The sequence below is a fragment of the Rufibacter roseus genome, from assembly GCF_001647285.1.
GTDB classification, from domain to species: domain Bacteria; phylum Bacteroidota; class Bacteroidia; order Cytophagales; family Hymenobacteraceae; genus Nibribacter; species Nibribacter roseus.
The window spans coordinates 57,672-115,342 of sequence record NZ_LRML01000014.1 but is presented as its reverse complement, the minus strand read 5'-3'; the positions used below and the strand labels follow the sequence as shown (position 1 = coordinate 115,342).

The window sequence follows — 57,671 nt, the reverse complement described above, 5'->3', positions numbered from 1 at the left end:
GCATGGTCTGTATGTGAATGTTGGCTGTGTAAGGAGCTTCATTCAATTGAACAGGGTCTATTATCGCTATTCCTTCTACTGTAGGAAACCATAGGCTGCCGTCTTGCATTTTGGTGCCTGCCGGAAAAACTCCTCCGTTGGTTTCAGCATTACGCATGCCATCAGCGTGGTTGTACAATTGTGCCTGAATGGTCTCTTTTCCAGAATTACCTGACTTCGCTTTCTCCAGATCAGAAGTGGCTATTCTCTGAATGCCATAGGCTCCACTAAGCCAAACGGAACCCAAACCGTCATCTAAGATCTGGTAGATATCATTGAAGGCTAAACCGTTCTTCTTGTTTATAAGAGTGAACTTTTGACCGTTAATGAAGACCAATCCTTTTTCAGTGCCTAACCAGATGGTGCCGCTTTTGTCTTGGTAAAAGCAATTAATGATATTGGCGGGTAAACCTTTGCTAGGAAGGTATGCTGTTATTTTTCCACTAGGGGTTATGCATAGTGCGCCAGCACCTCTGCTCCCAAACCACTTGTTATGGTGTTGGTCTTCAAAAGCGCTAACGAAATCAGTTTGAGAAAAAGAAGAAGGTATAGGCAGGCTTGAAATTTTTCCTTCAGGATGAAGCGTGTGAATTCCACCGGAGCGGGTGGCAATCCATACAGTTTGGCTGGCATCAGTCAGGATAGCCTGTACTAAATTACTGGCCAAACCGTCTGCCTGGGTGAAGTGCTGGTCTATTTTTCCTGTTTGTAAATTAAACCGGTTCAAACCATTTGGAGTGCCTATGTATACGGCATCTTTGGTTCCACCGATAGACAGAATCAAATCAGATGCTAAGCCTTGCTTATGATTAAGATGCAAAGACTTGCCTTTTGAGATTTTAGTAACACCCTGACCAGCGGTCCCCACCCATACATCACCGGAGGAGTGCTGATAAATAGGCAGCACAATTTCGCTGGCCAGCTTGAATCTGGGAGACAGCATGTGCACCTGAGCTGGTTTCAACTGTACCAGTCCAGAGGCGGCGGTACCCAACCAGAGCATGTCTCTGCCGGTAAACAAAATGCTTCGCACCCCATCAGGGGGTAAGCCATTCGCTATTAGAGGCTGAAACTTTCCGTCCTGTAGTTGGTGCACTCCAGAGGTAAGGGTTCCTGCCCACACTTGCCCATTAGGAGCAATGGCTAACGCGGTAATAAAGAGCTCTGGTAGCCCTTCTTTCATAGTGTAGTTTGTTTCTTTAGAACCTGCCAGGTGAAAGACACCGTGCTCTTTAGTGCCAATCCAAATGGTTCCGTCTGGGGCATGAGCCAGTGTTCTGATGTACTTGTCCTCGTACCCTTTAATGTTCTGCGGCTGTTGGGTCTTGTGGTTTAGTTGATACAATCCTGCGTTGGTGCCAACCAATAAACCGTTAGGGCCAGAAGAGATAGATTGAATAGAGCGTTTTTCTGCTAATTTCCAGAATTTAGGCTGCTTAACGGAGCCATTTTCAACATAAAGTAAGTGGCCTGAAACAGTGCCTACCCAAATTCTTCCGGCAGGATCTTCTGCCAATGTTGTGATACGGGTGTTTAAAATACTAGTGGAGACATCAAGAACAGTAGTCTTATGCTGGCTTATGTATACCAACTGATGGTCAGTGGCTGCCCATATACCTCCATTTTTTGATGGAGCAATGGCATAAAACATGCTAGAGGAGAGGTCAGGAAGGGTAGATTCATTGAAAACTGCAAACGTATGCCCGTCAAACCGAACTAATCCATCTTCCGTGGCAGCCCAGATAAAGCCTGCCTTGTCTTTCTTTACTTCAAAAACCGCATTCTGAGGTAGCCCGTTTTTATTGTCCCACACTTGGGTTACATAGCCAGCCTCATACCAAGGTGTGTTGGCAGAAGCGGCTGAGGCAACAGTAAAGCTAGCAAGTTGCAGTAGTATGAAAAAGTACAGATATTCAGCTGATTTGAACCCACGCATGCCTTCCGTAATATATTAGAAACGGTAACCTCTGCTCATTCTTGAGGAGAGACTACGCCTTCATACAACATAGCTTCAGCGGAAATACGGTGGGGGAGACGTATTTGTGCTGCTGTTAATTATTCAATTTTAAATAAAAAAATATTAGTTCCTGCTCTTTTGTTAATATTTACTTAAAGTTATGGATATAATGCAATATTTGCTTGTAATCTTAATGAGCAGCTGAAGAGAGGCTGAGACACTTTTTTTAATTGCCTGATAACCAAAGGAAAAAGCACCTTGAATAGCTGGTCACTTAAAAAAGTATTTAGCCTGTCTGCACTATTGGGTAGAAGAAAAGCACAGGTTGAACTGTGTGCCATTCAGTATACAGAAATGAATAATTTTTTACAGGTGCCCTGCTACTTGGCAAGCTGCAGCAGGTATTCACGCATTTCTTTGGTGTCATACGCCGCCATGCCTACCTGAGTGGCTACTATTTTACCTTCGGGTGAAATAATATAGGTGGTGGGGATTGAGGGGCTCTGGAATTCCTCTGGGAAATTGCTGTGGGGCAGGTATACCGGAAAGGTATAGCCTTTCTTTTCGATATACTTCTTGACTTTGCCCATGCCGCCTCTGTCAACTGATAGCATCACAAACGCAATTTTGTTTGAATATAACTTGTTGTAGAGGCTTTGGATGTTTGGCATTTCAGCCACGCACGGAGGGCACCAAGTAGCCCAAACGTTCAGAAAAATCACTTTGCCTTTCAGAGTCTCAAAATTGACAGTTTTTCCATCTAGCCCTGTAATCTTAAAACCAGTACCTACCATTTTAGGAGCAGGAAGGGGGGAGATAGCGCTGGAAAAGGAAACGGGTGTGTTGGTTTCAACCGCCATTGGAATGTCTGCTTTTTTAAAACCGGAGGCTAGTAGGAGGCGCTGCACTTGCCCAATAGCCTCTGTATGTAGCCCAGTGGCATATAATAGACCAAATACGGCTAAAATGATTACCCAGCCCGGTATGTTCTTGAGTGAGAACCTCTGTTTGCTCATGATTTCTCCTATTTAATTATGAATTGTGGATAGAGCCACTTCTCTGAAGCCTCTGTTTTAGGTTTGTTTTCCGAAAAACAGACCCAAAACAGAGAATGCTAGTCTAATGCGGAAGACGGGATCTAACTAAGCCGTACAGAAATGTACCAGCCACTGCCCCTACAATGGCTATCAAAATTGGCCAAAACCCATGACCTATGTTCACAAACAAGGGGCCGGGGCAGGCACCCACCAAGGCCCAGCCCAACCCAAAGATAATGCCACCAATCAGGTAACGCGGCACTGATTTTTCTTTGGGCTTGAACAGAATAGGATTACCCTGAAAATCGCGGAGGTTGTATTTTTTGATGAGCCATACCGCTGTCACGCCTAGTATTACGGCCGTGCCGATGATGCCGTACATATGAAAGCCCTGGAACCGGAACATCTCCTGAATGCGGTACCAGGAAATGGCTTCTGATTTGCTCATCACAATGCCGAAGAGAATGCCAGTTAAAATGTATTTCAGTCCTTTCATGGCTATGGGTGATTTGGGTAGTGAAGTAGCGCCCAGTAAGTAATTTAAAAGATAAGAGGTAGCAATAGGAATGTCATGATGAGCCCGCCAATGAAAAAGCCAATGACGGCAATGAGCGAGGGCAACTGCAGGTTTGACAATCCGCTGATGGCGTGGCCAGAGGTGCAACCGCCGGCGTATCTGGTGCCGAAGCCAATGAGCAGCCCACCTACCAGCAGTACCAAAACCGTCTTCAGGTCAGATAAAGCCTCAGATCCGAAAAGTTCCTGTGGCTGTAGATCCTGGGGGGCGGCAAATCCCAGCTCCTGAATATCTTGAACTGTGGCCTGCGATATTTGTATTGGCTCGCCGTCAGATAACCAGGTAGTGGAAATAAATCCGCCTAGAATGGCCCCCACCAGAAACAGTAGATTCCAGGTTTGTGCTTTCCAGTTGAAGTCAAAAAACGAATTAACCTTACCGGCCCCGCAGGCCGCGCAAATAACCCTGAGGTTGGAGGAAAAGCCAAACGACTTCCCAAAAAATAGCAGCAGCACCAGCACCAGAGCAATTACTGCCCCTGAAACAAACCAATGCCATGGCCCACTAAGTGTTTCTAGCATAACTCTATTATTTTAGATAATACAACAACTGTAGGGGCAGGGACTGCCTTGCCTCAAGCCGAATCCTGAAAGTATAACTGTTACTAGCTTCAAAACAGCTCCAAGGTTTCTTCAGCAGCAGCATGCGCTATAAAGTAGAGGGGCAAACAAAAGCAGTTCTGGGCACCGATGTCTCAGAAATTCCTTTGAAGCCTTGCTGTACGTTTACCACTTTATCAAATCCACGTGCTTTCAGAATGGAAGCCGCAATCATGGAGCGGTAGCCGCCTGCGCAGTGCAGGTACATGGTCTCTTTTTTCGGGAGCTCGGCCAGATGATCATTTAAGTAGTCGAGCGGGGCGTTACTGGCGGTGGTGATGTGCTCCGCCTGAAACTCACTGGGCTTGCGCACATCCACTACGGGCAGCTTCTGATTTTGCTTGTAGCGCTGCTCAAATTCTTGCGGCGAAATAGATTCAACGGTATCCATTTCTTTGCCCGCTTGCTGCCATGCCTTAAAACCGCCTTTCAAGTACCCGATGGTATGGTCGTAGCCCACGCGGGCCAGGCGAGTTACTACTTCTTCCTCGCGGCCCTCCTCAGTTACGAGCAGAATCTGCTGCTTTATGTCTGGTATTAAAGTGCCCACCCACGGCGCGAAACCACCATTAATACCAATGTTGATAGAGTTCGGGATGAAGCCTTGGGCAAATGTTTCAGGATGTCGCGTGTCCAACACCAAGGCGCCGGTTTCGTTGGCTGCTGTTTCAAACGCCTCGGGTTCTAAGGCCTGCAGACCTTTCTCCAGCACCTCAGAAATGCTGTCATAGCCCTGCTTATTGAGCATTACGTTCAGCGGGAAGTAACTGGGCGGCGGGGTGAGGCCATGGGTTACCTCTTCTATGAACTCCTCTTTGGTCATGGTGGCGCGCAGGGCGTAGTTTGTTTCTTTCTGATGACCAAGCGTGTCAAAGGTTTCTTTGCTCATGTTCTTGCCGCAGGCGCTTCCGGCCCCGTGGGCAGGGTACACCAGCACGTCATCGGCTAAAGGCATAATCTTAGTACGGAGCGAATCATATAAGTGGCCGGCCAACTGCTCCCGCGTCAGGTCTGACTTGGCAGCCAAATCAGGGCGGCCTACATCTCCAATAAAAAGAGTGTCGCCGGTGAAGAGGGCGTAATCTTTGCCGCTTTCGTTTTTAAGCAGGTAGGTAGTAGACTCCATGGTGTGCCCCGGGGTATGCAGCACCTTAATGGTCAGGTTGCCTACTTTCAGTTCTTCGCCGTCTTGGGCAATGTAAGACTCGTACGTGGGGTTGGCGTTGGGGCCGAATATAATTTGGGCGCCGCTTGCCTTGGCTAAATCAACGTGGCCACTCACAAAGTCGGCGTGGAAGTGAGTTTCCAGCACGTATTTAATTTTAGCACCGCGACTTTCAGCCTTGGTCAAATAGGGCTGTATTTCGCGCAGCGGGTCAATGATGACGGCTTCGCCGTTGCTTTCAATGTAATAAGCGCCCTGTGCCAGGCAACCGGTATATATTTGTTCTACTAACATAGCTGTTCAGTATATTTCAGTTCTATTAATGCAAAGGTACCATAGCTGCAAAGCCCAGGCATTGTTTATGGTCACACAAGTTTATGGAGCTTTTCTAAAAGAAAATCTCTTTGCCAATGATGTACACGCCCATGACCAGTACAAACCAGCCAAACCCAGTTCTCAGTTTATCGGCATGAATTTTAGCCGATAAAAAGGAGCCGATGAAAATTCCCGCAATAGAAAGTGACGAGAAGATAGCTAAAAAGGACCAGTCAATGTCATAGTTGAAGATATCGCCCACAAACCCTAGCAGTGATTTGGCTGCAATAATGAGCAGTGAGGTGCCTACGGCCATTTTCATGTCTAACTTTGAGAAAAGCACCAACGCCGGAATAATCAGAAAACCACCGCCCGCACCCACTAAACCAGTAAGAGTGCCTACAATGGCACCCTCGGCTAGAATACCGGCGTAGTTGAATTTCGGCTCAACCTGTCTTATTGATGCAGTACCTTGGTCTAAGATAACAGTGTCTGCGTTTTCGTCTGCGGTTACTTTGGGTTTGGGGTTTCTTCTAATCATACTGACGGAGGCAAACACCATTAGTACCGCAAACAACAGCATGAGCAAAATTCCCTTAGTTACTTCAAAGTCGCCTAGGGTAAAAATGCTGCCTGGAATGGCGGGCACTATGTAACGCCGCGTGGCGTACACCGCCACAATAGAGGGTAGTCCAAATACCAGGGAAGTCTTCAGGCTCACCAGCCCTTTTTTGTAAAACTTGTAGCTTCCTACCAGACTAGTCAAACCCACAATAAAAAGTGAGTAGGCCGTGGCGATTACTGGGCTCAGGCCCAGTAAATACACCAGCGCCGGCACCGTTAATATTGAGCCGCCGCCGCCAATCAGTCCTAACGAAAGGCCTATGATCAATGCCGCTATGTAGCCCAAGACTTCCATGTGTTGCAGTAGTTTCTAGTTGCTGTGTAGCTTCATATATAGCAACAGTAATACTTAAAACGCGTGCATTCAAATGCGTAGCGCTGCTTGCTTATGAACCACAGGTTGCCCAAAACTAGTGAATTTTACTTGGGGCGTTTTTGGCCTCTTTTACAGAAATTGGCTCCAAATCAGTAATACTTTGAAAGCATTTGTGAAGAAGAACAGGAATTAGTGGGTTGATTCTAATAAAGCTTCCACATTATTGAGAAAGCCTAAAGCCAACCTGTTTTGCATGATAAAGTTAAATATAGTTTTATAAGACCAGCCCGATAGAAAATTATGGGGCAGGGTTGGTTCTGTATAAGCAAGAAAACTTTTGAGGGTAGTAGGTGCGTTATAATTTTGAGAGGCTATTAACCTTAAATATAATTACCTGTGGATGCTCAATTTTGGCTTTTGTATTCTGTGCTAGCGGCAAGGTATGTTTTTATAGCCGGTGTTGCCTTTTTGGTGTTTTATATTCTGTTGCCCAAGAAGTTCGCAGGCCGTAAAATTCAGGCGCTTTCTCCAAAGCGGAAAGATTATATGCGTGAAGTAGGGTACTCGTTCTTCACCTTCGTGGTTTTTGCGGCATACGGTGTTGTGCTTTCTGCGGAATGGGTGCTGCCTTACACACAAATTTATACTGATGTGCATGCATACAGTTGGGGTTATTTTGCTTTTAGCATTGTGCTGGCACTGGTGATTCATGACGCTTATTTTTATTGGACACACCGGCTCATGCATCATCCCAAACTATTTAAAGCATTTCATCTTACGCATCATAAATCAGTGAATCCTTCGCCTTGGGCAGCATTTTCATTTTCTCCTTTAGAAGCAGTAGTAGAGGGCGGAATTATTTTTGTAGTGGCGTTTCTTATTCCAATTCACCCGCTGGCCATTGTGGCGTTTCTGTTTTTTATGACGGTATACAATGTATACGGGCACCTGGGGTATGAAATTTACCCTCATTGGCTCGTAAACAGTAGCCTGGGCCGCTGGCTGAACACTTCTACGAACCATAATATGCACCACAAGTTCTTCAAAGGTAACTATGGGTTGTATTTCCGGTATTGGGATGAATGGATGGGCACCACCCACGCCAAGTATAATGAGACGCTTGCAAAACTGGTGAGTCCGCCGCAGGAGCCAGTGCAGGCTGTAAAGCGTTAAATTCTTTTCTTATGCTCCGCTGGTAAACACTCTTTCTAAAAGAAAAAGAAGGTGTGTGGAATTGCAAAAATTATGGGCTGCACGCGCCATTTCTCTTTGCTTCTAAGTAGTGTCCATACATTTAAGGTTGTTATGCATAGCAGTAATTACAAGTAAATCAACATTCATGTAAAGAGAAGCAATGAAGTGATTTGGAATATGTGGGGGTGCGATTTCTGTTTTTGGCTTGTTTTTCCCATTTTAGCCCAGAAACGCAGCGCTTGGTTTGGCGTAAGACGGAATAGTGGCAGCCTATGCGTTATGAAATGGCTTAGCCTTTTAATTTTACCCAATCACTCAATCACACATTCAACCATTCACTCTTTCACATGAGCACTCCAGAGGCAAACATCCCGGCGCGGGAAAACTTTCAGCAGACCATTGACGGCAAGAGGACAGATTTATTTGTGCTGAAGAACAAAAACAACTTACAGGCAGCCATCACCAACTATGGCGGGCGCTTAGTAGGGCTATGGGTGCCTGATAAAAACGGGAAGCTGGTGGATGTGGTGATTGGGCATGATAACGTGCAAACTTTTGCAGAAGGAGAAGACTCATATTATGGCGCCACGGTAGGGCGTTACGCCAACAGAATAGCCAACGGTAAGTTTACCCTGGAAGGGCAAGGATACAGGCTGGCAACCAACAACGCACCCAATCATCTGCATGGCGGAGACAAAGGCTTTTCCAGAGTGGTATGGGAGGCTGATCAGCTGAGCGAGCAGACGCTGCGCCTGCGTTACGTGTCTCAAGGCATGGAGGAAGGTTATCCGGGGGGGTTGACGGTCATGGTGGTTTATACTCTGACAGACAATAATGAACTGACCATTGAGTATGCCGCCACTACAGACAAGACTACCGTAGTCAACCTCACCAACCACGCTTATTTTAACCTCAACGGCGAAGGCAGTGGCTCTATCCTGAACCATGTGCTCCAGATAAAGGCTGATCAATTTACACCCATAGACGCAACCTCTATACCTACTGGTGAGCTGGCACCTGTGGCGGGCACCCCATTTGACTTTACCCAGCCTACTGCCATTGGAGAGCGAATTGAACAGGAGCATGAGCAACTGCAGCATGGCCAGGGATATGACCACAATTTTGTTTTAGCAGAAGAGCCTCGGCAAGAATTGGCTTTTGCCGCCTCGGCCTTAGGCGACCAAAGCGGTATACTGATGGAGGTGTTCACGCAAGAGCCGGGGGTGCAGCTATACACGGGCAACTTTATGAGAGGGGAGCGCACGCTGAAAAGCGGAGCTAAAGATGCACGCCGTACGGCTTTCTGCCTAGAGACACAGCTGTTTCCAGATTCGCCTAATAAACCACATTTCCCTTCAGCGGTGTTAAGAACCGGCGAAACCTATAAAACGGCCACTGTTTACAAGTTCTCTGTTCAAAAGTAAGGCAGCGAAAGTGTGAGGTCTACTGCATTTCATTTTTTCAGGTGCAGCACAATTCTTAACTTGGCATCAGGTATGCATTAAGGTGAGGTAATTCACCCATTTCAAGGTACATGTGCAAGGCCTGTTTTTGCGCTGTTTTCCAGAAAAGAGCCTCAAAACGTGATTCTTGCTCTGATAAACCAGTTACACATCTAATTCTCCAGCTTTGAAAATCAGAAGTTACAAAGGGCAAACCCGAATGCTGGTAGCAGTAGACTGCATTATCTTTGGGTTTGACGGGAACAATTTTAAAATACTACTAGCTCAAAAAAGCTTTGCCCCTGAGAAAGACAAGTACAGCTTAATGGGGGGCTTTATTTGGGCGGAGGAAACCGTGGAGGAAGCAGCACAGCGCATTCTGAAGAGACTGACTGGGCTGGAGGGCGTTTACCTAGATCAAATTCATACCTTCAGTGCACCTGGCCGTGACCCAGTGGAGCGTACCATTTCCGTTGCTTTTGTAGCTTTGATTGACATTCATAAATACGAAAAGCAGATCATCCATGAGTACAACGCCGATTGGTTTCTGCTGCAAGACAAGCCCAAGCTAATCTTTGACCATGATGACATGGTAGACACCGCAAAAAAGTACCTGCGGTACAAGGCAGCCATGCACCCGCTTCTGTTTGAGCTGCTCCCTGAAAAATTTACCCTTCCGCAGCTGCAAGCGCTGTACGAAGGCCTCTATGAAACCAGCTTTGACAAGCGTAACTTCAGCCGGAAAGTGTTGTCGGCCGGAATTCTGATCAGGTTAGATGAGAAGGAAAAAGAGAGCTCTAAGAAGGGAGCCTACTATTTTACCTTAGATAAAAATAAATACCTTAACCCAAGCAAAGACTTCCTGAACCTGATCCCAAATCCGGAGAAGCATGTGTATTAGACGTAGCTATCGATTCTGGTGAGAAAACCATCTATGCTCTACAGCCACTTAAACACCTTTCTCACCCAGTTTATTTTGTTTCCGTAAGGAGCGTAACGCAAGGCGGAATCTGGCCAGAAAGGCTTTTTCAGCACACTTTTAAAATGAGAAAAAGCTTCAAAGCTGGCCTTGCCGTGGTAGTTGCCTTGCCCACTCTCGCCTACGCCGCCAAAGGGCAGGTGGGGGTTGGCTAAATGAGAGATAGTATCGTTGAGGCAAACCCCACCAGAAGAGGTTTGGGTGAGCACTACCTGTTGTGCGGTTTTATCTTTTGAGAAAAAGTAAAGAGCCAACGGCTTAGGTCGGGCCTTTATTTCGGCAATAGCCTCCGGCAAGCTTTTAAAAGACAGCACCGGCAAAATTGGCCCAAAAATCTCTTCCTGCATGATTGGGTCTTGCCAGCTAACATTTTGCACTATTGTGGGCGCCAGGTAGAGTTGATCAGCATTGGCTTGCCCGCCATGGTACACCTCTGCCTTTTGCAATAAACTTGTTAGCCGCTGGAAATGCTTTTGGTTAATGATGCGGGCATAGTCTGGGCTGGCGGCGGGGTCAGGGCCGTAAAACTCATGAATGGCTTCTAGCAATTGGGCCAACAGTGGCTGCACCACTTTCTCCTGCACCAGCAAATAGTCTGGCGCTACGCAGGTTTGGCCGGCATTCAGAAATTTTCCCCAGACAATCCGCTTGGCGGTAATTTTTAAATCAGCAGTTTGATCAATGATGCACGGGCTTTTGCCGCCCAATTCCAACGTTACCGGAATTAGTTGCTTAGCTGCCGCTTGGGCTACAATTCGGCCAACAGGTACACTTCCCGTGAAAAAGATTTTGTCAAAGGGCAGTGCCAGCAAGGCCTGACTTATATCAGCTCCTCCCTGGGCAACGGTTATGTACTCAGCCGGAAAATGCTGCTGCACTATTCTGGCAATGAGCTGGCTGGTGGCAGGCGTAAGTTCTGAAGGCTTCAGTATTGCGCAACAACCAGCCGCCATGGCTCCGAGCAAAGGTGATAAGGTGAGCTGAAACGGATAATTCCAGGCCCCGATAATCAGAGACACGCCGTAAGGTTCTGGGTAAATGGCATCTTTGGAAGGGAAATTCAGCAAACTGGCCTTAACTTTTTTCGGCTTCATCCACTTGCCCAGGTGCTTTTGCAGAAACTTAATCTCAGAAAGCAGAATGGCAATTTCAGTGACATAGGTTTCAAAAGGAGGCTTTCCGAAATCAGAAGCCAGTGCGGAGATAATATTTTGCTCTTCTGCCCGTATTACTTGCTCCAGCCTATGCAACATGCTTTTTCTGAACGCAAGGCCTTTGGTATGGCCTGACGTGAAATATGCTTTTTGGGCGTGGAGTAAAGAAGAAATATCTGGCGAAGTGTTCATTATAAAAAAGCGATAGTTGCTCTAAAGGTATACGCTGTTTGGCCCGTGCAGATGAGCTGTGTTAAATTTTTTGGGTCAGGGTGGTGCGTATCGTTTTTCGGCTATTTTTGCGAAAACAAGCCAAAAACGCAATAGGTAAATATTAAGCAAAAAGTTTTGTGTATCTCCTAACCACTTTAGGTCCTAGATGCGTAAAAACGGAAACTGCACCCTCGGGCGGCAATTTAACTAGAAGCTAAAACAGACAAAGATATGGCACCACGCACCAATTACGACGACGAATACGGCTACGACGACGACGATCTGAACAACAGCCATTTTGATGACGAATTCTCTTTTGACGATGACGACGATGAACTTGGCGGCGGCAAGGGCAGTGTTGGCTTAGACGATGACGAGGAAGTAAACCTGCCGTACGAGGGAGAGCTTTTTAACGAGATGCTTAGCAAGCTGCATGGTACTCTTATCATGTATGGCGAGGACGACCCTGCCATGATGGACCTGCAAGCCGAGCTGCTTCAGATTGACTCAGAAAAAGATGAAGTGGTAGATGACATGTTCTATTTAGAGGAGGCCAGCCAGATTGCTAAAATCCTGAAAAGACACGTAAGCGCCTCGCCTAAGATCAAAGAGATTCATGACAATTTCATGAAAGACATTACCCGTTTCAGTGATGAGTCTGCTGAAGGCCACGTGGGTGATTACTATTTGGAAGACGAGGAGTAGAAAACAGATTCGTGTTTTGGGCCTGTTTTCAGGAAAACAGTCCCAAAACAGGATAGGCGCCTGTGATTATATAAAAAGAGCGCGGTACCCCTCAGGTGCCGCGCTCTTTTTATATAGGTAGTTTCTGCTACTGTTTGACCACCCTGGTGGTGTTTTCGAAATCCGCTCCGCTTACTCTCATTATGTAAGAGCCGGCCGCCAACTGCTTTGGTCAACCTGCTGGTTTGCGCCTATCTCCAACTGCTTGGTAGAGGCCAGCTTTCCTTCCCCTACTTTGCCTATAGAAGCAGCCTGAGCTTCAAGAAAGTCCAGAATACCATCATTGTCAGCGTCAATGTCCATGAAATCTTTATAACTGCCTCCGTCTGTATCTGGCATAGCGAAGATAGACGTACCATCTGCTTTCAAAGAATTCAAAGGAATGCCTGAACTGTTCACCCTACCAGTTATAACGCCGGCGCATAGTTGTTAAATAGTATTTGTAAGGATTAAACTTTGTTGGGCGCGTCAAAACCTGCTGTAGGTAGGAGAGGGGGTAATTATTTTGTGATAGTTAAGAAGGAGCTCGGGCTTACATGTTGCATTGTCTGGCTAATAAGTAGAAGAAGCCTGCAGCTATTTACTGGTGCTGGGTATAGGTAAGTTAGGTGCCTTGGTATCAGAAGGATTGAAAGTATCTGTTAACTTACCAGTTCTTTTAAATTTACTGTATGAAGCCAATCTATACTATTTTGTTGCTCAGCCTGTCTAACTTGTTCATGACTTTTGCCTGGTATGGGCACCTGTATTTCAAGAAAATAACCTGGTTGCAGAAGCTGGGGCTGGTGAGCGTTATATTAATTAGCTGGGGTTTGGCGTTCTTTGAATATATATTCCAGGTGCCGGCCAACAAAATAGGCTTCCAAGGGAACGGTGGCCCTTTCTCGCTCTTCGAGCTGAAGACACTGCAAGAAGTAATATCGCTGACTGTGTTTACTTTGGTATCGGTATATGTCTTTAAATCAGAGCGCCTGGCGTGGAACCATGTGGTAGGATTTGTTTTGTTGGTGCTGGCAGTGTTCTTCGTGTTTAAGAAGTGGTAAGCATGGCGAGTATCAGCTAGATTGCCTACCTTCGTTTTTTAACCCAAAGAAATGCAGACGGAAGAACTAACATACCAAGAGAAAATCCGGGAGCACCAGCTTAAAATAAAGCAAGTGTTCCGTGAGATGGGCAAGGTGGTGGTAGGGCAACAGTATATGGTTAACCGCCTGCTCATTGGTTTATTCACCAACGGACATATTTTATTGGAAGGCGTACCTGGCTTGGCCAAAACCCTTACCATTAATACCCTGGCCAAGGTGCTTCACCTCAACTTTCAGCGTATACAGTTTACGCCAGATTTGCTGCCTTCTGATTTGGTGGGCACCATGATCTATAACCAAAATTCCAGTGCGTTTGAAGTAAAGAAAGGCCCTATTTTCGCTAACCTGATCTTAGCAGACGAAGTAAACCGCTCACCTGCCAAAGTGCAGAGCGCGTTGCTGGAGGCCATGCAGGAGAAGCAGGTGACAATTGGCGAAAAGACCTATCGTTTAGATTTGCCTTTTCTGGTGCTGGCAACCCAAAATCCAGTGGAGCAGGAAGGAACTTATCCGCTGCCTGAAGCTCAAGTAGACCGGTTCATGATGAAAGTTTACGTTGATTATCTTTCTAAAGCCGATGAGCTGGAGGTAATGCGGCGTATGTCAAACCTCTCATATAACAGTACTGTGAACACAGTGCTTACCAAACAAGATATCTTTGACATCAGAAACGAAATAAACCAGGTTCAGATTTCAGAAACGCTGGAGCGCTACATCATAGAATTAGTCTTCGCCACCCGTCATCCCGCTGACTATGACCTGGCTGATTTTGCCCAATACCTGCAGTTTGGTGTATCGCCAAGGGCGAGCATTGCCTTGAACCTGGCTGCTAAGGCCGTGGCGTTCTTTGATGAACGGGATTATGTGCTGCCAGAAGATATCAAAGAGATTGCCTCAGACGTGTTGAGCCACCGTGTTATTCTGAATTATGAGGCCGAGGCAGACAATGTGCAAACCAAAGACTTTGTAGAAGCCATTCTTCGCAAAGTGCCTATTAGCTAATAAAGTTAACTTCATGAAAAACAAAGGGCAGCCTAACCAGCTGCCCTTTGTTTTTGCCCTGTTTTCTAAAAAAGAGGCCATAATCAGCTAAAAGTCCATGATTAGGCTGATGAGGGAGTAAGTGTATCAGGTGATTCTAATAATTCACCGAGGATTTAGGACAGTTCGTAGACGGCTACTAGAATTTGTCGAGGAGAAAAGGGGATTTGTCCAGCGGGGGTAAGCAGTTATCTAATCTTAAAAAACAGGGTGCAATTGAGCTATACCTTTGTGATAACAAAAAAGGAAATAAACGCTTTACCCATGAAAAACTTTACTCTAGCCCTTGTTCTTACCCTTTCTATGGTTGGTGCAGCCTTCGCACATTCAGTACCAGCTACTAAAGAAAATAATCTTGTGGTAAACCGTCAGTTGATTAAGGTATTATCCTTGTCTGAAGGGCAATACATTAAACTGAAAGGTCTAGAGAAAATGAAAAAGCAAGAAGTGGAGGAAGCACATATAGTAGCCAAAGGTATTGAGCTGGAGCTACTGCTGGAGCAAATTAATACTAGGTTTGAAGAAGGATTTTTAAACTTATTGAAACCAGCTCAGCAAACGGTCTATCTTTCTTTGCAGAATGAGATATCGAAGTCTAATACCTTAGTGTTAAAATAACAGATTTTTTTCATATATAGTTAGGTTAAAAAGACACTCTTCTGGAGTGTCTTTTTTTTGACTATTGGATAAGCCCTACCGCATTTTAGTTCTGGTTTCCGGGAAACAGATCTAAAACGCGGTAGGGCTTTTTTTTATTTCTAAAGCCATTCTATCACCCTTATATTCCCTCTAATATACCATTTGTATTAAAATTAAACTTAATTATTTGATATTCAAAATATTACAAATTGATTAACCTAGAGATAACATTAGTCGCCTAAACTTAACAATTGGTTAAAGGATGGTTAATTATAGGGTAAAGTCATAGCTCTACTTTTGTCTCAAACAAAAAAACATTGAAGGCTGTGGGGTGTCTGCCTTTTGCCCGCTCTGATAAGGCGAAGCTAAAAAGATGCTCCTAAAGACACTGAATAAACCCTTATTTTTTTATTACTGAGACATGAAAAAAACGAACAAATTCTTATTCTCACTGTTAATGGCAGGTTCTGTTCTGTCGTTCACTTCTTGTGATGATGATGATCCGATTGACGAGCAGGTAGAGCAAGGTGAGGAAATTGTAATCACGAGTTCCGCCCAAGGTGTGGGTACAACTAAATGGACTGCTAACAACACTTATATATTAGATGGCTTGGTGTTCGTGAACGATGGCCAAACTTTGACTATTGAACCAGGAACTGTGATCAAAGGTATGCCGGGGGATGCAGAAGAAGCAAGTGCTTTAGTAGTAGCTCGCGGTGGTAAGATTATGGCAGAAGGCACTGCTGAAAAACCAATCATTTTTACTGCTGAGGAAGATGACCTTAGCAGGACAGATGATATGCCTTTAGATGCCAACGGACGTTGGGGTGGTGTAATTATTTTAGGTAAAGCCACTATCAATAGAACTGGCGGTGAAGCCTCTATTGAAGGTATCTCTCCTTTAGAAACTAGAGGTATCTATGGTGGTACCAATGATGCTGACAACTCAGGTGTCTTCAAATATGTGTCTATCCGTCACGCCGGCACTCTAATTGGGGCTAATAATGAAATCAACGGCCTGACCATGGGTGGTGTTGGTTCAGGAACTAAAATTGAGTACGTAGAAGTTTTCTCAAACCAAGACGACGGATTTGAGTGGTTTGGCGGAACTGTAAATACTAAATACTTGGTATCCGCCTTCTGTGGTGACGATATGTTTGACTATGACCAAGGCTGGAGAGGTAATAACCAATTTTGGTTCGGTATTTACAACAGCAACTCAGGTGGAACAGGTGGAGAATTTGACGGTGGATCAAATCCAGATGACGTAACTCCTTTCTCTATTCCAACCATCTACAACGCTACTATCATTGGTAGCGGAAACAAAGCTGGCCAGAACGCAGTTATGTTGGTAGACAACGCTGGCGGTAAAATCCGTAACAGCATCTTCGCTGAATTTACCGGTGGTATTGTGGTGGAAGACCTTACTGATCCAAATATCGGTGACAGCCGCGCCAGACTTGAGGCCGGTGATCTAGATTTCAAAAACAACATCTTTGCTAAAGTAAACAACAACACCTTTGCCGGTATAACTAGTGTAGCCGCTAATCAAGGTTACCTGTTAACACATCTTGAGGCTAGTGCCAACGGCAACCGTGTGTCTTCTGATAATGTGTTTGGAGGCGTAAGCAGAACTAACAACAAAGGTCTAAACCCGCTGCTTCCTACTGGTAGCATTGCCTTAACTGGTGCTGGTGCCTTACCTAGTAATACCAACAATTTCATTTGGACCCCAGCTAACTATGTAGGTGCATTTGATGGTACCAACAACTGGATGAAGGGCTGGACTTACCTTGACAAATTAGGTTACCTGAAATAACACTTAAGTGGGTGCAGCTGCCAAGACTAAACTTACCGGCGGCTGCACTCACTCTTTTTGTAAGATTTTCTCACCCAATCTCTTAATATTATGTTACGAAAAATACTAAGCCTGTTAGGCTTACTGTGCTTTATTATAAGTACAGCCTTTGCCCAAAGCGGTACTGTCAGAGGGCAGCTTAAAAGCAGTGAAACCGGTGAAGAGCTCATAGGGGCAACTGTTATGGTGAAAGGTACAACTTACGCCGCCGCCACCGACTTGGATGGTAAATTCAACCTGACCAACGTAAAGCCAGGTACCTATGAGGTAGTAGCCTCCTATCTTTCTTACGAGACAAAAACTTTAACCGGAGTAGTAGTAAGACCTGGTGAAGTAACCGTACTAAACGTACAATTGGGTGCCGCCGCTGAAAAATTACAGGAAGTAGTAGTAGAAGGCAGAGCCATCCGAAATTCAGAAAACAACCTGCGCAACATGCAGCGCAAATCGGCTACCGTAATGGATGGTGTATCTGCCGAACAGTTCTCTCGCAGTGGAGACAGTGATGCTGCCGCTGCTTTAACCCGGGTTACCGGACTTTCTATTGAAGGAAGCAAATATGTATATGTACGTGGTCTAGGGGACCGCTACGTGAAGACATCATTAAACGGCGCCGAGGTGCCTGGGCTAGACCCCAACCGTAATACTGTGCAGATGGACCTTTTCCCGGCCAACCTGCTTGATAACCTTACCGTCTCTAAGACTTTTACACCCGACATGCCAGGTAGCTTTTCCGGTGGGTTTGTCAATATCACTACCAAAGATTTCCCAGATAGATTTACCCTCCAATTCTCAACATCCATTGGTGTAAATGATCAAACTACTTTTAACGGTAAATTTTTAAGCTCAAACAGAGGCAAAACTGACTGGTTGGGTTTTGACGATGGTACCAGAGCCGTACCAGAAGAAATCAACTTTGAAATTCCTTTCGAGAGCTCAACTAATGCTGATAGAGCTGAGAAAATAGATAGAGCCACTAACGCCTTTAATCAGGAAATGGCACCTGTGAGAGCGACAGCACCAGTAAACCATTCCCACTCTTTCTCATTAGGTAACCAGACCGAATTATTCGGGCGTCAGTTCGGCTACGTAGTGGGTCTTTCTTATCAGCGATCTTTCTCTTACTATAATAATGGCACTTTTGGGCTGTGGGAACTGACCAGCAAAGACGCCGAAGGCCTTTTGGTGGAAAGCTTGTTAGAAGATGAGCGCGGAGTAGAAGATGTTTCTTTAGGTTTTTTGTCTAACTTCTCCTTCAAGTTCAACAATAACAACAAAATCTCTCTGAACCTTATCCGGAACCAGAGTGGACAGAACTCCAGCCGTTACCTTAACGGTATCTTTCCTGAAACTTCGGGGGTGTATGATAACCGCGCCATCTTTGAATCAAGAGCATTGCACTACACCCAACGCGCCTTATCCAGCGCCCAACTAAAAGGAGAGCACTTATTGCCAGGCTTCATGAACAGTACCATCAACTGGTTAGGTTCTTTCACACTCTCACAGCAAGATGAACCAGACTTGCGCTTCTTCGCTAATGACTACTTTGTGACTGGCACAGATACTGCATATCGTATTCAGCCAGCCGCTTATACCTTGCCCGCCCGTTTCTTCAGAGATTTAGATGAAACAAACTTAGATATAAAAGTAAACATTACTACTCCTTTCAAAATATGGAATGGCCTAGAGGCAAAGACTAAGTTTGGAGCAGCCGCCCTACGTAAAGACAGAGCTTTTCGAGAAAACATTTATCGTTACCGCTTCACAAATGAGTATGATTACAACGGCAGCATTTTAGATTTCTTCGCTCCAGAAAATTTAGGCGTAGTTTCTCAGCCTGGTGACCCTGAGAACGATGGTCTTTACCGCTATGGAGTATATCTGCAAGACGGGTCACAGCGCACCAACAACTATGACGGCGACGAGACTATCTACGCTGGTTATGGAATGATTGATTTGCCTGTGAACGAGAAACTGCGTGTAGTGACCGGTGCCCGTGTTGAGGTAACTGATATCTATGTTGAGAGTTTTAATAAAAGTTTGAATCCAGGTGAGTTGAAGCAGGTAGATGTGTTACCTTCTATTAACACTACATATAGCCTGACAGAAAAAACCAATCTGCGCCTAGGTTATTCCCGCACCCTGGCAAGACCTAACTTCAGAGAAATTGCTCCTTACACTTCTTTTGACTTTGTGGGCGAGCCTGCTTTTACCGGAAACGCTAACCTGAAAAGAACCCAAATTGACAATTTTGATGCTCGGTGGGAGTGGTATCCTAACGTTGGGGAATTCCTAAGTGTGAGTGCCTTTTACAAAAACTTTAAGAACCCAATTGAGCGCAGCATCAATACTTTGGCTCTGAACAATGAAATCTTTATCCAGAATGTGAACAACGCTAAGGTATACGGGTTAGAGTTTGAGGTTAACAAGCGGTTCTCTTTTATCTCTCCGGCTCTTGAAAACTTTGTAGGTAGCGCCAATCTTTCGCTTATAAAGTCAACTGTAAGCATCTCTGAACGTGAATTAGAACAGATACGGGCGGTGAGACCTGATGCAGAATCAACTAGACCTTTGTTCGGGCAGTCTCCGTTTGTGGCAAACGCCAGCTTAAGCTACCAAAGCGACCCTTTGGGTTTAGTCGCCACCGCCAGCTATAACGTGTTTGGCGACAGAATTTCGGCTATCTCAATTGGTGGTACGCCTAATATCTATGAGCGTTCTCGACCAATGGTAAACATGGTGGTGTCAAAGCGGATTGGGCAGCACTTTACAGCTAAGGTAGCTGCAGAGAACATTCTGAACCCAGAATACAAGAACAGCCACGAGTATAATGGCGCAGAATACATCTACAGTTCTTATAAACTCGGCAGAACCTTCTCCTTTGGGTTGACTTATTTAGTTAACTAAAATAAAATTATATCCCTATAAAGAAATCTTCAAAAAAAGTTGGCTATCAATATGGGTGAGATAATATGATAGACCAATCACTTTGCGCGCGAATTAGTCTCTCGCGTTGCAAGGGGCCCGCCAAATTGGCGGGCTTTTTTGTTTTCATTTATTTTGCCTCTTTAAAAAACAAGACTAAAGCGCCTGTCTTAATGGGTAATTAATTCCTTTTATTGAGATTTTAAGTATTTGTTATTTGCCTTACTTTCCTAAAAGAAACCGCTTCGTTTTTGGCCAGTTTTCCTCGAAACATGCTCAAAAACATTAGTCTGGTCGGGAATATTGACGCAAATCATCCATCCGCACTCTTTTGTGTTGTACCTTTGCCGAAAAGAAGAAAAAGTGCTGCTGAAAGAGGTTATATACCTGATGCAAAAGGATTTTGTGCTGGAATGGCGGCAGAAGTATGCTTTTAACGGCATGCTACTGTACGTTGGCAGCACAGTGTTTATTTGCTACCTCAGCTTCAGCTTACGCTTTGGAGCCTTGGAAGTGCCGGTCTGGAACGCGCTGTACTGGATAATTTTATTGTTTACGGCGGTAAATGCCATAGCCAAAGGTTTTGCCCAAGAGAGCCGCGGGCGGTTGCTCTACTACTATAGCGTAGTGAGTCCGCAGGGTGTAATTGTAGCCAAGATGCTATATAACGCCGCGCTCATGCTTATACTGGCACTGCTTTGTTTTGCGTTTTATGCCATAGTGATAGGCAATCCGGTGCAGGATGTAGGCATGTTTCTGCTTACCATTTGTCTGGGGGCAATAGGTTTTGCCTCTTCGCTGACTATGATTTCAGGCATTGCGGCCAAAGCGGCCAATACCGGAACCCTAATGGCAGTGTTGAGCTTCCCCGTAATGGTGCCTATGCTGCTCATGCTCATGAAGATGTCAAAGAACGCCATTGACGGTCTAGACGCTTCGGCCAGCTTTGATGAAGCTATGTCATTACTGGCCATTAACATGATTGTGATCACAGTGTCTTATATTCTGTTCCCGTATTTGTGGCGCAGTTAAAGGAATGGTTGATTGTTAGTTGTTGATTGTTGTTTTTTCAATTTTTTCCACATCTGTCATCCTGAAAGGAACTTGTGGGCGAGCTAGAAAAAAAAAGATAGAGAAATAAATATTGAAGCTTTAACAGGCTTCAGAATAAAGAACAAAAAAAGAAGATGAAACTCTCTTGGTGGAAATGGCTGACGATTGCCCTGTTGCTGTACACAGTAGCCAAGGGTATGCTGCAGGACGTGCCGCGGCTGGCCATTTTGAATGAGACCATCAGGAATCTGTATTTTCACGTGCCTATGTGGTTCGGGATGATTTTGATTCTTCTGGTGTCAGTGGTGTACTCTATTCTGTACCTACGCAACCCGCTGGTAAAGCATGATATTGTGGCGGTGCAGGCGGCCAACGTGGGTATTTTGTTTGGTGTGCTGGGTATTGTCACCGGCATGGAATGGGCCAAATTCACCTGGGGCGAATACTGGAGCAACGACCCAAAGCAGAACGGAGCGGCCATTGGTCTTTTAATTTACTTCGCCTATTTGATTCTGCGCGGTTCTTTCCAGGACCATCAGCAAAGAGCCCGTATCAGCGCCATTTACAATATTTTTGCGTTTGCGGCGCTTATTCCGCTATTGTTCATCTTGCCGCGCTTAACTGACTCTCTGCACCCCGGTAACGGCGGAAACCCAGGGTTCAACGCCTATGATTTAGATGCGCGCCTGCGGGCGGTGTTTTATCCGGCGGTACTTGGCTGGACACTGCTAGGGGTTTGGATGGTGAGCGTACGCGCGCGGCTGGAAGTTTTAAAGCAACAACTCTATGAAAATGTATAAATATATTTTAACGCTGCTCTTGTTTTGGGCAGTGGGAACCTCGGCTCCGGTAATAGCACAAACAACAGCTGAAACAACTTCTTCTTCTTCTACTCCCTTACAAAGCAACCCAGATGTGGAGATGGCCGACGTGATGCGTCAGGACGGGAAAATTTACATTGTGGTGGCTGTGCTGGTGAGTATTTTGTTGGGCGTGCTGGTGTACCTGATTAATTTAGATAGAAAAGTAAGCCGCCTGGAGAAGGAGTTTCGGCAGTAATCCTGTTTTTGGGCTGTTTTTATAAAAACAGCAAAAACAGGATGTAACAAGATGAATTTGAAGAAAAGAGCCCTGGTTCGGATTTAATTTAAAGTAAGCGTTGTTCAACGTGCAATAAACCCCCTTTAGTTTTTAGTACCATGAAAAGGATTCATATTATCGGGATTTTAGTCATAGCCGTGGCCATCTCCATTATGATGTCTACCGCTTCAGATGCCAGCGTGTATGTGCCTTTCTCTGAGGCCAAAGCCCGTGCCCAAGAAGGTGATGACACTAAAGTTCACGTTGTGGGCCGCTTGAAGAAAGATGCGCAAGGTCACATTGTAGGTATGAAATATGACCCGGTGCTAGACCCTAACTATTTCTCTTTTGTGCTGGTAGACACCAACCGTGTAGAGCAGACGGTAGTGTATTATAATCCCAAACCGCAAGATTTTGACCGTTCTGAGCAGGTAGTTATTACCGGCAGCATGCAGAAAGAGATTTTCGTGGCCGATAAAATCCTGCTTAAATGTCCTTCTAAATACACCGAGAACGAGGTGAAGGTAGAAAAAACGGCAAGCCTTTAAATTTAGTCGCGAGTCTTGAGTCACGAGTCCTGAGTCAAAACAGGTATCTTTCTCAAGGCTTTTGAGCTGAGCGTCTTGAACTAGCACCAAGCCTTGCCTCTTCGCTCATCTTTGTCATTGTTTACATAAAAAAGAGTTTCCGGTTTAGATTTTGAGTTTTCCTGACTCAAGACTCGAGACTCAGAACTCAAGACTCAAAAAATGGTTAATACTTTTATTGGTGATCTGGGCCACGTAAGCGTGATTGTTGCGTTTGTAGCGGCACTGGTTTCTTCCCTCTCTTACTTTTTTGCGGCTAACCGGCCAGTGTTGGATCCCGAGCACGATGCCTGGAAAAAATTGGCCCGAATAGCGTTTAGTGTGCACACGCTGGCGGTATTCAGCATTATTTTCGCGCTGTTCAACATAATTTACGAGCACCGCTACGAATACCACTACGCTTGGAGCCACTCATCTAATCACCTGCCGGTGCATTATATGATTTCCTGTTTCTGGGAAGGCCAGGAGGGTTCCTTCCTTCTCTGGATTTTCTGGCATACGCTGCTGGGCCTGGTGCTCATGAAGTACGGCAAAAAGTGGGAGAGTCCGGTAATGGCCGTCTTCTCGTTCGTGCAGCTGTTCCTGACGTCCATGATTTTGGGCATTGTGATCGGTGACCTGAAAGTAGGTTCCTCTCCGTTCATTCTCATGCGCGATTTCATGACCGAGGCACCTGTCTTTAAAATGGATCCTAATTTCATTCCGGAAGATGGTACAGGTCTGAACCCGCTTTTGCAGAACTACTGGATGGTGATTCACCCACCGGTGCTGTTCCTGGGCTTTGCCGCTACGTTGGTGCCGTTTGCTTTTGCCATTGCCGGCCTTTGGAAAAAAGAATTCTCCTCCTGGACCAAACCTGCGTTGCCTTGGGCTTTATTTGCCGCTGTGGTATTAGGTGTAGGAATTATGATGGGTGCCTACTGGGCCTATGAAACACTGAATTTTGGGGGCTATTGGAACTGGGATCCTGTAGAAAATGCAGTATACATTCCATGGCTGGTGTTAGTGGGGGCAATACATACATTGTTGGCCTTCCGCAAGAGCAAATCTGCTCTGCGCGCTACCTTCATCCTATTCATTGCTTCGTTCCTGTTGGTGCTGTACGCCACGTTCCTGACCCGAAGCGGTATTTTAGGAAACGCCTCCGTGCACTCCTTTACTGACTTAGGGTTATCTGGTCAGCTGTTCACGTACATGGCCGCTTTCTTTGTGCTGGCCATTGGTTTGTTGGCGTACCGCTGGAAATTTATTCCTACCACAGAAAAAGAAATTGCCACTTATTCAGGCGAGTTCTGGGTATTCATTGGGGCAGCAGTACTGTGTTTAGGCGCGTTTCAGGTGTTGTTCACTACGTCTATTCCGGTTTATAACTCATTCATGGGCTTTATTGGCGTAAAAACCAATATTGCCCTGCCCGCTGATCAGATTGCGCACTACACCAAATTCCAACTCTGGATGGGGGTAGGCATTGCCTTGCTTTCTGGTACCGGGCAGCTGTTGTGGTGGCGGAAGCAGGGCAAAGAAGAAAGCCTGACCTCTGTCTTCATTGTGCCGGTTATTCTGACCTTGCTCTTCACAAGCTTAATTCTGTTGCTGAGCAAAATAGGCTACATTGAGAAAATAAACACCCCGTCTTACATAGTGCTGTTACTGGCTTCTCTGTATGCGGTGTTCAGTAATCTGGCTATTTTGCTGGGTGTGTTGCGCAAGAAGGTGTCTATTGCCGGTGGCGCCGTGGCGCACATTGGAGTAGCCATGATGCTGTTGGGCGTTCTGTTCTCTTCGGGCTATTCAAAAATCATATCTCAGAACATGTCTGGTATGGTGTATGCCCGTGAGTTTGGAGACGAGATCAACCGCGACAACGTGCTACTTTGGCGTAACACTACTACTGACATGGGCCCTTATAAAGTAACTTACACAGGTCAATACCTGGAAGTGAAAGGTGTTCCAGAATATGTAAATAAAGAATTGCTTTTCCGTTTGGCAGATGAATATAAAGCCATTGCCCGTGGTCCAATCAAAGACGGGGAAAACGTTTTGTTTCAGCCCGGCGATACGGTAGAAGTATATCCAGAAAACACTTACTACCAGGTAGAGTATCGTAACCGTGAGACAGACGAGGCATTTGTGCTATACCCGCGGGCGCAGGTAAACCCAGACATGGGGCTTTTGGCCTCGCCAGACGTGAAAATGTTTGCCACCAAAGATTTGTACACGCACGTGTCTACCATTCCAGATCCGAACGAAGCGAAGGACTGGGGCGAGCTGAAAGAATATAAAGTGCAGATTGGCGACACTATCTTCATTAACGATTACGTGGCGGTGTTGCACGGCATTGAGCCAGCAAAAGACACTATGCTTCTGAACTTAGGTGCGGGTGACGTTGCAGTACAAGCTAACATGAAAGTGCTGGGCGAGAAAAGAACGTACCACGCTCACCCTATCTATGCAATTAGAGACCGAATGGTAGGCCAGGTGCCGGAAGAGATTGAAGACTTAGGCCTGCGGATTCTGCTCATGAACCTTGACCCTGAAAAAGGTGAAATCACTATTGGTATCAATGCTTCGCAGAAAGATTACATCATTCTGAAGGCCATGGAGAAACCGTTTATCAGTATCTTATGGATTGGTACCCTTGTCATGAGCCTCGGATTTGTAATGGCCATTGTTCGCCACTACAAAGACGGTAAAAGAAACAGCGCATCTGGTAAACCAAAAGGAACTGCCGGTAAAGTAAAACCTAAGAAGGGTGAGCTGGTAGCCTAAGCTTGCATACTTAGTTATTGAAAGCCTCAGAGTTTTTTCTCTGAGGCTTTTTTGTTGATGCTGTTTTAGGCCTGTTTTGCAGAAAATAGGCTCAAAACAGCTTCATGTGCGCTTTAGCACTTGCCTTTGTAAACCTGTGTAGGAAAGCAGTAACTTAGCGGGCATGGAAAATGAAGTGACGGTTGGTATAGTTGGTGCCGGAAATGTGGCTTGCCATCTGGTGAGAGGTTTGCAAAAGGCAGGAGTTAAGATTGCTCTTGTGTACAGCAGAACAATAGCCAATGCCCAAAAGTTGGCTGCCTGTTCCGCCAACACAATAGCTACAGGCTCTCTTGATTTTACCGCTGCTCCACCCGCTGATGTTTATTTAATGGCGGTGCCTGACCAGGTGCTGCCGCAGTTGGCCGAGCAGGCTATATTCCCTACCCAATCCATAGTGGCGCACACCTCTGGTACGCAACCTTTAGAGGTGCTGTCTCTGCCAAGGGCAGGCGGAAGTTTCGGTGTTTTCTACCCATTGCAAACCTTCAGCAAAGAAAAAGAGGTAGACTGGCAGAAAGTACCCTTGTGCCTGGAGGCCTCGTCTCCGGAAGCGGAGCAGAAGCTTTGGTTTCTGGCCCAGAAACTCAGTCAGCAAGTAGTGGCCATGCCGGGGGAGAAACGGCGCCAGTTGCATTTGGCGGCGGTGTTCGCCTGTAATTTTACAAATCATTTATTAGGCGTAGCCCAGGAGGTGCTCAAAGCCGCTGATCTGCCGCTGAATCTGCTGGAGCCTTTGGTGCAGGAAACAGTCTCTAAAGCATTTGAACATCCGCCCTTTGCAGTGCAGACTGGCCCGGCCCAACGCGGAGACGTTTCTACCATTCAGGCACACTTGCAGTTGCTGAACGCGCTGCCTCAGTACCAAGACCTCTACCAAACTTTGACAGACAGTATTCAAACTACCGCCGGCCTAGATCCTTTTTCAGGAGAATAAGGTAAAATCCAGTTACAGAAGGTATCTGCTATGGTAGTAGTAGGTGTTTTGATTAGGGGCTCTGTATGCCTACCTTTGCACCTTAAATTTATTACGCATGAAAGTAGTTAATATTATATATAAGTTCCAGGACGGAAAGCCAGACGAAACCCACACGGGGGCAGAAGGTGAATCGGTGCTGGACGTAGCGCTGAACAATGGCATACAGCTGCAGCATAACTGCGGCGGAGTGTGTGGCTGCAGTACCTGCCACGTATATGTTGAAAGCGGCATGGACGATCTTCCAGAGATTTCTGACAAAGAAGAAGATTATATTGACCGCGCAGTAGATCCAAGAATCAACTCGCGACTGGCTTGCCAATGTGTGGTACAGGGTAACCAAGATTTAGTAGTAACCATACCAAAGCAAGATTTCTTAGGACACTAAGGGCAGTTGACAGTTATCAGTAAACAGCTATCAGAATCAAAAGTGGGCATCTTGTACAGCTCGCTTCCGTTTCATATTACTTGTTTTACTGCTACTGATTTACTGTTAATTGTTTACTGATCATTGTTAACTGATAATTAAAATGAGCAATCTATACGAGCCCCCTATGAAGTGGAGCGACCATGAAGACATAGCCATGGCGCTTTATGAAAAATTTGGTGATGAGTTCACCGAGAACAAAATCTACCGCATTCGGTTTACTGATTTGCTGGAGTGGGTGCTGTCTCTGCCTAATTTTGAGGGCAAGCGCGAAGAAGCTTCCGAGGGGCATCTGGAGCAGATCCAGGCCAAGTGGGTGTATGAGTGGCGCGATAACCAATAATAATCTACACGAGCAGAAGTCCGTTTTAAGCCTGTTTTTCTAAAAATAGGCCTGAAACGGACTTCTGTTTAGAGCTCGTTTGGCTTTTATTTTTGGCAGCGAAAATAGTTAAGATAAGGTTCTGCGGAAGCGTTTTTGGAGACGCATAGCAGCGCTATGGGGCGAGAAAAAGGCGAACGCAGGTTCTTGGCCGGGTCATTTGCAGCCCAAAATATAAAATCCAATCAAGCTCTTAAATAGCTGAATAACCATGCAGGCACTTCCTGATTTCCGGCACATTACCACGTTCATTTTTGACGTGGACGGAGTATTAACCGATGGTACCTTGCTGTGCTTTTCTACCGGAGAGCAGGCGCGGGCCTTCAACATCAAAGACGGCTACGCCATTCGGCATGCCCTCAAGAAAGGCTACCGCGTAGCCATCATCTCGGGCCGAAACGAGCCAGGGGTGCGCAAGCGTCTGGAGTCTTTAGACGTAAAAGATATTTTCTTAGGTTCTGAAAATAAACTGGATACGTTTCAGAACTACATTTACTTCCACGGAATTGACCCCGAGACAGTTGTGTTCATGGGAGATGACATGCCTGACCTGGAGGTTATGCAGCATGTGGGAATATCGGCTTGCCCCGCTGATGCCGCCATTGACATTTGTGACATTAGTCAGTATGTTGCCTCTGCAGAGGGCGGCAAGGGTGCTGCCCGCGAATTAATTGAGATGGTGATGAAGCTGCAGAGACGCTGGTAGGCATTTCTGGAGCTAAATATTTTGTTTTTTTAATTTTTGTAAAGAAAGTTTGTTTTTTAGTTAATAATCATATATTTACAACATCATTCATTATCTCATTTTTTAAATTTTTATGAAAACAGGAACTGTTAAATTCTTCAATGAATCCAAAGGCTACGGTTTTATTACCGAAGAGACCACTAACGAGGATTTCTTTGTGCACATCACCGGCCTTAATGGAATCCAGATCCAGCAGCACGACAAAGTTGAATTCGACACCAAAGAGGGTAAAAAAGGTATCAACGCGGTTAACGTGAAGAAAATCTAACACCTCTACGCTTCATATTCATTTTGTACCCATTCTAAAAGCCCCTGTTCTAGGGGCTTTTTTCATTTGTGGCTTGTAAACCGTAACTTACGCATTGTTTGGTGCTGCCTTTGACTGTGTGAAGAGTTTCCTGTCCCTTATCCGGTTTCCTAACCTGCTCATCATGCTGCTGACGCAGGTGCTGGTGCGCGCTTATCTGGTTTTTCCAGAACGCAGCCTAGGGCAGTTATTTTCCTTCAGGTTTATTTTGCTTTTGTTGGCCACTCTTTGCGTTGCCGCCGCCGGCTATATCATTAATGACTATTATGACCTTAAGATAGACCGGATAAACAAACCTGACCGAATAGTGGTGGGCAAAGGGCTTACCCGTCGCAAAGCCATGGCCATTCACTTGTACCTGTCGGTGGTAGGGGTGGCGTTGGGTATTGTGCTGGGTTGGCGGGTTGGCTTGGTGATGTTTGGAACCGCCATGCTGCTGTGGGGTTATTCTGCTCAGTTCAAGAAGTTACCGTTTGTAGGTAATTTTACCATTGCCTTGCTGGCAGCCACCATGGTACTGGTGGTTCCTTTGGCCGCTGGTCAATCTTCTAAAGCCGTTTGGGCCTATGGCGTTTTTGCTTTTCTGACTACCCTTATCCGTGAGATAATAAAAGACATTGAAGATGAGCAGGGCGATGCCTCTTTCCGGTGCCGTACCCTGCCTATAGTTTTTGGTCTTTTAAAGACCAAATGGGTACTTTATGTGCTGCTGGTAATTTTCTTGAGCTTTACTGGGGTAGTAGTGCTAGAGCGGCTGTATGACACCTTATTTGCGGTGTATTTATTTGTGGCGGTGGTGTTGCCAACATTGGTACTGTGGTGGCAGCTGTACTATGCAGACCGCAAGAGAGATTTCGCACGGCTAAGCTGGCTATGTAAAGCAATAATGCTTACCGGAATCTGTTCTATGTTTGTACTGTAGTGGCCGTTTTAGGCCTGTTTTCAGGAAAACGAGCCTAAAACGGGCTTTATCTGTGTAATTTTGAATATGGAGTTTTCAAAAGTAATATCCAGACTGGTTTTATTGTGGAGCATGGCCGTTACAGTTGTTGCCCAGGCTCAAACAACTTCCATGGCCATTGGGTCTTGGCAAATTCATGTGCCTAACCAGCAGGCCGTGGCAATCACAGAAACTCCCACTTCTATTTACACAGCCACTGAAGGCGGCCTTTTCCGCTTTTTAAAACAAGAGAACACCCTCCAGACCCTTTCTAGAATTGACGGATTCTCTGACATGGGAATCAAGTCGCTAAAATATGACCCCTTTTCCCAAACATTGGTAGTGGTGTACAAGAATACCAATCTTGACCTGGTGCAAAACGGCAGGGTGATCAATTTGACCGAATTGCTGCGGAAGTCAATGCCAGGGGAAAAAAAGGCTTTTCACCTGTACACCCACAACAAACGCGCATACCTTTCTACTTCCTTTGGTTTGGTGGTGATAGATTTGGTGAAGCATGAGATAAAAGATACTTACAGCAACCTTGGCCCGCAGGGGCAACTGGTACAGGTTCATGCCTCTACCGTACTCAACGACAGCCTTTACATTGCTACTTCACAAGGTTTGATGGGAGCCAGTCTGTCAAATGCCAATTTGCTTGATTTCAGGAGCTGGCGTCGCTTTGGTCCGGCAGATGGCCTGCCACAAGTAAATTCTGCTGAAGCATATATGACCATTGCTGCTTTTAATGGCGATGTATATGCCGGTGTAAATAACAGCGGGTTGTACCGATATACCGGAATGCGGTGGGAGCAGGCTGCCCTCTCTACCCAGCAAAATGAGTTTAGGGCAATGGAAACCAACGGTAACAGATTAGTGATCACTGGCCCAGATGAGCTGTTTGAAGTGACTGCCGCCGGTCAGGTAAGAAGCGTAGTAGACGAATTGTTACAAGATCTAGCAATGGCCATCCCTGCAGAAGGCACCAGCCTCTGGGCTGCCAGTCAGGTAAATGGGTTAGTTAGAGTTACAGGTAATTCAGTAGAAGCATTTGCTCCAAATGGCCCGGGGTATGTAGATGCTTTCAGAGTGTATGTAGAGCCAAGCCGGTATACCATATTAGCGGGGGGGTACAATCAGTCTTATCGTGAGACCGGGTCCAGCAGGGGTTTTTATCAGTTCCAAAATGGTCAATGGGAAAGCTTTCACCGCCTAAGCGGAGGGCAGATGCCTAATAATATGCGTGATTTCGTTGATGCTGCCAGAAACCCGGTAACCGGTAAATTTTATCTGGCCAGTTATGGCGGCGGGTTGCTAGAGTTTAATGGACTGGAGGAAGTAAAGTTATACAATCATTTGAACAGCCCACTGGTTTCCTCTTTGCCAGATGAGCCAGTTGCTGGAGATTATGTACGGGTAACCAGCCTTGCAGCAGATGACGAAGGAAGTTTATGGGTGGTAAACCGAAACAGAGCTATCAATAAACCTGGTTTGTTTGAGTTGAAGCCAGACGGTACATGGGTGTCATATAACATACCTTATCTGCCAGGTACCAGTGGGGGAACCAACTTTGATCAAATTCTTATTGATGAATTAGGATATAAGTGGCTTTCCATCAGTAACAATGCCAACCCATCCGGAATAGTAGTGTATGACAGTGAAGGCAGAAAGTTTAAGTATATAGGGGCAGCAGAAGGCTTGCCAAATGCTCAGGTGTACAGCATGGCTCTGGATCAGAACGGTGAGGTTTGGGTAGGAACTGGTAGTGGAGTAGCTGTTTTCTCCAGCTCTGCTGATGTTTTCTCTTCTTCTTTTGCAGGCGCATATTTGCCTATTTATGAAAGAAGGCCCCTGCTGGATGGACAGATTGTGAGAAGCATAGCTGTTGATGCAGGCAACCGCAAATGGATAGGAACAGACACAGGCCTATGGCTGTTTAATGAAACTGGGGAGGAGTTAATTCATTCGTTCACTACCAAGAATAGCCCTTTACCATCAGATAAAATCAATGACATAGGAATAAACAATTCTAATGGAGATGTAGTCATAGCAACTGGTGCCGGTGTGGCCATTTACAGAAGCGCAGCAACACTTTCAGAGGTGGTTAACAAAGATTGCCTGCAGGTGTTTCCTAACCCAGTGCGTGCAGGCTATACGGGTTCTATTGGCATCAACGGATTGCCTAACAACGGCTGGGTAAAGATTACCGATACAGCCGGATTATTGGTTTTTGAAGGTAAAGCCAACGGAGGCACCTTCGCTTGGAATGGGCGTGACTACAATGGGAACAAAGCTAAGCCGGGCGTGTATGTGGTAATGGCTACCTCAGCTGACGGCTCCCAAACCTGTACGGCTAAAGTTGCCGTACAATAGTCCTGCACCTAATGGGTGCTATATCTGCTGTGCTTCACTAAATTTCAGGAAATAAACCTGACTGTATGCTGGTAAAAACCCGTGGCATCGTCCTGAACTTCATTAAGTTTAGAGAGTCTTCTATCATAGTACGCATTTACACCGAAGAGCTGGGGCTGCAGAGCTACGTGGTCAATAGCGTGCGCAAAAAAGGCAGCGCCTCAAGAATAGCCTTGTTTCAGCCTTTTACTTTGCTTGAAATGGTGGTGTATCCATCCGGGAAGGGTGGCCTTACCCGCATCTCTGAGTATAAGTGCAGCTATCCTTTTTCATCTATACCCTATGATATCCGGAAGAGCAGTATGCTCCTGTTTCTGTCAGAGGTAGTGGCAAGGTCAGTAAAGGAGGAGGAAGAAAACAGGCCCTTGTTCAACTTCCTCTATGATGCTATGCTGTATTTTGACCAGCAGGAAAGTGATTTTGAAAACTTTCACCTGGTGTTTCTGGTGCAGCTGGCTAGCTATCTTGGGTTTGGGATTACCGCAGCAGAGGAAGTGATTAGTCAGGTGGCTTTTGAGGCAGGAGGTGTAAAAGTAATGGGGTCAAGCTTGATGCAACTGCAACAACTGGAGCCGTTTCTGCAAGATTTGCTGGCCAATGGTGAGCAAGTGCGGTTGCCCAACGGTAAGGCGCGCAGAGAACTGCTGCATTTACTGGTGAAGTATTTTCAGTTGCACGTGGGGCAATTGGGCGACATTAAATCGCTGACAGTGCTGTCAGAGGTGCTGAATGAATAGCGCTGCTAACTGGTAAGAAGGTACGTGCAAAGCTATTCGTATTGCCAGAATGGCAAATTCTTACTAGTAAACCTCTGTAAAAGAAAAAGGCCTCTGTTTTGCAGAGGCCTTTTCTTTTACAGCAGTGGTGCTTTAGAAGCTGATCAAATGTACTTCAAACATAATAGGGGAGTTGGGTGGAATAGCCTGGCCGCTGCCGTACAGGCCATACGCTAAGCGCGAGGGAATCAGCAACATGGCTTTTTCGCCTTTGCGCATCAGTTGAACTCCTTCATCCCAGCCTGTTATTACCTGCTTCATGCCTAGCACAAACTTAAAAGTTTCTGCCCTGTCATAAGAAGAGTCAAATTTCCGGCTGTTCTGCACCAGTCTGCCTACATAATTTACCTCTACCTGATCGCCTTTCACAGGCCTAGCTCCAGTTCCCTCTTCTTGTATGACATAATACAAACCTGATGGGGTGCGGGTGTAGTCCGTAATGTTATGGGTTTCCAGGTACTGCAGAATTAATTCATCTTCCCATTTCGCCTGGGCGGCATGGTCAAAGTTGGCATAAGGGTCATACGGGTCTTTGTCCGCGCATGAACTAACCGTAAGTACGCAGCAAACTGCCAGTATCCATTGCCAAAAATTGCTTTTTCTTACTAACCGTTGCATGACAACTAAAATTTAAATGAAATAATTATTTAATGTCTACTAACTCCACGTCAAAGCGCAGAACAGAGTTAGCAGGAAGATCTGGGCCTTGTGCCATGGCACCGTAGCCTTGTGGCGAAGGAATCAACAAAATGCCTTTGCTGCCTTTGTTGAATTGCTTGATGCCTTCTTCCCAACCCTTGATTACTCTGTTTTGGCCAAGTGGGAATTCAATTGGCTGGCCACCGTTTCTCTCAGAAGAGTCAAACTCTTTTCCGCTCAACAGGGTGCCTTTGTATTTCACGCTCACCGTGTCACCGTCTTTGGCGTTAGCACCGGTACCAGGCTGAGTGATTACATAGTAAATGCCAGACTCGGTTTTCTTAGCATCAAGTTTGTTTTCTTTGATGTACTCCTGAATCTTCTTGTCATCTTCAGGGCCTTGCTTGGCAGAACGGGCTTCCATTTCCTTTTGGCGGCGCTCCATCAACTTCGGATAGTCAGCCATTGCTTCTTCCTCAGTCTGCAGGTTAGTTGATTTCACGAAGAAGGTCAGGAAGCTGCCTTTCTCAATGAACGGAGGCAATGGAGTATTGAAAGTTTTGGCAAATAGAGTGTCGGCGTTGATTTTAAAAACGGCGCTGTCTCCTTCGTTCAACATCAAGAAAGCTTCTTCAATGCTGCCTTTGTTAGGCGACTCCATTAATTTGATCTGAATTGGCATGGCGTTCTCACGGGTGCTGAACAACAAAGAGTCTTTGTTGTTGCGGTACTCCATTTCAAAGCTCATGATTTTACCAATCTTCTCTTTGTAAGCGGCAGAATCAACTTTGGTTGGGTCCTTCAGTTCGTATTTACCTTCTGCGTTTTGGGCGTATAGTTTATACTCCAACCCAGATGGAGCTTTTACAAATTCATCTTTGCCCAAATTTTTGCAAGCAGATGAAAACAAGACTGCTGCCAGAGCCGGCACCAGGTAAAGAGATTTCTTAAACATTGGTTTTAAATTAAAATAAAGTCTTAAAGGGTTATTGTGCTAATTGTTCTTTGTATAGCGGTAATAGGTTCACAAATTTTTCAACGGTTTCGTTCAGTGAAACATGAGAGATTCCGCCAGCTGCATTTTTGTGGCCTCCGCCGTTAAAATGCTGACGAGCAAACTCATTTACTGAAATATCACCTACTGACCGGAAAGAAATCTTCACGGCCTCAGTGCGGTCAATAAAGAGGGCGGCAAAGCGAACCCCCTCAATAGAAAGTGCAAAATTCACCAAGCCTTCGGTATCGCCGGTTTGGGAGTTGTATTCTTTCAGCTCCTCTGCCGTAACGGAGATAAATGCGGTGTTGTATTCCCGTACCACGGTTAGTTTGTCTTTGAGCACGTAGCCCAAAAACCGTAATCTGGTCTCAGAATAACTGTCATAGATGTTGCGGTGCACTTTGCAGATGTCTATGCCCGTTTGCAACAACTCGGCAATGATCAAATGCACATTGCGGGTGGTGCTGGCGTGGCGGAAAGATCCGGTATCAGTGACAATGCCCGCATATAGGCATTCTCCTATGGGAATATCTATGAGTTTTTCATCGCCTAAATCACGGATCACCTCAAACACCAATTCAGCAGTGGCTGCGGCGCTAGTGTCAGAGAACATGATATCGGCGAAAGTGTCTGGCTGTAGGTGGTGGTCAATGAGTACTTTGGTGGCAGTTGCCTTCTCAATGTAGGCGCCTAACTCATTGATGCGGCCAAGGTGGTTAAAGTCAAGGCAGAAGATCACGTCTGCTTCTTGAATGATTGCCTGAGCCTGCTTGTCTACCTTAGGGCTATACACCAATACCTCATCGTTCCCGCTCATCCAGTTCAGGAAGGACGGGTAATCTGAAGGGGTGATAACCTGCACTTGGTGCCCTTTTTTCTTAAGGTAGCCGGATAAGCCTAACGATGACCCTAACGCATCAGCATCTGGTTTGTGATGCGTGGTAATCATGACTTTTTTAGGAGTGGCCAGGAGCTCCTTTAGCGCTTCAATTTGCTGCATTGTATACTCTAAGTCCGCCTGAAAAACAGCGGGTACAAGATGCAAAATTCTAAAGAATTAAGGTACAAAACAAATTAATTCAGAGCCTTGGCCATACCGCTCCGGATTTTTGACGTAGACAATGGGTTTTGGCCCAAACTGTATTAATTTTGCGGGCACAAGTTCAAACTTATACCTATAAAAAGAAGAAAAATGGCTGGAAACGTAACGTTCACCATGATCAAACCAGATGCCGTGAAAGACAACCACATTGGCGGTATCACTAAAATGATGGAAGAAGCTGGCTTTAGAGTGGTAGCCATGAAAAAGACCCGTCTTTCAGAAGAGCGTGCCGGTAAATTCTACGAGGTGCACAAAGAGCGTCCGTTTTACGGCGATTTAGTTAACTACATGAGTTCAGGGCCTATTGTAGCCATGATTCTGGAGAAAGACAATGCCGTATTAGATTTCCGCAAGTTGATTGGCGCCACCAACCCAGCCCAGGCCGAGGAAGGAACCATCCGGAAAATCTATGCCAAGTCTGTTGAGGCCAACGCCGTGCACGGTTCAGACTCAGATGAGAACGCCCAGATTGAAGGAGACTTCTTCTTTAGCGCTGACGAGCGTTTCTAAGCTCTTTTTTAGAAAATAAGCCAAAAACGCCCCGCCGCAAGGTGGGGCGTTTTGTTTTTGTAAGAAAAAGAATGCCCAGCTGTAGACAGTTTTTCTTATCTTGATAATCAATTTCAAGTGTTACTTCTGTGGTTTGTGCATGCATAAAAGGATTCTGATACTCATCTTCTGGCTCCTCAGTTCCTTTCATACTACAACTGGAAGGCAACTGCCTAACCCTGCGTGGGAACAGGTTCGGCTGAAGGCTGACTTTTTGAAACAGCACCGGGTAAAAGTGCAGCGAAAATATGTAAGCCTGCCTGGCCTCATTAAAATGAGGCCTTACCATTTAGAGAAAGAAACTACAGTTGATACCCTTGGCAGAATTGTAAAACATAAGGCTTATAGGTATTCGAGTTCTTTATTTGACAATCTTTCAGCCGTAACACATGAAAGCTTCGAGTACGATGCGCGGGGTTATTTAATTTCTTACCTCCAAAGCTATTTGGTGGAACACCAAAACTATGATAATTATTCTTCCAAAGTAGCTGAGATTTGGTATGGGTATGACAGCCTTGGTTGGGTAAAATTTGCAAGCTATGTCTATCCAAGTAGACTGGTCAAGCATATGTCAGATACTTTAAGGGTACAAAATCCTCATGTAAATAAAATGCTCAGTTTGTTTGTGGTTCCTGGCGAAGGTATGGGTGTAGCTGAAACATCTACAAGCATAGGCTCGAATGATCCGTCTACAAATGAATACGTCCATCAGACAGTAGATAATTATGGTAGATTCATTATAGAGAGGGGCATCGTTTTGGACAATGGAAAGCAGGTGAGGCAAATAGTTCAGGCCTCTGCCTATCAGGGTAATGTGACCACCACTAATTTTCAGTATAACTCAGAGGGGCTAGTGTCAGAACAGGAGGTTGTAGACAAGGATGGAAGAAGGTTGAAGAAAATTTTATTTAAATACCACACCAATGGATTGGTGCACATGATTTCAACCTATGGTAAAAATAAGCAGCTTGTTAAAAAAGAAAAATACGAGTACGAATATTATTGAAACAGGTATTCCCCAATCACTATTGAAGTATGTAAAAGAAACGGTAAGTGCATAAATTGCTTCTAAGTAGTTGCTATTGCTTCTGGCAAATGAGGAAGTGGAGTTGAAATAATTAATAAGATGAACATAAAGAAACTGCTGGTGGGCCTGACCTGCTGCCTTCTTCCTGTTTTGGCTCAAGGTCAAAATAATTTGGACACGCAATACATGGCAGACATAGCCCGGCACCGCGCCAGCGAAGACAGCCTGTTCAAATACGGTGAAAAATCACCGCTGCCGGCAGAGGTAAGAGCCTCTTTTGCTGGTTTAGATTACTTTCCGGTAGATACTGCCTACCGGGTGAAGGCTAGGTTTGTGCACACCCCGCAGGAAACTATTTTCAAGATGGCCACTACCACCGGCCGTTTGCCTGAGTACCTGAAATATGGAGAGTTGCACTTTGCTCTGCAGGGTCAGCTACTCAAGCTGAACGTGTACCAGAACCAGGAGCTGATCAGGCAACCTAAGTACATGAACTGTCTGTTCATCCCCTTCACAGATGCTACCACAGGGCATGAAACCTATGCTACCGGCCGTTACCTTGACTTTACCATACCCATGGGCGCCGACACCGTTTGGATCGATTTCAACAAAGCCTACAACCCTTACTGTGCCTACAGCCCCGCCTATTCCTGCCCCATTCCTCCAAAAGAGAATAAACTGCCGGTGCGGGTTGAGGCAGGGGTGAAGACGTTTGAGAAGTTGGGAAATGAAAAAAGCAAAGTAGAACAGCCTGAAGAGGTGATGCCTGAATTTCCGGGCGGTGCGGCAGAAATGTTCAAGTTTATATCCAAGAAGTTCAGAGTGCCAAGAGAAGTTAAAAAGTTAGATTATTTTAAAGAAACAGTACAAACTACATTTATAATTACAGCCAAGGGGGAGTTAGAAGATGTAAGAGTTGTGAAGCCTGTCTCGCCAAGTATTGATGCTGAAGTGATAAGAGTAATAAAAAAGATGCCCCGTTGGAAGCCAGGATCGCAGAATGGAGTGCCCGTGCCTTTTAGATACAACTTACCAATTTTTGTGGTTTGGAATTAAATATACTTCGGGATATATAGCTCTAAAATTACCCAAAGGAATTTGCCAAATCGGAAATGTAGTGCCGGTATAGTTTAATGGCTTTCCCCCTGCGAAACACCGCAGATTCAACCATCCTAAAACCGTTCTTTGTAAAAGAATTTTAATGTGAAGGGAGGTAAATTCTGTGAGAGTCGTGTTCAATGAGCCGCTTGGTAAGATAAAAAGACGCTGCAGTTGCCTTTTTGACCTGTTTTTCTTGAAAGCAATGCTAAATATTAATTGCTGCAAACTCCTACTTATTGCGCTGTCCGTAATCTTCCGAAGGGTGATTGCGAACTAAAAATGAATCAGGAGGAACTCCGTTCCGGGAAAAGTCGCAGCAGGTCTACTTAACTGGTGAAAGCCTTAAGCGAATCAAAGTCAAAAAAAATCTGTTTCCAGCCTGTTTTTTGGAAAACAAGCAGAAAACGCACCGGTTATTCCTCATCCTCAGGGTGCTCGCCAAAAACGCGCAGCACCCAGCGGGGCAAGAAGATAGATCCCAGAATAAGGTACAGGTAATAGGTTACCACACGGTACAGCAGCACAATTACCGTTGTGAACCGGCCCAGGAACTGTCCGTAAAAATTAGCTGGCCTTCTCGTTTTAGGGCTCATGCAGCTAGTACTGCAGGTACTATTTTATCTTTCTACAACTTTTATCAGAGTGCCTTTCTGTACTTGTTCAGACAGCTGCATTCCGTTTAGTATAGCTAGTTCTTCTAACCTGTTGGTGGGGGTGTTGAACGACTGCAAAACCTGAGAAAGCGTACCGTTCTGGTTTACTGTTTTTATTCGAACCACCTCTGGCTTGCGGTTTATCTTTTCCTGATCTGTCAGTTGCCTGAAACTCTGCATGGTGTTTTGGAAGGACGGCGCATAGGTATTGAAAGTAGAGGCGGCGGTTACCCCGGTAATGTTATAGATGTTGCCGCCGTACTGTATCAAATACGTGAGCGTGCCAATGGGTTCTTGCTGCTGTTGCTGCTTTTGGGTCTGTTGTTGCTGCTGCGGAGCCATTTGCCCGATAATTGCTAAGGCTGGCAAGCCATTAACCGTTACCTGTTTTGATTCTACCGCCTGCAGTCCGTTTTGCTGCAGGAATTGCTGACCTGCCTCTTGCAAGCTTGTTCCTTGGGCAAGTCTCAGGAACATAAGTGCTTTACCGTCTGCGGGAGCCATTTGTACCTGTTGCGGCGAGTTCTGATACCTCCAACCGTTAGGTATAGGGAACTGGAACTTTAACTCTGGGTGGTAAAAGACTTGGTTTTCTACAAATCCCTGGCGTGGGTCTTCTCCGTAGATAATGCCGTCAATCATTCTGAGATAGCTGTTACGGCCTTCTTCTAATTGAGTGCCTGGTACTTTTTGTCTCCATTGCGCGGCCAGTTGCTGCACGGTTGAATAGCGGTCGGCGGGAGAGGGGTGGGTAGATAAAAAGCTAGGGATTTCTTCGGCTCCGGATTGCGAGCTCTGGCGTTGTAGGGTCTGGAAAAAATCAGCCATGTGGGCGGCATCATAGCCAATTTTAGTAGAGTACTCCACCCCCAGCTCATCTGACTGGCGTTCAGCGTCACGCCCGAACTTCAAAAACAAAAGGCTGGCTCCCTGCATGGCGGCCTCACCAAACTGCCCCCCCAGCTCTGGGAAAGCAATCATACCACCTAATAACACCCCTTGGGTTAAAATAGCTTTGCTTTGCTGCTGAATGGTGTGGCGGGCGGTAATGTGCCCAATTTCGTGACCAAGTACGCCGGCAAATTGTGCTTCGCTGTTGAAGTGAGCCATGATGCCGCGCGTGAAATACACATAACCGCCGGGTACGGCAAAGGCATTCAGCACAGGTGAGTCTACAATCTTAAATTCATATTTCAGGTTAGGGCGGTGCGAGACAGCAGCCATGGCCTGTCCTTTCTCCTGGATGAAGCGCTGCAGGGTAGGGTTCTGGTAAAGCCCGAATTGAGCAACAATTTGAGGGTCAGACTCCTGACCCATGGCAATTTCCTGCTCTTCAGACATCAAAGCCACTTCACGTTTGCCCGTTACCGGATTGGTGGCGCAGGAATTAAAAAATAGCAGGGTAGCTGTTACCATGCTGTATAAAGCATATTTTTTCATAGCGTGTAGATTAGGTTTGAAACAGGTAGTTCAGCAGCAACAGCCTCAGAAGAACCTATGTCTTTGCAACGGTAATACAGGTGAATGGTTGCAGAAGTGCCCTTTACGCCTTTTAAAGGCAGATCTTGTCCAAAGAAGGAGGAAGGTTCAGAAATGCGTTAATCAGGAGCAAGCTTCCTTTACGCTTCTGGTGCGGAGTGAATACCGCCAGGAAGCATTTGTTGCTCCCGCCAGCGCATGCGGTAGGCATTCATGGCGTAAATGCCTAGCTTATTTAGCAAACGGTAATTGACCACGGCCCCAATAGGCGCACCCACTACCGGAATAAGCTGAGCCATTTTTGCGAGGTCAATATAGTCACGGTATTCCTGCTGGAAATTGCGCCAGTCAAACTGGTGTATGTCTTCAGGCAAAAAATCTTTCTTCGTTTCCCAGTCCACCATTTGCAGGTATACTTCGCGCCGGTGCTGCTGCCCGCTAAAGGCCAGCTGGAAGATGTGCAGTAGGTACACCCGCTCCCTGTAATCTTCCACGGAGTGGCCGTAAAGGGAGGCAATATCAAACAGCATCTTGAGTTTAATACCCAGCAGCAGCGGAAAGTCAGCCAAGCCCAGTAGAAAGCCTCCGGCTCCGGTAATACCCCCTTCGGCCGCGGCTGTTTTCTTGTAAAATTCTATCCGCTCGCGCGCAATTGCCTCCGTCAGTTCTAAAGAGGAATGTTGAGCAGGTTTGGCCGTTATATACTTCGCCCCAAACAACACACCCCGTATCATTTGCTTAATGGTAGCCGTAATGGCGGCGTGTATTTTTTCAGGTATGTAACTGTTCAGCTTGGTTTGCACCTTCCGACTGAGTTTGTTCAGTAAGGATGGGTCGCGCAGCATTTCCTCCTGCCAGGTCCGCAGTTCTGGGAGAATGGTTTCTTGGTAGGTGGGTTGCGGCATGAATGTTATACTTTGTCGCTTATTTCGGTTGGCAACATGTACAGACGTGCCAAACAAGGGCTTCTTTAGCTTCTCTATTCTACTGCACTATTTAGATTTAGAATTAAAATTATCAATCTAAATCAGAAAAGGGAACCACGGTGATGGGTTCTGCAGGCTAATCGTTCCGGTCAATGGTAGAGGTGGATATGTTATTGTTCCTGTCAATGGCGATGCTATAGTCATGGCATTCGTCCATGTGTACTTCCTCTACATAGTCTACTTTATCAACAGTAACAGTAAATACTATATGGCCAGGATTATAGCTCCTATACTCAGAAGTCTGACCAACAGGTACATTGTTTAAATTTTCAGTGTTCCCGCCCGAAGTCTTTATCTGTACGCTTGCTTCTTTAGTACCATTGTTGATGATTCTGGCCTTGGGGTTTTCACCATCGCACTTGTCACAGCTGGTGATAGAAATTGTAGCTAATAATAGCAATAAAGGAAATAATAAGGTGCTTTTCATTCTATTCTTAAACATGGTGAGATACAAAAAAATGAAATTAGGGAATTTTTGTGTCATATAGTGCCACTTCTAATAAAAGGAGCGGTTCAGGTAATTCTTTTTTCAGTCTTGAATTCAGAAAAAAATATCTATGATATTATTTTCTTCCTCTGCCGCGGGTGCCTCTTTTGGCGTTTTGATCAGCACTTGGTCTGGAGGCTCTGGCGCCGGCAGGTTTTGAGCCGCGGGTGGTGGAGCTACCTTTTGGTGACCGCTCTGTGCGGTTAGAGGTGTGCTCTGATTTCTTCTTCAGGTTCTTGCCTGCAGCAGGTTTGCTTTTGCGTTCGGGTCTGCTAGAGGAGGAACTGCCTGCCGCACTGGCTTTAGGGCTTCGTTCTGTCCGAGCTTTGGGGTTACGCGGAGCAGAAGTACGGCTTGGTGCGGTTGTAGTGGGTTTTACTCTATGCACCTTCACGCCAAACTCTTCTTCGCTGAGCAGTTGCTCATACTCGTCTTCAGCGCTTTTGTTACCGGCTTTGCTAGCGGCACGGACTCCTGCAGAGGCCTCTTCAGTTTTGGAAGATCCATACAGCAACTCGTTAATCTCTTTCATCTCGGCCATGGTAAGGTAGCGCCAGTGGCCAACCGGTAAATCTTCCAGCTTCACGTTCATAATTCGCACGCGCTTAAGCGTAACCACTTTATAGCCCAGCGCTTCACACATGCGTCTTATTTGGCGGTTCCACCCTTGTGTAAGTACAATACGGAACGCTTTGGCACCTTGCTGGTACACCTTGGCAGGTTTGGTAATGCCTTCAAACAGGCGAACCCCGCCGCTCATCTGCTTTACAAAATCATCGGTCACTGGTTTGTCTACCATCACCACGTACTCCTTTTCATGGTTGTTGTCAGCCCGAAGAATTTTATTGACAATGTCTCCGTCGTTGGTCAGAAAGATCAGCCCTTCTGAAGAGTTGTCAAGGCGCCCAATAGGGAAAATCCGTTTGGGGTAACCAATGAAATCAATGATGTTTTTCTTGTCCTGAGAATCGGTGGTGGTGGTAATGCCTTTGGGCTTGTTGAACGCAATGTAGATGGGACGGTCCGACGGTTTTTTTGTCCGGATAGGTTCTCCGTCTACCGCCACTTTATCGCCGGGCTTTACGGTAGCGCCTTTCTTGGCGTCTTTGCCGTTGATACTTACGCGTCCTTCTTCAATGTACTGGTCGGCTTCGCGGCGCGAGCAAAAGCCCGAGTCACTGATGAATTTATTGAGCCGTATGTTTTCGTCTGCTGACATGAGAGTTATAATGAGTGAATTTGTGATGGGGTGAGTGAGCGGATGGAAGTAAGCTGACTTGGCAATTCACCGCTTTTCTTACGCTATGCTCTGGGTTAAGATCTCTCCCTATTTATTTAAACGTTTTCAGATACAATCGCTCCACCTTCTCACGTGCCCAAGGAGTTTTACGTAAAAACGTGAGGCTGGACTTGATACTGGGGTTGTGGGTGAAACTGTTGATTTTGATGCGGTTTCCCAGCTCCTCCCAACCATATTCATCTACCAGCTGCACCAGAATCATTTCAAGGGTTTTGCCGTGTAAGGGATTGTTTTTCTGTTCTTCCATAGAATCAGGCAAAGGTAGTCTTTCTAGGTGAGTTTTACGTGAGTACGCGCACGAGGGTGTACAGTACTGCAAACTATACCATAAAAGCGTTTCAGCGTGTTTTACGGAAAACACGCCTGAAACGCTATATATGCCGCACTTGTCAGAGTGCGGGCAAGTAGAAAGGTTCTCCTTCTTTATTTGAAAATTTCAGACTATTTACTTGGAACCGGAACGGTAGTGCCAGGTCGGTTTCTGGTACGGTTAGCTTCCAGTATGGGTAATCCGGCTTCGGTAGGTAAATAGATAACATCGTTGTTGCCGCTGTGCAGACCCTGAATCCAGAGGTAGCGCAGGTACTCTTCAGATAGGCTGGATTTAATAATATTAGTGGCTTCCGCGGCTTTGGTGGCTCTTATCACTTCGGCCTCGCCTTTGAAAAGGGCAGATTCTTTCTCCGCTTTGGCTTCCAGGGTTTTGATTTGTCGGTTGGCAGTGGCGCGCTGCAATTCAGCCTCTCCTTCCATACGCTGCTGGTATACGCGGTATTGGGGGCAGCCATACAGTACTCCGGCAATTAACGCTATCAACATCCAGGCGGTGAAAGAGCCAACAAACAGACCACTGAAATTACTTCTCATGTTACATTCTTTTTGTACCCTAAAGGTAGACAGAGGAATTGTTTTACCCAAGAGAGAAGAAACCGTTAATAGACTGTGTAAAGCGGAGCAGGCTAGAAGGATTTGTTTTAGGCCTTTTTTTAGAAAATCAGCCAGAAATCAGCTCATTAGCTTTTGCTTCTGCAATGGGTTTTCCTAACTTACAGTAGTTCTTCTCCTTTCTCATACAAAAACCATTTTTTCCTTTATGACGAAACTCTAGAAGCTAAAAGAATGATTTACCCTCTCCGTTCTTTATTCCTTATTCTCAATTCTTAATTGTAAAATGGAAACCATACCCGCCGTTCAGCCTACCTCTCCACTTTCAGTGGAGGAGATTATTCAAACCTATGCCAACCATCCGGTATATATTCCGCCGCGCGGGCCGCAACTGCATGCCAAAAACTGGCAAGCCGAAGCTGCGTTGCGGATGTTCCTGAACAACCTTACCGCCGAGGTGGCCGAAGACCCCGAGAAGCTGGTGGTGTACGGTGGCATTGGGCAGGCCGCCCGCACCCCGCAAGACGCCCGAAAAATTGTAGAGCTGCTCCTGACGCTGGAAGCTGATGAAAGCCTGCTGGTGCAAAGCGGAAAGCCGGTGGGCAAGGTGCGCACCCACCCTGAGGCACCGCGCGTGCTCATTGCCAACAGCAATCTGGTACCGCATTGGGCTACTTGGGAGCACTTCAACAACCTGCGCAAGCGTGGGCTTATGATGTACGGCCAAATGACTGCCGGTTCCTGGATTTACATCGGCACCCAGGGTATTTTGCAAGGCACGTATGAAACCTTTGCCGCTTGCGGCAGAATCCACTTCAACGGTGATTTGCGGCACCGCCTGCTGGTGACAGGTGGTTTGGGTGGCATGGGCGGAGCCCAGCCTTTAGCCGCTACTATGGCCGGTGCTACTTTTCTGGGAATAGATGTAGACCCCGAACGCATCAAGAAACGCCTGGAAACCCGCTATCTTGACAGAATGACCTATGATTATGAGGAGGCGAAGCAGTGGGTACTGAAGGCGAAAGTGAGGGGAGAGGCTTTGTCGGTTGGTTTAGTAGGCGACGTGGGCGATGTGCTGGAGAGGCTGCTGCAGGATAACATAACGCCAGATATTCTCACCGACCAAACCTCAGCACACGACCCAATAAACGGCTACGTTCCCAACGGACTTTCTCTGGAAGAAGCCAGGCAACTACGGAGTCAAGACCCAGAGCAATACCGCCAGAAAGCTCTGAAAAGCATGGCCCGCCACGTAAGTTTCATGCTGGAGCTACAGCGCCGGGGCAGCAAAACCTTTGACTACGGCAACAACCTCCGCGAATTTGCCCAGCAGGGAGGGGAGCCTAATGCTTTCCAGATTCAAGGCTTTGTACCCGAATACATGCGGCCACTGTTCTGCGAAGGCAAAGGTCCTTTTCGTTGGGCAGCCCTCTCCGGCGACCCTGAAGACATTCGAGTAACCGATGAAGCTCTGAAAGAATTGTTCCCTGAAAACACGCACTTGATTCAGTGGCTGGAGCAGGCGCAGGAGAAAGTGGCTTTTCAAGGCTTGCCGTGCCGCATCTGCTGGCTGGGTATGGGCGAGCGCGAAAAAGCCGGGTTGCTGTTTAACCAACTGGTGCGGCAGGGTAAAGTAAAAGCCCCTATCGTCATTGGTCGTGACCATTTGGACTGTGGCTCTGTGGCATCACCCTACCGTGAAACCGAGGGCATGCTAGATGGTTCTGATGCGGTATCTGACTGGCCGCTCCTGAACCTGATGGCCAACACCAGTGGCGGCGCTACCTGGGTATCGTTCCACCATGGTGGTGGCGTGGGCATTGGCTATTCGCAGCACGCCGGCATGGTCATATTGGCTGATGGTACTGACCGAGCCGAGCGATGCCTGCGTCGCGTGCTCCACAACGATCCCGCGCTCGGTATTTTCCGCCACGCCGATGCCGGCTATGAATCAGCCCAAGCAAACGCCGAGAAATTCGGACTCAATTTGTAGTGATTAAATAAGTTAATAGTTAAATGTCCTCCAACGCCTCGAAAAAAACACTTATTGGCCCTTTCACCCAAGTACTCAGCATGGCTAACTTGCCATTGCACGGCACTTTGTCTGATGAACAACTGGAGGTGCAGGAAGAGGCCGGAGTGCTGGTGCAAAATGATAAAATTGAGAGAGTTGATTCTTACCAAACCCTCTTAGCTGAAGCAAAGCGGCAGGGTTACAGTTTGCAGGAGATAGAACAGCCAATGGTGTTAATGCCAGGCTTGATCGACGCGCATACCCATATCTGTTTTGCGGGTTCACGAGCCAGAGACTACTCCTTAAGGGTGTCCGGTAAAAGCTATCTGGAGATTGCCCGCAGCGGGGGCGGAATCTTAGACACCGTCCGGAAAACAAGACAGGCTACTCGAGAAGAATTGGTTCAGCTGCTGAAAAAACGAGCTCTTCGTCACCTCTCAGAGGGTGTGACCACCTGCGAAGTAAAGAGCGGCTACGGCCTTACGGTGGCTGACGAATTGAAAATGCTGCAGGTCATTCAGGAGGCAGATAATGAGTTGCCGCTGGATTTGATTCCCACGTGTTTGGCCGCGCACATGTGCCCTCCTGAGTTTGGCAGTTCCCATGAGTATCTAAATTATTTACTGCAAGAGTTACTTCCGGTAGTGCGGGAGCAGCAGCTGGCACAGCGAATTGATATTTTTATTGAAGAAACTGCTTTTTCAGAGGCAGAGGCACTGGCGTATTTGCAGAAAGCCCAAGCCATGGGGTTTGCTGTGACCGTTCATGCTGATCAATTCAGTACCGGAGGCAGCAAAGTCGCCGCAGAAGTTAAAGCCTGCAGCGCTGATCATTTAGAGGCCAGCGGAGTCCCGGAAATCGAATTGATGGCAGAAGCAGGAGTAGTGGGCGTGGTATTGCCTGGGGCATCAGTGGGGTTGGGAATGCACTATGCCCCCGCCCGGAAGATGTTAGACGGTGGAATATGTGTGGCCATTGCCTCTGATTGGAATCCAGGCTCAGCCCCCATGGGAGATTTACTGGTGCAGGCTGCGCTGCTAGGTGCTGCAGAAAAATTAACTATCGCCGAGACACTGGCCGGCATTACTTTTCGGGCGGCACACGCACTTCGCCTAACCGACCGCGGCACGTTAGCTACAGGGCAACTGGCAGATATGATTGCTTTCCCGGCTGAAACTTACCAAGAAATCCTCTACCACCAAGGCAAGCTAAAACCCACTATAATCTGGAAAGAAGGGAAGCGAGTACTATGATTGAAATGCCTGATTTCCTGGATCAGGAAACGATCGATGTGAGCAGAAATCAAAAGGAGGATGAGCGTTTTAGCCCTGCTTTTTAAAAAGTAAGGCTAAAACGCCAGCTGAACTCCTACACTACCGGTTTGCCTTCTGCTTTTCCCAAAGAATCCTGACAATGCGGGTGTCTTCGTCGTCCCAGTTGATGTTCTTGACGTTCTCAATTAAATGGACTGACATGCCATCGTACTCGCCGGAGGTGTTGTAGACCTCCATCAGGAATTCGGAATCGGTGAGTTCTCTTATGAAACCGTAGAGCCCAATATCTTGGTACAAGGACAGGTAAATGAGCTGTTCTTCTTTTTTAGCCTGCTCCAGAATTTCTTCTATGCTGCAGTTGCCAATATGAAACATGGCAGGCACAGTGGTATCAGCGTACAGTTTGCGTAAGTTCGCTTCTTTGATTTCCAGGCGGCGCAGGTATATGTCATCAAAGTCTACTCCAAACAAATCAGAAGATTTTAAAATTAGAATACCATTTGGCAAGCCCTGTGAGGTGATAGCACGTACACTAATGGTATCGTCATTGTAGTCCAACAGGTAACCGAAGTAGAATTTTGAACCGTCGGGACCTTGTTCGCGCAGCGTAACTGGTTTATTTTCGTCTTTGGCTTGTTTCAGAAGCGTATAGAAAAGATTCATGCTTAATTTGTGGTATGGTCGGTTATTCTGCCAAATGCAGAATAGGGTATGTAAGTTAGCTAAATAAACAGCCTTTTAAAATCTTTCTGACATGTATAAACCTACTTCTTCTACTGTCTGGAAAGGCCGCATAGATGCCGCTGACGGTGATTTAGGACTGCGTTGGCACCAGGTGGTGAAACCTTTGGACCTGAGTAAGGAGCTGCCTATTGGGCATGGCAGTTACGCCTTCCTGGGCTTCTGTTGTGATGAGGGCGTGCGACGGAACCAGGGTAGGATAGGAGCCGCCCAGGGACCAGACGCCATTCGACAAGCATTGGCGTCTATGGCGGTGAATTTGCCCCGGGAACTAAGCCTATACGACGCGGGTGACGTGCTGTGTGCCGACCAGCATCTGGAACGGGCACAGGAGCAATTAGGCAAGAAAGTGACAACCCTTCTCACTAGCGGATACCGTACTATTGTGCTGGGCGGTGGCCACGAAACTGCTTATGGTCATTATTTAGGCATACAACCCGTTTTAGGCAATGCTTTGCGTCTTGGCATCATCAATTTTGATGCACATTTTGATTTGAGAAACACCTCTCCACAAAGTAGTTCCGGTACTCCTTTCCGGCAGATAGCCATTGCGTACCAAGAGCAGGACGAGAAATTTAGCTACCTGTGCCTGGGCATTCAGGAGCAGAGCAATACCCGCCAGCTCTTCAAGACAGCCGAAGAAGTAGGGGCAGATTACGTCTTAGCCGATGATCTTCAGTTTGGAGTCTCTGAGCAAGTGCGGGAGAAAGTGAACACTTTTCTGGGAGAAGTAGATGAACTGTACATCAGCATAGATTTGGATGTTTTTTCGGTAGCTCATGCCCCTGGTGTCAGTGCCCCCGCCGCTCTCGGTCTTCAGCCACAGGTGGTGGTTTCTCTGTTGAAAGAAATAATGGCTAGCGGCAAAGTATTGACACTTGATGTGGTGGAGCTAAACCCCTCTTTAGACCGAGATCAGCAAACAGCTAAACTCGCCGCTTCCATCATCTACCAAGCCGTGCAAAACTGGTGCTAAAGAGAATGCCTACTAAAGGTGTTGCTCCATAGTTTGGTAAAGCTGATTTGTAGCTGATTTCACACTATCAAAAGTGAGTTTGCTCTTTCGGATTTGCAATCCGGAAGCAGGTAATATTGGGATTTATAATCCCAGTTCACTGAAGATCAGATTGCAAATCCGCTTGATAATTAGGTTAGGGATTTCAATTCCCAAACAGCAAAGAACTCCTAATCTATGGCTCTATCTATGGCGCGGAAGCTACTTCCGTGACTTGCTTAGCAGTTTCCTTTAGTCACTGAAGTAACCTCCGAGCCATAGGGCACCATAAACATGTTCTTCAGTTTTCTCTGATTAATAATTTTCAATACTCTTACCGGGTATCTCTGAGGGATCTAGCGGAGAAGTTCCAAAGCAGACGCTAACTCGGCTGTCACCGCAGCGGACAAGTCGCGACCTGTCCCTACTGTTTTAGGCTTCTTTTTCCAAAAACAAGCCTAAAACAAAACTCCCGATCTGCTGTCACGCAAATCGGGAGTTCAAGTCTATGGGTATGTGCTAAGCTGAATTTCGCTCTGCGTTGATGATTCCGAAAGAACAGCGCATCACCATTTTCTCAAAAGTCTTTTTATTGCCATCCTCTCTTTGCTGCTCCTCTACTTCTCTTATTTTGGTGAGGGCGTATTGCTGAATGGTAAGCAGCGGTAACTCAATGCGTTGGCGCATCTGGATGGAGAGCTGGTTTACCGGTTTATCTTCCATGAGTTGGGTGGCACCACTTAGGCGGAGTACATACCGTTTTGTGCGCTCAAACTCATCATGTATCATGTTCCAGAGCTCCCCGTATTTAGGGTGCTTGGCTAAAAAGGCGGTAAGCGGGAAGAAGCACTTGGTCATGGCCATCTCACAGTTGTCCAGCAACGTTTTGAAGAACAGAGAGCGGCGGTACAGCTTTTCAACAGCCTCCCACTGCCCTGCGGCTTCCATTTTCTCTAAGGCAGTTCCCACGCCATAGTAACCCGGCAGGTTTTGCTTTAACTGGCTCCAGGAGCCAACGTAAGGCACTGCCCGCAGGTCGTTCAGGTTTAGTTTTCCTGGCTTGCGTTTAGAGGGACGGCTGCCAATGTTGGCTTCGGCGTAATAGCGCAAAGGGCTGGCGTAGTTGAGGTACTCCAGAAAATTAGGGTGGTTTTTAAGGGTATTGTATGCTCCGTAGCTTTCGTCAGACAATAGCTGAATCAGGTTCTCCTCATCTTTGGTAAGGGTGGTTTCGCGGGCGGTGAACAAGGCGTTCCGAATTCCGGCATGCATGAGCTGCTCCATATTATACTGTGCCGCATCAATGGTACCGAAGTTAGAGCTGATAGTTTGCCCCTGTATGGTCAGCTGAATTTCTTTGCTGGCAATGTTTGAGCCCATAGAAGCGTAAAACTGGTGCGTTCTTCCGCCACCCCGTGCAGGCGGTCCGCCACGTCCATCAAAAAAGACAACCTGAATGTCGTGCTGCTTGGCCAAATAGGTAAGCTCTTCTTTGGCTTTGTAGATGCTCCAGTTGGCCATGAGGTAACCACCATCTTTGGTGCCGTCAGAAAAGCCCAGCATGATGGTCTGAATATTACCTCTTTTCTGTAAATGTGTCCGGTATACCTCGTTTCGGTAAAGAGCCTCCATCACATCGCGCGCATTCTTGAGGTCATCAATGGTTTCAAACAGCGGCACAATGTCAACGCTTATCTCATTCTTCTGCCAGCCGCTGAGCAGGAATAAGCCATACACCTCCATTATATCTAAGGCACTGGTGCTATGGCTGATGATGTAGCGGTGACAACCGTCGGGGCCGTTTATGTCCTGAATTGATTTCATAGAAACCATTGACTCAAGCGTGTCTTGCAAAAGTTCATTGCCAAGCACAGCAGGATCAACGGTGGTAGTGGTTTTCAGCAACACTTCAATTTTCTCTTCCGCCGTCAGCTGAGCATAATTCTTTGGCAGAGCCTCCGTTTTTTCAGCAATGCACTCCAAGGCCTCGGTATGTACAGAGCTGTCTTGCCGGATATCCAGAGAGGCGAAGTATAGGCCGAACAGCTCCACTTTGCGCAACAGGTTTTCTAATAGATCCAGGAAAAGGCCTCCGTGGTCGTTGATGAGCGTTTGCTTGATTTGGTGCAGCGGAGCCAGAATGTCTTCTTTGGTGATGTCCGCCTTGTGGCCCGGTATAAAGAGGTTGTTGTACAGTTTCTCTTCCAACGCAGCCAGTACATGGTAAACTCCTTTGAACGTGAGACGACGTTTAAGCGTGCGTACATCGCGGTAATAACACTTAATGACGCTGCCCCGCAATGCTTCGGCCACGTTTCGTGTTATCTGCGCGTTCACAAACGGATTACCGTCACGGTCTCCGCCAGGCCAGAACCCGAAACGAATAAGCGGCTGTTGCTCGGGCACCGCATCTGGGAATTGAGTTTTGAGATAAGTCATGATCTTACCTGCCGCCTGGTAAAAAACGTTCTCCAGGTACCAGATTAAGCTTACTGCCTCGTCATACGGGGTAGGCTTCTCGTTCTTGAAGAAGGGCGTTTTTCCCAACTGCCTCAGGTAGCCGTTCACCTGCGATGTGTTGTCAGACAGCAAGGCTTTTGACAGATCATTGATGATGCCCAACACTTCACTTGGGTAGAACTGGGTAGGGTGAGCCGTAAGCACCAGACGCACCGCAAAATCTTGCAGCTTCTCTTTCAGTTGTTCCTGCGTTCTGGTTTGTACCACTTCGGCATCCAGGTGTTTCAAGGTGCCTATGCCCGCCATGTCATGAATGTCGCGGAAAGCGGCGTCTTCCAGTGCATCAAATAATACCACTTGCCGCTCGGCATACTGCACAAACCGGAACAGCAGATCAGTCTGCTCTTGCTCAGTGCGGTAGGGGGTATACTGCTGCAGAAAAGAGTTAATAATTTCGGTGGGACTTTGTTCTTTGGCAAAGCCTTCTTCACAGTGTAACAGAAAGATAGACAGCAGTACCCCGGTTTTTTCTACCCTATGAAAGGGAAGTGAAGTGAACAGGCTGTTGTATAACTGAAACTTGAGCCCTACGTGTTTGTCATAGGTTTGTAAGATGCTGTTGGCAGAACCATCCATATGTTGATGTGTTGTTTGATAGTGCTTGGTATACAGATTAACCTCAGAACAGTTTAGTTGCTGCTGTTGATTGCATGATTACCAAAAGTAAATCATTTTGAAGATTTTATTAAAGCTTTTTCTGATTATTTGCGCTATTTTAAATGAAATTTCAAATAAAAGGGGCTGAAGGTATGCATCCCCTTAGTTTTGCTGAGGTTGGTTGTTTTAAGCCTCATTTTTCAAAAACAGTTCTAAAACAGTAAGAGAGAGCATTATTAGAGCAAATAAAATAAATCTAACAAAAAGGCCTTCTGCCAAAGCAGAAGGCCTTTTTGTTGTAAAACTATACAAGGTGTTCCTGTTTTAGACTTGGTTTTCTTAAAACAGGCCTAAAACAGATACTGATGTTAAGAAACTACAAGCCGAACTGGCGAGGCAGCCAAGTACTAAGCTCCGGAATGTAAGTCACCAAAAGCAGGGCCACTACCATAGCAATAAACATGGGAACCAGCGGTTTGATCACTTTGCTAATACTTACTCCTGCCACACCACACCCAACAAAGAGCACGCCGCCCACCGGTGGGGTACATAAACCAATACAAAGATTCATCACCATCATGATACCGAAATGAACCGGGTCTACGCCCAAGGCCGTCACTACTGGTAAGAAGATAGGAGTGAAGATAAGTACAGCCGGGGTCATGTCCATGAATACTCCTACAAACAGAAGAATCAGGTTGATGATGATGAGAACGACAATCTTATTGTCACTGATGGAAAGCAGAGCATCACTCATGCCTTGCGGAATGTTCTCGTAAGACATAACCCAAGACATACCCATGGAAGTACCAATGAGCAGCATAACTATGGCTGTGGTAATAACTGTGCTAATGAGAATGTCAGGCAGGTCTGCTACTTTAACTTCCTTATAAATGACCATTGACAGGATGACGGTGTACAGCACGGCAATGGCAGATGCCTCAGTGGCAGTGAATATACCCGCTATAATACCACCAATGATTACGAACAACAGGAACAGGCTGGGAAGAGCATCCAAAAACTTCTTGAAAACCACGCGCAATGGAGTGCGGTCGCTGACCGGATATTTGTTTTTCCAGGCAATAAAGCCGGCTACAATCATGATGGAAAGGCCCAGCAGAATACCCGGAATGTAACCAGCCACGAAAAGTGCCGCAATAGAGACACCGCCACTCGCCAATGAATATACAATTAAGATGTTGCTGGGTGGTATAATCATACCCGTGGTGGCAGAAGTGATGTTTACCGCGGCGCTGAATGGTTTAGAGTAGCCTTCTTTCACCATTCGTGGGTTCATGATACCGCCAATGGCAGAAGCTGCTGCCACCGCTGAGCCAGAAATAGCCCCAAAGAGCATACAGGCTACCACGTTCACGTACGCCAAACCGCCTGGTAACGTACCAACCAAACCTTTCGCAAAGTCAATGAGCCTACTGGCTATGCCTCCTCGGTTCATGAGTTGACCCGCCAAAATGAAAAAAGGAATGGCCAGCAACGCGAAACTATCAAGACCGGTGGCCATACGTTGGGCCATGGTAGTGAAAGCCGGTTCAGGGGCAATGCTCACCAGCATGGTTAGCAAAGCGGAAATACCAATAGAGAAAGCAATGGGTACGCCAAGAGCCAGCAGAATAACGAAGCTGACAACCAGCACTATAATTTCAAGAAATTCCATGTAGTTTGTCTTTAGTTCGGGGTAAGCGGGTGGTTTGGAATTAATTATCTATGATAGGCCTGAGAGCCTAGAACATTTCTTTGCCTATGACTTCTGACTCATTGCGCTTCTCCGTCAAATTCATGAAGCTGTAGTAAATAATGAGTAAGCCACTTAATGGCAGAACACTGTACACGTAGCCCAATGGCACGTTAAGGGCGGCAGAAGTTTGGTTGAGGGTTAGGGTAATGTACACCAGTTTCAACCCTCCCCACACCATCACGAACAGGGCAAACAGCGCTACCAGAATATTGATGAAAATACTGAGGTTTTTGGCGCCTTTTCCGGTCATTTTGGAAGGAATGATGTCGATGGCCAAGTGTAGTTTTTTGCCGGTTACATAAGCAGAACCCAATAAACCCACCCATATTAAGAGGAAGCGGGCCAGTTCATCGGTAAAGGAGCTGGGAGACCGTAGTACATAGCGTGAGGCTACCTGCCACAGTACATTCAGTACCATGAAGGCCATGAGAAAGACTAAAAGTCCGAACAGAAGGCTGTCTATTTTTTTGCGAATCATCTGGCTGTGGCTTATAAGGTATGCGAAGTAGCTTCAGATTGAGCGGGCGCTTTTTCGGCAGCTTCTATTCTTTTAATGAGTGAATACACCTCCGGCTCATTTCTGTAGGTTTCATAAAGCGGCTCCACTAGCTTAGAAAATGGTTCTTTGTCGGGGTAACTCACCTCTACACCTGCTTTCTTCACGGCTGCCAGTGCTTCGGCCTCGGCCTTTGCCCATAGCTGCCGCTGCACCACCGCTGATTCGTCAGCGGCTTCCTGAAGCCACTTCTTCTCTTGATCGTTCAGTTGGTCCCACACCACGGTGCTCACCATCAGTACGTCCGGTACCATGGTATGCTCGTTCAGAGAAAGGTATTTACTTACCTCATAGTGGCGTGAAAGGTAAAAGCTGGGCAGGTTATTTTCAGCGCCGTCTACCACGCCTTGCTGCAGGGCAGTATACAGCTCGCCCCAGGCTGTTGGAGTAGCTGCGCCACCAAAAGCATTGATCATAGCAATGGCCGTAGGGCTCAACTGTACCCGAATGTTCATTCCCTTCAAATCTTCCGGACGGTTGATCGGCTTTCTGGTTGAGTAAAAGCTGCGGCTTCCGGCGTCATAGAAAGTAAGTCCCTTGAACCAGTACTTTTCGCCCTCAGCTAAAAATTGGTCGCCAATGCTGCTTTCCAAAACGCGGTAATAATGCTCTTTCGTTTTAAATATGTAAGGCAGGCTGAGTACCTTGTAGTTTGGAGAGAAACTTTCCAAAACGGCCGCTGACACTTTGGTCATGCCTAAGCTGCCAATCTGGAGCAGTTCCAGACACTCGCGTTCACTACCTAACTGGGCATTTGGGTAAATCTCCAGCACCATTTTTCCGCCTGATTTCTCCTTTACCTTTTCAGCCATGAACAGCATGGCCAAGTGCACAGGATGGGTTACCTCCAACGCGTGCGCCAGTTTAATTTCAGTGGTGTCTTTTATTTTTTTGCAAGACGAGCCAAAAATGAAAGTACCTAGCATGAACAACGCCATCAGAAGTTTGGTGGGCTTTAGTTGGCGTTGAGTTATTGTTTGTTTGTTCGTTTGGTGCATGTTGTTCTGTTAAGATTGGCTTGCCTTCACCAGGCGCAGGGCTTCTTGGGTTTGGGTGCGCAACTGATCGTACTGGCGGTTAGCCAATACTTCTTTGCTAATCAATTTACTGCCCATCCCTACGGCACAAACCCCTGCTTTAAACCAAGTTTTAATGTTCTGCTCATCCATCTCCACTCCGCCGGTTGGCATGAAAAGTTGGCCAGGGAAAAGTTCTTTTATGGAAGAAACAAAGGCCGGACCTACAATATTGGCTGGGAAAATCTTTATTAGCCCAGCCTGTGCGGTTTGAGCCACATGAATTTCAGTAGGGGTAAAGCAGCCGGGTATCCAAAGCAAGCCCGCTTCATGCACTCTGTTGCCAACCGCAGGGTCAACAATTGGAGCTACAATGTAATCAGCGCCGGCTTTCAAGAAATCCTCAGCCTGTTGCACCGTTTTGATGGTGCCAATACCTAGGTGCAAATCTGAGTAAGAAGCTAATTCAGACTTCAGATACCTGAAATTCTCTAACGCTGCAGGGCCACGATTCGTGTACTCCAGGGTTCTGATTCCGGCATCATACAGCGTTTTTATAATTTCAAGACTTACTTGGGCATCTTCATAAAAGAAAAGGGGGAGTAAGCCTTGGTCAGTGATCGCTTTTAAGGCAGTTTCTTTATTGGGCATATTCAGTGATGGTATGTTCAATCTCGGCTACCGTGCTGGTGGTGGCGTCGCTTGGGATAAACAATTTTTTAAAGGCTGCCGCAGTGGCAAACTCCAAGGTTTTCTCTGGAGAGTGCTGGTGATAAAATCCGTATAAAAGTCCAGCCATAAAGCAGTCGCCGCTGCCTACTTTGTCCAGAATTTTCTCTACCACATACTCCTGCGACGTGATTAATTCGCCTTGTGTGTAGAGTGTGGTGTAGTAGCGGATGCCCTGCTGGTGGTCGAACCGAAAGGTGTTGGCTACCGTTTTGCAGCGCGGAAACTCTTTTAAAATTGCCTCAGAAGTAAGTTTTGCATGCTGCAGTAACTTTTCTTTCTCGGTGTTCTGCACCAGTTCCTCTTCTAGAGGCATGCCTAACATATTATGCGCTGCCCAGATATTTCCCATGATCAGGTCACATGATTGAGCCAGGGCGGGCATTATTTCTACCGGATCTTTCCCGTATTTCCAGAGCTTGGCTCGGTAATTCAGGTCCAGAGACACAAAGATGTTTTTGCTTTTAGCTACTTCCAGCGCTTCGGCACAAACGTCGGCAACTTGTTGGGTGAGAGCAGGGCAAATGGCGCTGAAATGGAACCATGATACATCCTCGAAAACAGTATCCCAGTCAATGGTACGTGGCTTTAAACCAGCATAGGAAGAGCCGGCGCGGTCATAGATAACACCGGCGTTCTTCAAGTCCTTGCCTTTGGGCAGGTAATAGAGGCCAACCCTGTCACCTTGCAGTAAAATGCGGCTGGTGTCTATGTGGCGATCTTGCATATATGCCAGCAGCTGTTCAGACATAAAATTGTCAGGCAGCGCGGTCATGTAAGAAGAAGGCACGTCCCATAAGGCCAACGCCGTGGCCACATTGAGTTCGGCGCCACCCACAAAAAAAGGCAGGCGGTTTTCTTCCAGCCATTGCCCTTTCATATCGGGGCAAATTCTCAATAATAACTCTCCAAAGGATAAAACTTTGCCCATGCCCCTAGCTTAGAAGTTGAAGTATGACTTGGCGTTGTTATAGCAAATGTTCTCCACCATCTGGCCTAACCATTCCATTTCAGAAGCCGGTAATTCGCCGTTCTCCACGTCGTTGCCCAGCATGTTGCAAAGTATTCTTCTGAAATATTCGTGGCGTGGGTAGGAAAGGAAGGAACGGGAGTCAGTGAGCATACCCACGAAACGGCTCAATAAGCCCATGTTAGACAAGGCATTCATTTGGCGCTCCATGCCTTCTTTCTGATCCAGGAACCACCACGCAGATCCGTACTGTACTTTACCCGGCGTACTGCCGTCGTTGAAGTTGCCGATCATGGTAGCATACAGCTCGTTCTGGCTTGGGTTCAGGTTGTACAGGATGGTTTTGGCCAACTGGTCAGAATTGTCCAGCTTGTCCATGAATTTAGACAGCGGTCGGGCCACGTCAAAATCACCGATGGAATCGAACCCGGTATCTGGGCCCAGTTCGCGCATCATGCGGGTGTTGTTGTTACGCAACGCTCCCAAGTGGAATTGTTGCGTCCAGCCTTTGGAATGATCCATTAAGGCCAGGAACACCAATACAGCTGATTTGAATTTCAGCACTTCTTCTTTGCTGAGCGCCTGTTTTTGTAGCGCTTTGGAGAATATAGCGTTGATTTCTTCGTCAGTATATTCCTCGGCGTAAATCGTCTCCAGACCGTGGTCAGATAAGCGTCCGCCCTGGGCATGGAAGAAATCATGGCGCTGTTTCAGGGCATCCTGCAGGTCTTGGTAAGACGAGATAGACACACCAGAAGCCTGCTCTAGTTTCTGCAAATAGGTCAAGAAACCAGCGTCTTCAATGGCCATGGCCTTATCTGCCCTGAACGTAGGCAACACTTTCAAGCCGAAGTTATCGGCGGCAATTTTCTGGTGGTATTCCAGGGAGTCAACGGGATCATC

Annotated in this window: 55 protein-coding genes (2 of these 55 cut by a window edge); 28 read left to right on the top strand and 27 right to left on the bottom strand. The window is 46.5% G+C overall.

The features are described 5' to 3' along the window. From A8O23_RS17610 to A8O23_RS17585, 6 genes are all read right to left on the bottom strand, one after another. Positions 1–1,975, bottom strand: partial view of a two-component regulator propeller domain-containing protein gene (locus A8O23_RS17610; protein WP_066624152.1) — the 5' portion only. 1,427 nt of this gene lie to the left of the window's left edge; only the first 1,975 of its 3,402 coding nucleotides appear in the window; the start codon lies at positions 1,973–1,975; its stop codon lies off the left edge, out of view. A 401-nt stretch (positions 1,976–2,376) separates the two neighbouring features. Then, on the bottom strand, positions 2,377–3,012 hold the full coding sequence (locus A8O23_RS17605; protein ID WP_066624150.1) for a TlpA family protein disulfide reductase: 636 nt from the start codon (positions 3,010–3,012) through the stop codon (positions 2,377–2,379). Positions 3,013–3,115: 103 nt separating this feature from the next. After that, complete coding sequence (locus A8O23_RS17600; protein WP_066624148.1) at positions 3,116–3,529, bottom strand: YeeE/YedE family protein; 414 nt, start codon at positions 3,527–3,529, stop codon at positions 3,116–3,118. Positions 3,530–3,573: 44 nt separating this feature from the next. Continuing rightward, positions 3,574–4,131 (bottom strand): YeeE/YedE family protein, encoded by a 558-nt coding sequence (locus A8O23_RS17595; protein WP_066624146.1) that lies wholly within the window; start codon positions 4,129–4,131, stop codon positions 3,574–3,576. Positions 4,132–4,258: 127 nt separating this feature from the next. Continuing rightward, complete coding sequence (locus tag A8O23_RS17590) at positions 4,259–5,668, bottom strand: MBL fold metallo-hydrolase (protein ID WP_066624143.1); 1,410 nt, start codon at positions 5,666–5,668, stop codon at positions 4,259–4,261. A 94-nt stretch (positions 5,669–5,762) separates the two neighbouring features. Next, positions 5,763–6,608, bottom strand: a complete 846-nt coding sequence (locus tag A8O23_RS17585) for a sulfite exporter TauE/SafE family protein (RefSeq protein ID WP_066624140.1) — start codon at positions 6,606–6,608, stop codon at positions 5,763–5,765. Positions 6,609–7,025: 417 nt separating this feature from the next. Here A8O23_RS17585 and A8O23_RS17580 point away from each other — a divergent pair, with 417 nt between their 5' ends. From A8O23_RS17580 to A8O23_RS17570, 3 genes are all read left to right on the top strand, one after another. Then, complete coding sequence (locus A8O23_RS17580; RefSeq protein WP_066624138.1) at positions 7,026–7,802, top strand: sterol desaturase family protein; 777 nt, start codon at positions 7,026–7,028, stop codon at positions 7,800–7,802. Between the two features lie 368 nt (positions 7,803–8,170). Then, complete coding sequence (locus A8O23_RS17575) at positions 8,171–9,247, top strand: aldose epimerase family protein (protein ID WP_066624136.1); 1,077 nt, start codon at positions 8,171–8,173, stop codon at positions 9,245–9,247. Between the two features lie 205 nt (positions 9,248–9,452). Then, positions 9,453–10,166 carry an NUDIX hydrolase gene (locus A8O23_RS17570; RefSeq protein ID WP_377130524.1) on the top strand — a complete coding sequence of 238 codons (714 nt, stop codon included), beginning with the start codon at positions 9,453–9,455 and terminating at the stop codon, positions 10,164–10,166. Between the two features lie 38 nt (positions 10,167–10,204). On the opposite strand, the gene A8O23_RS17565 is transcribed toward A8O23_RS17570, so the two are convergent. Continuing rightward, positions 10,205–11,590: an aldehyde dehydrogenase gene (locus A8O23_RS17565; RefSeq protein ID WP_066624126.1), complete on the bottom strand. Its 1,386-nt coding sequence runs from the start codon at positions 11,588–11,590 to the stop codon at positions 10,205–10,207. 252 nt (positions 11,591–11,842) lie between these two features. On the opposite strand from A8O23_RS17565, the gene A8O23_RS17560 reads away from it, so the two are divergent. Next, a complete protein-coding gene (locus A8O23_RS17560; protein ID WP_066624123.1) occupies positions 11,843–12,316 on the top strand; it encodes a hypothetical protein in 474 nt (157 codons plus the stop codon). Positions 12,317–12,496: 180 nt separating this feature from the next. On the opposite strand, the gene A8O23_RS17555 is transcribed toward A8O23_RS17560, so the two are convergent. Next, on the bottom strand, positions 12,497–12,733 hold the full coding sequence (locus A8O23_RS17555; protein ID WP_153042264.1) for a hypothetical protein: 237 nt from the start codon (positions 12,731–12,733) through the stop codon (positions 12,497–12,499). 293 nt (positions 12,734–13,026) lie between these two features. On the opposite strand from A8O23_RS17555, the gene A8O23_RS17550 reads away from it, so the two are divergent. The 18 genes from A8O23_RS17550 (at position 13,027) to recO (ending at position 32,357) form a co-directional block, all read left to right on the top strand. Continuing rightward, complete coding sequence (locus A8O23_RS17550) at positions 13,027–13,398, top strand: DMT family protein (RefSeq protein ID WP_066624117.1); 372 nt, start codon at positions 13,027–13,029, stop codon at positions 13,396–13,398. 51 nt (positions 13,399–13,449) lie between these two features. Beyond that, on the top strand, positions 13,450–14,442 hold the full coding sequence (locus A8O23_RS17545) for an AAA family ATPase (protein WP_066624112.1): 993 nt from the start codon (positions 13,450–13,452) through the stop codon (positions 14,440–14,442). 303 nt (positions 14,443–14,745) lie between these two features. Further along, on the top strand, positions 14,746–15,099 hold the full coding sequence (locus tag A8O23_RS17540; RefSeq protein WP_066624108.1) for a hypothetical protein: 354 nt from the start codon (positions 14,746–14,748) through the stop codon (positions 15,097–15,099). Positions 15,100–15,541: 442 nt separating this feature from the next. After that, a complete protein-coding gene (locus tag A8O23_RS17535) occupies positions 15,542–16,939 on the top strand; it encodes a hypothetical protein (RefSeq protein ID WP_066624105.1) in 1,398 nt (465 codons plus the stop codon). Between the two features lie 90 nt (positions 16,940–17,029). Then, positions 17,030–19,885, top strand: a complete 2,856-nt coding sequence (locus A8O23_RS17530; protein WP_066624098.1) for a TonB-dependent receptor — start codon at positions 17,030–17,032, stop codon at positions 19,883–19,885. Positions 19,886–20,293: 408 nt separating this feature from the next. Then, positions 20,294–20,935, top strand: coding sequence for a heme exporter protein CcmB (locus A8O23_RS17525; RefSeq protein WP_066624174.1), 642 nt, complete (start codon positions 20,294–20,296; stop codon positions 20,933–20,935). Positions 20,936–21,090: 155 nt separating this feature from the next. Then, positions 21,091–21,756, top strand: a complete 666-nt coding sequence (gene ccsA / locus A8O23_RS17520) for a cytochrome c biogenesis protein CcsA (RefSeq protein WP_066624096.1) — start codon at positions 21,091–21,093, stop codon at positions 21,754–21,756. After that, positions 21,743–22,015, top strand: coding sequence for a CcmD family protein (locus tag A8O23_RS17515; RefSeq protein WP_239693436.1), 273 nt, complete (start codon positions 21,743–21,745; stop codon positions 22,013–22,015). Before ccsA (A8O23_RS17520) ends, A8O23_RS17515 begins: the two co-directional genes overlap by 14 nt. 140 nt (positions 22,016–22,155) lie before the next feature. Further along, complete coding sequence (locus tag A8O23_RS17510; RefSeq protein WP_066624094.1) at positions 22,156–22,584, top strand: cytochrome c maturation protein CcmE domain-containing protein; 429 nt, start codon at positions 22,156–22,158, stop codon at positions 22,582–22,584. Between the two features lie 201 nt (positions 22,585–22,785). Next, a complete protein-coding gene (ccsA, locus tag A8O23_RS17505; protein ID WP_066624088.1) occupies positions 22,786–25,392 on the top strand; it encodes a cytochrome c biogenesis protein CcsA in 2,607 nt (868 codons plus the stop codon). 163 nt (positions 25,393–25,555) lie between these two features. Next, complete coding sequence (locus A8O23_RS17500) at positions 25,556–26,368, top strand: Rossmann-like and DUF2520 domain-containing protein (RefSeq protein ID WP_066624084.1); 813 nt, start codon at positions 25,556–25,558, stop codon at positions 26,366–26,368. A gap of 97 nt (positions 26,369–26,465) precedes the next feature. After that, entirely contained in the window at positions 26,466–26,795 is a 330-nt protein-coding gene (locus tag A8O23_RS17495; RefSeq protein ID WP_066624079.1) for a 2Fe-2S iron-sulfur cluster-binding protein, read from the top strand. A 142-nt stretch (positions 26,796–26,937) separates the two neighbouring features. Beyond that, positions 26,938–27,177, top strand: a complete 240-nt coding sequence (gene iscX, locus A8O23_RS17490) for a Fe-S cluster assembly protein IscX (protein ID WP_066624073.1) — start codon at positions 26,938–26,940, stop codon at positions 27,175–27,177. Positions 27,178–27,427: 250 nt separating this feature from the next. Continuing rightward, positions 27,428–27,922, top strand: coding sequence for a KdsC family phosphatase (locus tag A8O23_RS17485; protein WP_066624071.1), 495 nt, complete (start codon positions 27,428–27,430; stop codon positions 27,920–27,922). Positions 27,923–28,034: 112 nt separating this feature from the next. Next, the gene (locus A8O23_RS17480) at positions 28,035–28,229 is read left to right on the top strand and encodes a cold-shock protein (RefSeq protein WP_066624068.1); all 195 of its coding nucleotides are present in this window, start codon (positions 28,035–28,037) and stop codon (positions 28,227–28,229) included. 118 nt (positions 28,230–28,347) lie between these two features. After that, positions 28,348–29,190, top strand: a complete 843-nt coding sequence (locus A8O23_RS17475; protein ID WP_066624168.1) for a geranylgeranylglycerol-phosphate geranylgeranyltransferase — start codon at positions 28,348–28,350, stop codon at positions 29,188–29,190. 111 nt (positions 29,191–29,301) lie between these two features. Beyond that, entirely contained in the window at positions 29,302–31,581 is a 2,280-nt protein-coding gene (gene porZ, locus A8O23_RS17470; RefSeq protein ID WP_161486762.1) for a type IX secretion system anionic LPS delivery protein PorZ, read from the top strand. 65 nt (positions 31,582–31,646) lie between these two features. Beyond that, positions 31,647–32,357, top strand: coding sequence for a DNA repair protein RecO (recO, locus tag A8O23_RS17465; protein WP_066624064.1), 711 nt, complete (start codon positions 31,647–31,649; stop codon positions 32,355–32,357). A gap of 132 nt (positions 32,358–32,489) precedes the next feature. Here the strand turns inward: recO and A8O23_RS17460 are convergent, their stop codons facing one another. The 3 genes from A8O23_RS17460 to A8O23_RS17450 are packed head-to-tail and all read right to left on the bottom strand — an operon-like array spanning position 32,490 to position 35,032. Then, positions 32,490–33,014 carry an FKBP-type peptidyl-prolyl cis-trans isomerase gene (locus tag A8O23_RS17460; RefSeq protein ID WP_066624058.1) on the bottom strand — a complete coding sequence of 175 codons (525 nt, stop codon included), beginning with the start codon at positions 33,012–33,014 and terminating at the stop codon, positions 32,490–32,492. Positions 33,015–33,039: 25 nt separating this feature from the next. After that, complete coding sequence (locus tag A8O23_RS17455) at positions 33,040–33,990, bottom strand: FKBP-type peptidyl-prolyl cis-trans isomerase (protein WP_066624055.1); 951 nt, start codon at positions 33,988–33,990, stop codon at positions 33,040–33,042. 31 nt (positions 33,991–34,021) lie between these two features. Continuing rightward, entirely contained in the window at positions 34,022–35,032 is a 1,011-nt protein-coding gene (locus A8O23_RS17450; RefSeq protein ID WP_066624054.1) for a DHH family phosphoesterase, read from the bottom strand. Positions 35,033–35,224: 192 nt separating this feature from the next. Here A8O23_RS17450 and A8O23_RS17445 point away from each other — a divergent pair, with 192 nt between their 5' ends. Beyond that, complete coding sequence (locus A8O23_RS17445) at positions 35,225–35,644, top strand: nucleoside-diphosphate kinase (protein WP_066624051.1); 420 nt, start codon at positions 35,225–35,227, stop codon at positions 35,642–35,644. Here the strand turns inward: A8O23_RS17445 and A8O23_RS17440 are convergent. After that, a complete protein-coding gene (locus A8O23_RS17440; RefSeq protein WP_066624048.1) occupies positions 35,622–35,834 on the bottom strand; it encodes a hypothetical protein in 213 nt (70 codons plus the stop codon). The genes A8O23_RS17445 and A8O23_RS17440 overlap by 23 nt on opposite strands. Before the next feature lie 63 nt (positions 35,835–35,897). On the opposite strand from A8O23_RS17440, the gene A8O23_RS17435 reads away from it, so the two are divergent. Then, positions 35,898–36,689, top strand: coding sequence for a hypothetical protein (locus tag A8O23_RS17435; RefSeq protein ID WP_066624045.1), 792 nt, complete (start codon positions 35,898–35,900; stop codon positions 36,687–36,689). A 120-nt stretch (positions 36,690–36,809) separates the two neighbouring features. Next, positions 36,810–37,766, top strand: a complete 957-nt coding sequence (locus A8O23_RS17430) for a DUF1684 domain-containing protein (protein WP_066624042.1) — start codon at positions 36,810–36,812, stop codon at positions 37,764–37,766. Between the two features lie 458 nt (positions 37,767–38,224). Here the strand turns inward: A8O23_RS17430 and A8O23_RS17425 are convergent, their stop codons facing one another. From A8O23_RS17425 to A8O23_RS17395, 7 genes are all read right to left on the bottom strand, one after another. Beyond that, positions 38,225–38,404 carry a hypothetical protein gene (locus tag A8O23_RS17425; protein WP_066624040.1) on the bottom strand — a complete coding sequence of 60 codons (180 nt, stop codon included), beginning with the start codon at positions 38,402–38,404 and terminating at the stop codon, positions 38,225–38,227. A gap of 24 nt (positions 38,405–38,428) precedes the next feature. After that, entirely contained in the window at positions 38,429–39,880 is a 1,452-nt protein-coding gene (locus A8O23_RS17420; protein ID WP_239693435.1) for a M48 family metalloprotease, read from the bottom strand. A 203-nt stretch (positions 39,881–40,083) separates the two neighbouring features. Then, positions 40,084–40,848 (bottom strand): EcsC family protein, encoded by a 765-nt coding sequence (locus tag A8O23_RS17415; protein WP_066624036.1) that lies wholly within the window; start codon positions 40,846–40,848, stop codon positions 40,084–40,086. 157 nt (positions 40,849–41,005) lie between these two features. Then, entirely contained in the window at positions 41,006–41,356 is a 351-nt protein-coding gene (locus A8O23_RS17410; RefSeq protein WP_153042263.1) for a hypothetical protein, read from the bottom strand. Positions 41,357–41,492: 136 nt separating this feature from the next. Continuing rightward, positions 41,493–42,635 carry a 23S rRNA pseudouridine(2604) synthase RluF gene (gene rluF, locus A8O23_RS17405; RefSeq protein ID WP_066624025.1) on the bottom strand — a complete coding sequence of 381 codons (1,143 nt, stop codon included), beginning with the start codon at positions 42,633–42,635 and terminating at the stop codon, positions 41,493–41,495. 112 nt (positions 42,636–42,747) lie between these two features. Next, positions 42,748–42,963, bottom strand: a complete 216-nt coding sequence (locus tag A8O23_RS17400; protein WP_066624018.1) for a VF530 family protein — start codon at positions 42,961–42,963, stop codon at positions 42,748–42,750. Between the two features lie 194 nt (positions 42,964–43,157). After that, positions 43,158–43,583 carry a hypothetical protein gene (locus A8O23_RS17395; protein ID WP_066624165.1) on the bottom strand — a complete coding sequence of 142 codons (426 nt, stop codon included), beginning with the start codon at positions 43,581–43,583 and terminating at the stop codon, positions 43,158–43,160. Positions 43,584–43,887: 304 nt separating this feature from the next. Between A8O23_RS17395 and hutU the strand changes: the two genes are divergently transcribed. Together hutU and hutI are read left to right on the top strand one after the other, a co-directional pair. Beyond that, a complete protein-coding gene (gene hutU, locus A8O23_RS17390; protein ID WP_066624016.1) occupies positions 43,888–45,594 on the top strand; it encodes a urocanate hydratase in 1,707 nt (568 codons plus the stop codon). A gap of 80 nt (positions 45,595–45,674) precedes the next feature. Further along, a complete protein-coding gene (gene hutI, locus A8O23_RS17385) occupies positions 45,675–46,868 on the top strand; it encodes an imidazolonepropionase (RefSeq protein WP_239693434.1) in 1,194 nt (397 codons plus the stop codon). A gap of 120 nt (positions 46,869–46,988) precedes the next feature. Here hutI and A8O23_RS17380 read toward each other — a convergent pair whose 3' ends face one another. Then, a complete protein-coding gene (locus tag A8O23_RS17380) occupies positions 46,989–47,552 on the bottom strand; it encodes a hypothetical protein (RefSeq protein ID WP_066624010.1) in 564 nt (187 codons plus the stop codon). A 91-nt stretch (positions 47,553–47,643) separates the two neighbouring features. On the opposite strand from A8O23_RS17380, the gene hutG reads away from it, so the two are divergent. After that, entirely contained in the window at positions 47,644–48,606 is a 963-nt protein-coding gene (gene hutG / locus A8O23_RS17375; protein ID WP_066624009.1) for a formimidoylglutamase, read from the top strand. Positions 48,607–49,143: 537 nt separating this feature from the next. Here hutG and A8O23_RS17370 read toward each other — a convergent pair. The 7 genes from A8O23_RS17370 to uxaC all read right to left on the bottom strand — a co-directional run. Next, positions 49,144–51,720 (bottom strand): phosphoenolpyruvate carboxylase, encoded by a 2,577-nt coding sequence (locus A8O23_RS17370; protein WP_066624005.1) that lies wholly within the window; start codon positions 51,718–51,720, stop codon positions 49,144–49,146. A 397-nt stretch (positions 51,721–52,117) separates the two neighbouring features. Continuing rightward, positions 52,118–53,416, bottom strand: a complete 1,299-nt coding sequence (locus A8O23_RS17365; RefSeq protein ID WP_066624004.1) for a TRAP transporter large permease — start codon at positions 53,414–53,416, stop codon at positions 52,118–52,120. A gap of 67 nt (positions 53,417–53,483) precedes the next feature. Further along, positions 53,484–53,975 (bottom strand): TRAP transporter small permease, encoded by a 492-nt coding sequence (locus A8O23_RS17360; protein ID WP_066624002.1) that lies wholly within the window; start codon positions 53,973–53,975, stop codon positions 53,484–53,486. Positions 53,976–53,986: 11 nt separating this feature from the next. Beyond that, positions 53,987–55,051 carry a TRAP transporter substrate-binding protein gene (locus A8O23_RS17355; RefSeq protein ID WP_066624000.1) on the bottom strand — a complete coding sequence of 355 codons (1,065 nt, stop codon included), beginning with the start codon at positions 55,049–55,051 and terminating at the stop codon, positions 53,987–53,989. A 9-nt stretch (positions 55,052–55,060) separates the two neighbouring features. After that, positions 55,061–55,720 (bottom strand): bifunctional 4-hydroxy-2-oxoglutarate aldolase/2-dehydro-3-deoxy-phosphogluconate aldolase, encoded by a 660-nt coding sequence (locus A8O23_RS17350; RefSeq protein WP_066623993.1) that lies wholly within the window; start codon positions 55,718–55,720, stop codon positions 55,061–55,063. Beyond that, positions 55,710–56,729 carry a sugar kinase gene (locus A8O23_RS17345; protein WP_066623988.1) on the bottom strand — a complete coding sequence of 340 codons (1,020 nt, stop codon included), beginning with the start codon at positions 56,727–56,729 and terminating at the stop codon, positions 55,710–55,712. Before A8O23_RS17345 ends, A8O23_RS17350 begins: the two co-directional genes overlap by 11 nt. Positions 56,730–56,738: 9 nt before the next feature. Further along, positions 56,739–57,671: the 3' portion of a glucuronate isomerase gene (uxaC, locus tag A8O23_RS17340; RefSeq protein ID WP_066623986.1), read on the bottom strand. Its footprint extends 465 nt past the window's final position; 933 of the gene's 1,398 nt are visible here — the last part of the coding sequence; its start codon lies off the right edge, out of view; it ends in the stop codon at positions 56,739–56,741.

Excerpts from the sequence above, each read along its gene's own strand:
- A8O23_RS17605 (WP_066624150.1), bottom strand. The coding sequence starts at position 3,012 with ATGAGCAAACAGAGGTTCTCACTCAAGAACATACCGGGCTGGGTAATC.
- A8O23_RS17600 (WP_066624148.1), bottom strand. The coding sequence starts at position 3,529 with ATGAAAGGACTGAAATACATTTTAACTGGCATTCTCTTCGGCATTGTG.
- A8O23_RS17595 (WP_066624146.1), bottom strand. The coding sequence starts at position 4,131 with ATGCTAGAAACACTTAGTGGGCCATGGCATTGGTTTGTTTCAGGGGCA.
- A8O23_RS17590 (WP_066624143.1), bottom strand. The coding sequence starts at position 5,668 with ATGTTAGTAGAACAAATATATACCGGTTGCCTGGCACAGGGCGCTTAT.
- A8O23_RS17585 (WP_066624140.1), bottom strand. The coding sequence starts at position 6,608 with ATGGAAGTCTTGGGCTACATAGCGGCATTGATCATAGGCCTTTCGTTA.
- A8O23_RS17575 (WP_066624136.1), top strand. The coding sequence starts at position 8,171 with ATGAGCACTCCAGAGGCAAACATCCCGGCGCGGGAAAACTTTCAGCAG.
- A8O23_RS17565 (WP_066624126.1), bottom strand. The coding sequence starts at position 11,590 with ATGAACACTTCGCCAGATATTTCTTCTTTACTCCACGCCCAAAAAGCA.
- A8O23_RS17560 (WP_066624123.1), top strand. The coding sequence starts at position 11,843 with ATGGCACCACGCACCAATTACGACGACGAATACGGCTACGACGACGAC.
- A8O23_RS17550 (WP_066624117.1), top strand. The coding sequence starts at position 13,027 with ATGAAGCCAATCTATACTATTTTGTTGCTCAGCCTGTCTAACTTGTTC.
- A8O23_RS17545 (WP_066624112.1), top strand. The coding sequence starts at position 13,450 with ATGCAGACGGAAGAACTAACATACCAAGAGAAAATCCGGGAGCACCAG.
- A8O23_RS17540 (WP_066624108.1), top strand. The coding sequence starts at position 14,746 with ATGAAAAACTTTACTCTAGCCCTTGTTCTTACCCTTTCTATGGTTGGT.
- A8O23_RS17535 (WP_066624105.1), top strand. The coding sequence starts at position 15,542 with ATGAAAAAAACGAACAAATTCTTATTCTCACTGTTAATGGCAGGTTCT.
- A8O23_RS17530 (WP_066624098.1), top strand. The coding sequence starts at position 17,030 with ATGTTACGAAAAATACTAAGCCTGTTAGGCTTACTGTGCTTTATTATA.
- A8O23_RS17525 (WP_066624174.1), top strand. The coding sequence starts at position 20,294 with ATGCAAAAGGATTTTGTGCTGGAATGGCGGCAGAAGTATGCTTTTAAC.
- ccsA (WP_066624096.1), top strand. The coding sequence starts at position 21,091 with ATGAAACTCTCTTGGTGGAAATGGCTGACGATTGCCCTGTTGCTGTAC.
- A8O23_RS17515 (WP_239693436.1), top strand. The coding sequence starts at position 21,743 with ATGAAAATGTATAAATATATTTTAACGCTGCTCTTGTTTTGGGCAGTG.
- A8O23_RS17510 (WP_066624094.1), top strand. The coding sequence starts at position 22,156 with ATGAAAAGGATTCATATTATCGGGATTTTAGTCATAGCCGTGGCCATC.
- ccsA (WP_066624088.1), top strand. The coding sequence starts at position 22,786 with ATGGTTAATACTTTTATTGGTGATCTGGGCCACGTAAGCGTGATTGTT.
- A8O23_RS17500 (WP_066624084.1), top strand. The coding sequence starts at position 25,556 with ATGGAAAATGAAGTGACGGTTGGTATAGTTGGTGCCGGAAATGTGGCT.
- A8O23_RS17495 (WP_066624079.1), top strand. The coding sequence starts at position 26,466 with ATGAAAGTAGTTAATATTATATATAAGTTCCAGGACGGAAAGCCAGAC.
- iscX (WP_066624073.1), top strand. The coding sequence starts at position 26,938 with ATGAGCAATCTATACGAGCCCCCTATGAAGTGGAGCGACCATGAAGAC.
- A8O23_RS17485 (WP_066624071.1), top strand. The coding sequence starts at position 27,428 with ATGCAGGCACTTCCTGATTTCCGGCACATTACCACGTTCATTTTTGAC.
- A8O23_RS17480 (WP_066624068.1), top strand. The coding sequence starts at position 28,035 with ATGAAAACAGGAACTGTTAAATTCTTCAATGAATCCAAAGGCTACGGT.
- porZ (WP_161486762.1), top strand. The coding sequence starts at position 29,302 with ATGGCCGTTACAGTTGTTGCCCAGGCTCAAACAACTTCCATGGCCATT.
- recO (WP_066624064.1), top strand. The coding sequence starts at position 31,647 with ATGCTGGTAAAAACCCGTGGCATCGTCCTGAACTTCATTAAGTTTAGA.
- A8O23_RS17460 (WP_066624058.1), bottom strand. The coding sequence starts at position 33,014 with ATGCAACGGTTAGTAAGAAAAAGCAATTTTTGGCAATGGATACTGGCA.
- A8O23_RS17455 (WP_066624055.1), bottom strand. The coding sequence starts at position 33,990 with ATGTTTAAGAAATCTCTTTACCTGGTGCCGGCTCTGGCAGCAGTCTTG.
- A8O23_RS17450 (WP_066624054.1), bottom strand. The coding sequence starts at position 35,032 with ATGCAGCAAATTGAAGCGCTAAAGGAGCTCCTGGCCACTCCTAAAAAA.
- A8O23_RS17445 (WP_066624051.1), top strand. The coding sequence starts at position 35,225 with ATGGCTGGAAACGTAACGTTCACCATGATCAAACCAGATGCCGTGAAA.
- A8O23_RS17440 (WP_066624048.1), bottom strand. The coding sequence starts at position 35,834 with ATGAAAGGAACTGAGGAGCCAGAAGATGAGTATCAGAATCCTTTTATG.
- A8O23_RS17430 (WP_066624042.1), top strand. The coding sequence starts at position 36,810 with ATGAACATAAAGAAACTGCTGGTGGGCCTGACCTGCTGCCTTCTTCCT.
- A8O23_RS17425 (WP_066624040.1), bottom strand. The coding sequence starts at position 38,404 with ATGAGCCCTAAAACGAGAAGGCCAGCTAATTTTTACGGACAGTTCCTG.
- A8O23_RS17420 (WP_239693435.1), bottom strand. The coding sequence starts at position 39,880 with ATGGTAACAGCTACCCTGCTATTTTTTAATTCCTGCGCCACCAATCCG.
- A8O23_RS17415 (WP_066624036.1), bottom strand. The coding sequence starts at position 40,848 with ATGCCGCAACCCACCTACCAAGAAACCATTCTCCCAGAACTGCGGACC.
- A8O23_RS17410 (WP_153042263.1), bottom strand. The coding sequence starts at position 41,356 with ATGAAAAGCACCTTATTATTTCCTTTATTGCTATTATTAGCTACAATT.
- rluF (WP_066624025.1), bottom strand. The coding sequence starts at position 42,635 with ATGTCAGCAGACGAAAACATACGGCTCAATAAATTCATCAGTGACTCG.
- A8O23_RS17400 (WP_066624018.1), bottom strand. The coding sequence starts at position 42,963 with ATGGAAGAACAGAAAAACAATCCCTTACACGGCAAAACCCTTGAAATG.
- A8O23_RS17395 (WP_066624165.1), bottom strand. The coding sequence starts at position 43,583 with ATGAGAAGTAATTTCAGTGGTCTGTTTGTTGGCTCTTTCACCGCCTGG.
- hutU (WP_066624016.1), top strand. The coding sequence starts at position 43,888 with ATGGAAACCATACCCGCCGTTCAGCCTACCTCTCCACTTTCAGTGGAG.
- hutI (WP_239693434.1), top strand. The coding sequence starts at position 45,675 with ATGGCTAACTTGCCATTGCACGGCACTTTGTCTGATGAACAACTGGAG.
- A8O23_RS17380 (WP_066624010.1), bottom strand. The coding sequence starts at position 47,552 with ATGAATCTTTTCTATACGCTTCTGAAACAAGCCAAAGACGAAAATAAA.
- hutG (WP_066624009.1), top strand. The coding sequence starts at position 47,644 with ATGTATAAACCTACTTCTTCTACTGTCTGGAAAGGCCGCATAGATGCC.
- A8O23_RS17370 (WP_066624005.1), bottom strand. The coding sequence starts at position 51,720 with ATGGATGGTTCTGCCAACAGCATCTTACAAACCTATGACAAACACGTA.
- A8O23_RS17365 (WP_066624004.1), bottom strand. The coding sequence starts at position 53,416 with ATGGAATTTCTTGAAATTATAGTGCTGGTTGTCAGCTTCGTTATTCTG.
- A8O23_RS17360 (WP_066624002.1), bottom strand. The coding sequence starts at position 53,975 with ATGATTCGCAAAAAAATAGACAGCCTTCTGTTCGGACTTTTAGTCTTT.
- A8O23_RS17355 (WP_066624000.1), bottom strand. The coding sequence starts at position 55,051 with ATGCACCAAACGAACAAACAAACAATAACTCAACGCCAACTAAAGCCC.
- A8O23_RS17350 (WP_066623993.1), bottom strand. The coding sequence starts at position 55,720 with ATGCCCAATAAAGAAACTGCCTTAAAAGCGATCACTGACCAAGGCTTA.
- A8O23_RS17345 (WP_066623988.1), bottom strand. The coding sequence starts at position 56,729 with ATGGGCAAAGTTTTATCCTTTGGAGAGTTATTATTGAGAATTTGCCCC.